The organism is Kordia sp. (assembly GCF_965283645.1).
In the GTDB taxonomy this organism is placed as follows: domain Bacteria; phylum Bacteroidota; class Bacteroidia; order Flavobacteriales; family Flavobacteriaceae; genus Kordia.
The window spans coordinates 5,082,573-5,140,243 of sequence record NZ_CBDIPG010000001.1; the positions used below are offsets into that span (position 1 = coordinate 5,082,573).

60 protein-coding genes (1 of these 60 only partly in view) are annotated in these 57,671 nt (G+C 32.1%); 30 read left to right on the forward strand and 30 right to left on the reverse strand.

What is annotated here, in order from left to right; translation table 11 throughout:
- The first annotated feature begins 181 nt into the window (after positions 1-181).
- From ACQ654_RS22360 to trxB, 7 genes are all read left to right on the forward strand, one after another.
- Positions 182-670, forward strand: a complete 489-nt coding sequence (locus tag ACQ654_RS22360; protein ID WP_430412568.1) for a MarR family winged helix-turn-helix transcriptional regulator — start codon at positions 182-184, stop codon at positions 668-670.
- Between the two features lie 4 nt (positions 671-674).
- Complete coding sequence (locus tag ACQ654_RS22365) at positions 675-1,436, forward strand: hypothetical protein (RefSeq protein WP_430412569.1); 762 nt, start codon at positions 675-677, stop codon at positions 1,434-1,436.
- Positions 1,429-2,535 carry a serine hydrolase domain-containing protein gene (locus ACQ654_RS22370; RefSeq protein ID WP_430412570.1) on the forward strand — a complete coding sequence of 369 codons (1,107 nt, stop codon included), beginning with the start codon at positions 1,429-1,431 and terminating at the stop codon, positions 2,533-2,535. Before ACQ654_RS22365 ends, ACQ654_RS22370 begins: the two co-directional genes overlap by 8 nt.
- 590 nt (positions 2,536-3,125) lie before the next feature.
- Complete coding sequence (locus tag ACQ654_RS22375) at positions 3,126-3,953, forward strand: hypothetical protein (RefSeq protein ID WP_430412571.1); 828 nt, start codon at positions 3,126-3,128, stop codon at positions 3,951-3,953.
- A gap of 89 nt (positions 3,954-4,042) precedes the next feature.
- Positions 4,043-4,645: a hypothetical protein gene (locus tag ACQ654_RS22380; RefSeq protein ID WP_430412572.1), complete on the forward strand. Its 603-nt coding sequence runs from the start codon at positions 4,043-4,045 to the stop codon at positions 4,643-4,645.
- Between the two features lie 12 nt (positions 4,646-4,657).
- Positions 4,658-4,930, forward strand: a complete 273-nt coding sequence (locus tag ACQ654_RS22385; protein WP_430412573.1) for a hypothetical protein — start codon at positions 4,658-4,660, stop codon at positions 4,928-4,930.
- A gap of 173 nt (positions 4,931-5,103) precedes the next feature.
- The gene (trxB, locus tag ACQ654_RS22390) at positions 5,104-6,075 is read left to right on the forward strand and encodes a thioredoxin-disulfide reductase (RefSeq protein ID WP_430412574.1); all 972 of its coding nucleotides are present in this window, start codon (positions 5,104-5,106) and stop codon (positions 6,073-6,075) included.
- Positions 6,076-6,186: 111 nt separating this feature from the next.
- On the opposite strand, the gene ACQ654_RS22395 is transcribed toward trxB, so the two are convergent.
- The 4 genes from ACQ654_RS22395 to ACQ654_RS22410 all read right to left on the reverse strand — a co-directional run bounded on the left by ACQ654_RS22395 (position 6,187) and on the right by ACQ654_RS22410 (position 9,789).
- Complete coding sequence (locus ACQ654_RS22395; RefSeq protein WP_430412575.1) at positions 6,187-6,909, reverse strand: head GIN domain-containing protein; 723 nt, start codon at positions 6,907-6,909, stop codon at positions 6,187-6,189.
- A 154-nt stretch (positions 6,910-7,063) separates the two neighbouring features.
- Positions 7,064-8,827, reverse strand: coding sequence for a PspC domain-containing protein (locus ACQ654_RS22400; protein ID WP_430412576.1), 1,764 nt, complete (start codon positions 8,825-8,827; stop codon positions 7,064-7,066).
- A complete protein-coding gene (locus ACQ654_RS22405; protein ID WP_298424542.1) occupies positions 8,820-9,164 on the reverse strand; it encodes a PadR family transcriptional regulator in 345 nt (114 codons plus the stop codon). The genes ACQ654_RS22400 and ACQ654_RS22405 overlap by 8 nt, the downstream gene beginning before the upstream one ends.
- Before the next feature lie 160 nt (positions 9,165-9,324).
- On the reverse strand, positions 9,325-9,789 hold the full coding sequence (locus tag ACQ654_RS22410; RefSeq protein WP_430412577.1) for a DUF4870 domain-containing protein: 465 nt from the start codon (positions 9,787-9,789) through the stop codon (positions 9,325-9,327).
- Between the two features lie 263 nt (positions 9,790-10,052).
- Here ACQ654_RS22410 and ACQ654_RS22415 point away from each other — a divergent pair, with 263 nt between their 5' ends.
- The 4 genes from ACQ654_RS22415 (at position 10,053) to ACQ654_RS22430 (ending at position 14,607) form a co-directional block, all read left to right on the forward strand.
- A complete protein-coding gene (locus ACQ654_RS22415; RefSeq protein WP_430412578.1) occupies positions 10,053-10,523 on the forward strand; it encodes a DUF4442 domain-containing protein in 471 nt (156 codons plus the stop codon).
- A gap of 75 nt (positions 10,524-10,598) precedes the next feature.
- Positions 10,599-11,399, forward strand: a complete 801-nt coding sequence (locus tag ACQ654_RS22420; RefSeq protein ID WP_430412579.1) for a TIGR00266 family protein — start codon at positions 10,599-10,601, stop codon at positions 11,397-11,399.
- A gap of 211 nt (positions 11,400-11,610) precedes the next feature.
- A complete protein-coding gene (locus ACQ654_RS22425; RefSeq protein ID WP_430412580.1) occupies positions 11,611-14,277 on the forward strand; it encodes a DUF7619 domain-containing protein in 2,667 nt (888 codons plus the stop codon).
- A gap of 132 nt (positions 14,278-14,409) precedes the next feature.
- Positions 14,410-14,607 (forward strand): hypothetical protein, encoded by a 198-nt coding sequence (locus ACQ654_RS22430; RefSeq protein ID WP_430412581.1) that lies wholly within the window; start codon positions 14,410-14,412, stop codon positions 14,605-14,607.
- 44 nt (positions 14,608-14,651) lie between these two features.
- Here ACQ654_RS22430 and ACQ654_RS22435 read toward each other — a convergent pair whose 3' ends face one another.
- Positions 14,652-15,590, reverse strand: a complete 939-nt coding sequence (locus tag ACQ654_RS22435; protein ID WP_430412582.1) for a LysR substrate-binding domain-containing protein — start codon at positions 15,588-15,590, stop codon at positions 14,652-14,654.
- A 106-nt stretch (positions 15,591-15,696) separates the two neighbouring features.
- Between ACQ654_RS22435 and ACQ654_RS22440 the strand changes: the two genes are divergently transcribed.
- Positions 15,697-16,170, forward strand: coding sequence for a Dps family protein (locus tag ACQ654_RS22440; protein WP_430412583.1), 474 nt, complete (start codon positions 15,697-15,699; stop codon positions 16,168-16,170).
- Positions 16,171-16,386: 216 nt separating this feature from the next.
- Here ACQ654_RS22440 and ACQ654_RS22445 read toward each other — a convergent pair whose 3' ends face one another.
- Positions 16,387-16,815, reverse strand: coding sequence for a DUF2141 domain-containing protein (locus ACQ654_RS22445; RefSeq protein WP_430412584.1), 429 nt, complete (start codon positions 16,813-16,815; stop codon positions 16,387-16,389).
- A gap of 562 nt (positions 16,816-17,377) precedes the next feature.
- On the opposite strand from ACQ654_RS22445, the gene ACQ654_RS22450 reads away from it, so the two are divergent.
- Positions 17,378-17,998, forward strand: coding sequence for a hypothetical protein (locus ACQ654_RS22450; RefSeq protein ID WP_430412585.1), 621 nt, complete (start codon positions 17,378-17,380; stop codon positions 17,996-17,998).
- A 254-nt stretch (positions 17,999-18,252) separates the two neighbouring features.
- Positions 18,253-18,585, forward strand: a complete 333-nt coding sequence (locus ACQ654_RS22455) for a hypothetical protein (RefSeq protein WP_430412586.1) — start codon at positions 18,253-18,255, stop codon at positions 18,583-18,585.
- Between the two features lie 53 nt (positions 18,586-18,638).
- Here the strand turns inward: ACQ654_RS22455 and ACQ654_RS22460 are convergent, their stop codons facing one another.
- From ACQ654_RS22460 to ACQ654_RS22485, 6 genes are read right to left on the reverse strand one after another with little or no spacing between them, the layout of a single operon-like run.
- A complete protein-coding gene (locus ACQ654_RS22460) occupies positions 18,639-19,970 on the reverse strand; it encodes a DUF58 domain-containing protein (RefSeq protein WP_430413045.1) in 1,332 nt (443 codons plus the stop codon).
- 34 nt (positions 19,971-20,004) lie between these two features.
- Entirely contained in the window at positions 20,005-21,012 is a 1,008-nt protein-coding gene (locus ACQ654_RS22465; RefSeq protein WP_430412587.1) for an AAA family ATPase, read from the reverse strand.
- A gap of 32 nt (positions 21,013-21,044) precedes the next feature.
- On the reverse strand, positions 21,045-22,247 hold the full coding sequence (locus tag ACQ654_RS22470; protein ID WP_430412588.1) for a DUF4350 domain-containing protein: 1,203 nt from the start codon (positions 22,245-22,247) through the stop codon (positions 21,045-21,047).
- Positions 22,244-22,981, reverse strand: a complete 738-nt coding sequence (locus tag ACQ654_RS22475; protein WP_430412589.1) for a DUF4129 domain-containing protein — start codon at positions 22,979-22,981, stop codon at positions 22,244-22,246. Before ACQ654_RS22475 ends, ACQ654_RS22470 begins: the two co-directional genes overlap by 4 nt.
- Before the next feature lie 5 nt (positions 22,982-22,986).
- Positions 22,987-23,937 (reverse strand): hypothetical protein, encoded by a 951-nt coding sequence (locus ACQ654_RS22480; RefSeq protein ID WP_430412590.1) that lies wholly within the window; start codon positions 23,935-23,937, stop codon positions 22,987-22,989.
- Positions 23,921-24,898, reverse strand: a complete 978-nt coding sequence (locus tag ACQ654_RS22485; RefSeq protein ID WP_430412591.1) for a stage II sporulation protein M — start codon at positions 24,896-24,898, stop codon at positions 23,921-23,923. The genes ACQ654_RS22480 and ACQ654_RS22485 overlap by 17 nt, the downstream gene beginning before the upstream one ends.
- A gap of 24 nt (positions 24,899-24,922) precedes the next feature.
- Here ACQ654_RS22485 and ACQ654_RS22490 point away from each other — a divergent pair, with 24 nt between their 5' ends.
- A complete protein-coding gene (locus tag ACQ654_RS22490; RefSeq protein ID WP_430412592.1) occupies positions 24,923-25,663 on the forward strand; it encodes an RDD family protein in 741 nt (246 codons plus the stop codon).
- 2 nt (positions 25,664-25,665) lie between these two features.
- Entirely contained in the window at positions 25,666-26,268 is a 603-nt protein-coding gene (locus tag ACQ654_RS22495) for a trimeric intracellular cation channel family protein (RefSeq protein ID WP_430413046.1), read from the forward strand.
- 54 nt (positions 26,269-26,322) lie between these two features.
- On the opposite strand, the gene ACQ654_RS22500 is transcribed toward ACQ654_RS22495, so the two are convergent.
- The 3 genes from ACQ654_RS22500 to ACQ654_RS22510 all read right to left on the reverse strand — a co-directional run bounded on the left by ACQ654_RS22500 (position 26,323) and on the right by ACQ654_RS22510 (position 31,324).
- Positions 26,323-27,546 (reverse strand): hypothetical protein, encoded by a 1,224-nt coding sequence (locus tag ACQ654_RS22500; RefSeq protein ID WP_430412593.1) that lies wholly within the window; start codon positions 27,544-27,546, stop codon positions 26,323-26,325.
- Between the two features lie 668 nt (positions 27,547-28,214).
- The gene (locus ACQ654_RS22505; protein WP_430412594.1) at positions 28,215-29,435 is read right to left on the reverse strand and encodes a hypothetical protein; all 1,221 of its coding nucleotides are present in this window, start codon (positions 29,433-29,435) and stop codon (positions 28,215-28,217) included.
- A 668-nt stretch (positions 29,436-30,103) separates the two neighbouring features.
- The gene (locus tag ACQ654_RS22510) at positions 30,104-31,324 is read right to left on the reverse strand and encodes a hypothetical protein (RefSeq protein ID WP_430412595.1); all 1,221 of its coding nucleotides are present in this window, start codon (positions 31,322-31,324) and stop codon (positions 30,104-30,106) included.
- Positions 31,325-31,535: 211 nt separating this feature from the next.
- Between ACQ654_RS22510 and ACQ654_RS22515 the strand changes: the two genes are divergently transcribed.
- The 4 genes from ACQ654_RS22515 to ACQ654_RS22530 all read left to right on the forward strand — a co-directional run bounded on the left by ACQ654_RS22515 (position 31,536) and on the right by ACQ654_RS22530 (position 37,901).
- On the forward strand, positions 31,536-31,961 hold the full coding sequence (locus ACQ654_RS22515) for a hypothetical protein (RefSeq protein ID WP_430412596.1): 426 nt from the start codon (positions 31,536-31,538) through the stop codon (positions 31,959-31,961).
- A 146-nt stretch (positions 31,962-32,107) separates the two neighbouring features.
- The gene (locus ACQ654_RS22520) at positions 32,108-33,190 is read left to right on the forward strand and encodes an efflux RND transporter periplasmic adaptor subunit (protein WP_430413047.1); all 1,083 of its coding nucleotides are present in this window, start codon (positions 32,108-32,110) and stop codon (positions 33,188-33,190) included.
- Positions 33,191-33,217: 27 nt separating this feature from the next.
- Positions 33,218-36,466, forward strand: coding sequence for an efflux RND transporter permease subunit (locus ACQ654_RS22525; protein ID WP_430412597.1), 3,249 nt, complete (start codon positions 33,218-33,220; stop codon positions 36,464-36,466).
- Positions 36,459-37,901 (forward strand): TolC family protein, encoded by a 1,443-nt coding sequence (locus tag ACQ654_RS22530; RefSeq protein WP_430412598.1) that lies wholly within the window; start codon positions 36,459-36,461, stop codon positions 37,899-37,901. The genes ACQ654_RS22525 and ACQ654_RS22530 overlap by 8 nt, the downstream gene beginning before the upstream one ends.
- A gap of 152 nt (positions 37,902-38,053) precedes the next feature.
- Here the strand turns inward: ACQ654_RS22530 and ACQ654_RS22535 are convergent, their stop codons facing one another.
- Positions 38,054-38,752, reverse strand: coding sequence for a peptidylprolyl isomerase (locus ACQ654_RS22535; RefSeq protein ID WP_430412599.1), 699 nt, complete (start codon positions 38,750-38,752; stop codon positions 38,054-38,056).
- Between the two features lie 2 nt (positions 38,753-38,754).
- Between ACQ654_RS22535 and ACQ654_RS22540 the strand changes: the two genes are divergently transcribed.
- Both ACQ654_RS22540 and ACQ654_RS22545 read left to right on the forward strand, forming a co-directional pair.
- A complete protein-coding gene (locus tag ACQ654_RS22540; RefSeq protein ID WP_430412600.1) occupies positions 38,755-39,402 on the forward strand; it encodes an NUDIX hydrolase in 648 nt (215 codons plus the stop codon).
- Between the two features lie 39 nt (positions 39,403-39,441).
- Positions 39,442-40,245, forward strand: coding sequence for a lysophospholipid acyltransferase family protein (locus ACQ654_RS22545; RefSeq protein ID WP_430412601.1), 804 nt, complete (start codon positions 39,442-39,444; stop codon positions 40,243-40,245).
- A 70-nt stretch (positions 40,246-40,315) separates the two neighbouring features.
- On the opposite strand, the gene ACQ654_RS22550 is transcribed toward ACQ654_RS22545, so the two are convergent.
- Genes ACQ654_RS22550 through ACQ654_RS22560 form a run of 3 tightly spaced genes read right to left on the reverse strand, consistent with a single transcriptional unit; the run spans position 40,316 to position 41,736 of the window.
- Positions 40,316-40,582, reverse strand: coding sequence for a hypothetical protein (locus ACQ654_RS22550; protein WP_430412602.1), 267 nt, complete (start codon positions 40,580-40,582; stop codon positions 40,316-40,318).
- Between the two features lie 29 nt (positions 40,583-40,611).
- Complete coding sequence (locus ACQ654_RS22555; protein ID WP_430412603.1) at positions 40,612-41,238, reverse strand: hypothetical protein; 627 nt, start codon at positions 41,236-41,238, stop codon at positions 40,612-40,614.
- A gap of 3 nt (positions 41,239-41,241) precedes the next feature.
- A complete protein-coding gene (locus ACQ654_RS22560) occupies positions 41,242-41,736 on the reverse strand; it encodes an RNA polymerase sigma factor (RefSeq protein ID WP_430412604.1) in 495 nt (164 codons plus the stop codon).
- A 109-nt stretch (positions 41,737-41,845) separates the two neighbouring features.
- On the opposite strand from ACQ654_RS22560, the gene ACQ654_RS22565 reads away from it, so the two are divergent.
- The gene (locus ACQ654_RS22565) at positions 41,846-43,129 is read left to right on the forward strand and encodes an NAD(P)/FAD-dependent oxidoreductase (protein WP_430412605.1); all 1,284 of its coding nucleotides are present in this window, start codon (positions 41,846-41,848) and stop codon (positions 43,127-43,129) included.
- Positions 43,130-43,186: 57 nt separating this feature from the next.
- Here the strand turns inward: ACQ654_RS22565 and ACQ654_RS22570 are convergent, their stop codons facing one another.
- Positions 43,187-43,735 carry a metal-dependent hydrolase gene (locus ACQ654_RS22570; protein WP_430412606.1) on the reverse strand — a complete coding sequence of 183 codons (549 nt, stop codon included), beginning with the start codon at positions 43,733-43,735 and terminating at the stop codon, positions 43,187-43,189.
- Positions 43,735-44,010: a DUF6576 domain-containing protein gene (locus tag ACQ654_RS22575; protein ID WP_430412607.1), complete on the reverse strand. Its 276-nt coding sequence runs from the start codon at positions 44,008-44,010 to the stop codon at positions 43,735-43,737. Before ACQ654_RS22575 ends, ACQ654_RS22570 begins: the two co-directional genes overlap by 1 nt.
- Positions 44,011-44,176: 166 nt before the next feature.
- Between ACQ654_RS22575 and ACQ654_RS22580 the strand changes: the two genes are divergently transcribed.
- A complete protein-coding gene (locus ACQ654_RS22580) occupies positions 44,177-46,330 on the forward strand; it encodes a TonB-dependent receptor (RefSeq protein WP_430412608.1) in 2,154 nt (717 codons plus the stop codon).
- Positions 46,331-46,345: 15 nt separating this feature from the next.
- Here the strand turns inward: ACQ654_RS22580 and ACQ654_RS22585 are convergent, their stop codons facing one another.
- Positions 46,346-46,870 (reverse strand): N-acetyltransferase family protein, encoded by a 525-nt coding sequence (locus ACQ654_RS22585; RefSeq protein ID WP_430412609.1) that lies wholly within the window; start codon positions 46,868-46,870, stop codon positions 46,346-46,348.
- Between the two features lie 153 nt (positions 46,871-47,023).
- Here ACQ654_RS22585 and ACQ654_RS22590 point away from each other — a divergent pair, with 153 nt between their 5' ends.
- Positions 47,024-48,334 (forward strand): phosphatidylserine decarboxylase, encoded by a 1,311-nt coding sequence (locus ACQ654_RS22590; RefSeq protein ID WP_430412610.1) that lies wholly within the window; start codon positions 47,024-47,026, stop codon positions 48,332-48,334.
- Between the two features lie 112 nt (positions 48,335-48,446).
- On the opposite strand, the gene ACQ654_RS22595 is transcribed toward ACQ654_RS22590, so the two are convergent.
- The 3 genes from ACQ654_RS22595 to ACQ654_RS22605 all read right to left on the reverse strand — a co-directional run bounded on the left by ACQ654_RS22595 (position 48,447) and on the right by ACQ654_RS22605 (position 49,905).
- Positions 48,447-48,902 (reverse strand): protease complex subunit PrcB family protein, encoded by a 456-nt coding sequence (locus ACQ654_RS22595; RefSeq protein WP_430412611.1) that lies wholly within the window; start codon positions 48,900-48,902, stop codon positions 48,447-48,449.
- Positions 48,903-49,019: 117 nt separating this feature from the next.
- A complete protein-coding gene (locus ACQ654_RS22600) occupies positions 49,020-49,388 on the reverse strand; it encodes a hypothetical protein (protein WP_430412612.1) in 369 nt (122 codons plus the stop codon).
- A 61-nt stretch (positions 49,389-49,449) separates the two neighbouring features.
- Entirely contained in the window at positions 49,450-49,905 is a 456-nt protein-coding gene (locus tag ACQ654_RS22605; RefSeq protein WP_430412613.1) for a hypothetical protein, read from the reverse strand.
- A gap of 404 nt (positions 49,906-50,309) precedes the next feature.
- Between ACQ654_RS22605 and ACQ654_RS22610 the strand changes: the two genes are divergently transcribed.
- From ACQ654_RS22610 to ACQ654_RS22630, 5 genes are all read left to right on the forward strand, one after another.
- Complete coding sequence (locus tag ACQ654_RS22610; protein WP_430412614.1) at positions 50,310-50,936, forward strand: tetratricopeptide repeat protein; 627 nt, start codon at positions 50,310-50,312, stop codon at positions 50,934-50,936.
- Between the two features lie 63 nt (positions 50,937-50,999).
- Positions 51,000-52,361 (forward strand): 2TM domain-containing protein, encoded by a 1,362-nt coding sequence (locus ACQ654_RS22615; protein ID WP_430412615.1) that lies wholly within the window; start codon positions 51,000-51,002, stop codon positions 52,359-52,361.
- On the forward strand, positions 52,352-52,714 hold the full coding sequence (locus tag ACQ654_RS22620) for a 2TM domain-containing protein (RefSeq protein WP_430412616.1): 363 nt from the start codon (positions 52,352-52,354) through the stop codon (positions 52,712-52,714). The genes ACQ654_RS22615 and ACQ654_RS22620 overlap by 10 nt, the downstream gene beginning before the upstream one ends.
- A gap of 13 nt (positions 52,715-52,727) precedes the next feature.
- The gene (locus ACQ654_RS22625) at positions 52,728-53,063 is read left to right on the forward strand and encodes a 2TM domain-containing protein (protein ID WP_430412617.1); all 336 of its coding nucleotides are present in this window, start codon (positions 52,728-52,730) and stop codon (positions 53,061-53,063) included.
- A 54-nt stretch (positions 53,064-53,117) separates the two neighbouring features.
- Positions 53,118-53,873, forward strand: coding sequence for a LytR/AlgR family response regulator transcription factor (locus ACQ654_RS22630; protein ID WP_430412618.1), 756 nt, complete (start codon positions 53,118-53,120; stop codon positions 53,871-53,873).
- Between the two features lie 148 nt (positions 53,874-54,021).
- Here the strand turns inward: ACQ654_RS22630 and ACQ654_RS22635 are convergent, their stop codons facing one another.
- The 5 genes from ACQ654_RS22635 to ACQ654_RS22655 form a co-directional block, all read right to left on the reverse strand.
- Positions 54,022-54,693: a hypothetical protein gene (locus ACQ654_RS22635; protein WP_430412619.1), complete on the reverse strand. Its 672-nt coding sequence runs from the start codon at positions 54,691-54,693 to the stop codon at positions 54,022-54,024.
- Between the two features lie 165 nt (positions 54,694-54,858).
- A complete protein-coding gene (locus ACQ654_RS22640) occupies positions 54,859-55,038 on the reverse strand; it encodes a hypothetical protein (RefSeq protein WP_430412620.1) in 180 nt (59 codons plus the stop codon).
- Between the two features lie 229 nt (positions 55,039-55,267).
- A complete protein-coding gene (locus tag ACQ654_RS22645) occupies positions 55,268-56,446 on the reverse strand; it encodes an LETM1-related biofilm-associated protein (RefSeq protein WP_430412621.1) in 1,179 nt (392 codons plus the stop codon).
- 77 nt (positions 56,447-56,523) lie between these two features.
- Entirely contained in the window at positions 56,524-57,108 is a 585-nt protein-coding gene (locus ACQ654_RS22650) for a superoxide dismutase family protein (protein ID WP_430412622.1), read from the reverse strand.
- Positions 57,109-57,180: 72 nt separating this feature from the next.
- Positions 57,181-57,671 carry the final stretch of a VPS10 domain-containing protein gene (locus ACQ654_RS22655; protein ID WP_430412623.1) on the reverse strand. The gene runs 2,731 nt beyond the window's last position, so the window shows 491 of its 3,222 coding nt (coding positions 2,732-3,222); its start codon lies beyond the right edge, outside the window; the stop codon is at positions 57,181-57,183.

Genomic DNA, 57,671 nt, shown 5'->3' on the forward strand with positions numbered 1-57,671 from the left:
TACATTTAAAAGTATAATTATAGCATCTTAAAAACTTCTTGTTATTCTTCTTTTTTGGAGAAATAACAAGAAGTTTTTTTCATTATATCGTATGAAAAATAGCTATGCATAATTTAAAATTAAGTAGTTAACTATATAGTTAGCTTATTTTATCTATATTTGCACCTAAATAATTTTGAGTATGACGGAAGACTTTATTAAAAAACTTGGTTATAGAGCTTTGGATAGTAGGTTGAAGAGAATAAGTGATCGAATGGCGCACGACATAAGAAAGCTGTACAAAGAGCTGGATATTGATGTAGAACCGAATTGGTATTTGGTATTTATGATTTTACAAAATAAAGAAAATGTTTCAATTTCCTTTATTGCAGAACAATTAGGCTATGCACATCCTTCGGTTGTAGTTATTGTGAAAAAGATGAATGCCAAAGGATATTTATCTATAAAACAAGATTCTTTTGATAAAAGAAAACAACTTATTTCTTTATCTGACAAAGCACTTAAATTAATACCAAAGCTAGAAATACTTTGGCATAGTTGCGACAGCGCAATATTAGAATTATTAGACAAAGACTTAGCTATTTTAACCTACTTAGATGCAATAGATTCAAAATTAGAAGAAACATCATTTCACTTTAGATTTAAGAAAGAATATTTAAAAACAATTTAAAATTATGAAAAGTATAATTCTATTAAGCTTGTTGTTTTTCAATTTTAATTTATCAGCAACAGCAACTAAAATTATAGTAAGAGCAAAGGCTAAAGATGCCAAATTTGTGGGCAGTTCTCTTGGAGGAGCTTATATAATTATAAGAAACAAAACGGATAATAGTATACTCGCAAAAGGAAAAACCAACGGAAGTACAGGAAACACGGATTTGATCATGCGTACGCCTAGAGAAAGGGGAAAATTGATATCCGATGCACAAACAGCACAATTTTTAGCAACCATTGATATTGAAGAACCTACTTTTATTCGCATTGAAGTTATCTCACCCTATAATCATAAACAAGCGCAAAGTATCGTGAGCACAGAACTATGGTTAATTCCAGGTAAAGATATATTAGGAGATGGAATTATTTTAGAAATTCCAGGATTTATAATAGATATTTTAAAACCTAGAACACATCAGTATATAGCTTTGAAAGATGTTCAAAACAAAGTATTTGAACTAAAGGCAAATGTTGTAATGATGTGTGGTTGCACTATAAATAGTGGAGGAATTTGGGATTCTGAAAACATGGAGGTTACTGCTATTCTTAAAAAAGATGGGAAACACTTAAAAAATGTTGAAATGTCAATTACGGAAACAAATCTCTTTGAAGGATCTATAAAACTCACTTCGGCAGGTCAATATGAAATCATTATTTATGCCTACAACGCTAAAAGTGGAAATACGGGAGTAGATAAAGTTAATTACGTAATTTATGAATAAAATAATAAATTTACTAATAGTGCTCATTATTGCTGCAGCGTGCAATAAAAGTAAACCACAAGCTATAAAAGAAGAGAAATTTATAAGCGAGCTCAAGAAAGAAATACTAAAAGAAAAAATACCAGGATGCGGAATTGTTGTAATTAAAAATGGTAAAATAGTTATTTCTGAATCTATAGGAGAAGCAGACGTGGCTTTTTCGGTACCAGTAGATAACCATACTATTTTTTCAATAAATTCGATCGCTAAAATTTTTGCAGGTACGGCAATCATGCAACTTGTTGAAGATGGAAAAATTAACCTATCAAATCCTATTTCTGATTACTTAAATAATCTTCCCATTGAATGGCAAAAAGTAACAATAAGACAACTTCTAAGTCATACTTCTGGATTGCCTGATATTGAAGACACAGAAAATGGAGGTTTGATTGGTGGAAAAGGAGAAGAATTTGCTTGGGAAAAAGTAAAAAATAGTCCCTTGAGGTTTATGGCGGGCGAAAAATTTAATTACAATGCAACTAACTATCTCTTAATTCAAAAATTAATAGAAAAAATTAGTGGCATGGACTATGAAAAGTTCTTGCTAAAAAATCAATTTGATAAAATAGGGAGCAAAATACTCTTTGGAAACTCTTTTGACGTAGTTGAAAACAAGAGTACAACGTACAGCTATTATCTAAAAGATAAAATAACAAACAAATATATAAAAGGTGAAAAATTATATGAAATTTCAGAAGAATTTTCACCAATCCTTAAAGCAGATGCAGGAGCTTTTTCAACAGTAAATACATTGACAAAGTGGATGTCAGCTCTTCAAAATGAAAAATTTATTTCAAAGAAAAGTATTGAGAAAATTTGGACAGCTGAGCCGCTTAATAATGGAGAACATAAAGGGTTTGGTGGATTTCTGAATGGATACGCGTACGGATGGCCAGTTATAATGAGAGACAAACATCCTGCGGTGGCTCCAATTGGTGGCGGACGCGCATCTTTAATAGTGTATCCAAAAGATAATCTAACAATTATTCTTTTGACAAACTTAACGGGGAGTTCTCCTCAAAAAATTATTGAAAAAGTAGCACATCATTACTGGGAATAGAAAGCGACACACAACATCATATGTACAACTCATAGCAATTTGCTATCTTTCAATTCTACAGCGAGCTCCCTAAAAAACTCGTTAAGTAATATTAAAAACCATGCAATGGATTGCTTCGTTATAGGAGATGTACACGGTTGTTACTAAACGTTGCTTTTCCCTAAAGACACTACAGAATTTTTAAAATCTAAACATAAAAGAGTTAAATTCATTTGCTCAATTTAATGAATTTGGTAGTAGACACGATTATACAAAATGATATTAGAAATATTACTTAACAAATGATTTAAATTAGACTCTGCTATTTTTAGTTGGAATGATCAAAGAGAATCAATCAGACAAAAACTAAAAAACCTACATGAAGAGGATGATAAAATAATTGAAATGTCTCAATTCTTCAATGTAGATACAAGCGCACAATAGAATCATCAAAAAAATAAGTAGTATTCTCATAGTCTTTACATGAAATTGTTAAAAGCATATATCTTTAAACTACGTATATCTACCTGATATGCAAACAAGTGTTTATCCTGTTTTTTAATACGCGTTTTATATTGTATGTTTGGTAAAACTGACTAAACCCATATATGATGCCAACTTCAGACCCTACACCTAAAGCACCAACGCCTAAATCTACTGACTCCAAAAACAAAGGATCAAATAAAGCGACTCCAAAAACAATAGAACCAAAAGAAATGCCCGAAACAAAAGGCATTCGTAAAGGAATTTCCAACGATCTTATGGTTCAAATAAAGAGTGAACTAGAAAATATGCTTTCGTTTGCTATGCGAAACGGGAAAGTGATCAATACGGAATTGAATCCTCTTATTGAAAGCGATAATTTGGATGATTTAATCAATGCACATAACATTCTTTCTAAAAATATTGCGCCTGCAACTCCAAAATCGATTAGATATTTAAGAAAATTAAATACAGAAGAACACAGTAGAACCATATTTAGCAAATTACCAATTATTCGAAATTTAATTATTTTAGCAATCATTTTTTTACTACTTTTTATTGGTACGTCATTATCAAATCAAGTAAACAAAGATTCTCTTTCCATGGGTGTATTGGCAAATAGTGGTCCATCATTATTACTCAATTTATTATTTATTTGTGCAACTTCAGGTTTAGGAGTTGTTTTTTACTTACTGAAAAGTGTGAGTGAAGGCATTCAAAAAGGAACACTAATGCCAGAACAATCGATTTATTATGTTGGATTGATTGTATTGGGAATTATGTCGGGATTAATTCTATCAGAAGTTGTATCCACCTATAACAGTGGTGAAAGTTTAACGGTTTTTAATAGTAGTGTATTGGCACTTGTTGGAGGTTTTTCCTCGGATGCAATTTTTAGTGTACTACAAGGAATCATCAATAAAATAAAGGCAGTCTTTACAGACGGTTCGGATTAAATTTTAAATAAAATTATTTGGAATTCGCCATAATAATGAGTTGATTATTTGTAAATTACATCTAACAGAATTAATAAAATATATAACAAATGAAACTACTTATAAAAAGTATTTTAACGGTAGCAATTTTTATAGGAGTTGTGTCGTGTGCTTCCATTCCTGCATCAACAGCAACATTGTCACAAGAAGTGATTGCAGAAGCGGATGCCATGCACAAATTGAATATTGCGTTGGTAAATCAGCTATTTGATGAGCGAAAACAAAAAGTAAATGATTTTATCAACAATGAATACATTCCGACATTTGTAAAAAACTTTGAAGCAAAAATTCCTGCAAATGTGGATGTCAAAGCACAATTGCCAAATATTTTAAAAAGCGTCATGCCAGTGATCAGTAGAAAACGTGATTCACTTCAAAACTTACTAGATGTACAACGCAATGATATGGTAAATAGCTTAAATGCTAGTTACAGCAATTATCAACGTGCTACAAGTACATTACAAAACTTAATCACTTCGGCTGTCAAACTAAAACAATCTGAAGCAAACACGTTGGCACAAATTCAAAGCCTAACAAATACGAATATTAATGTTGGTGAAATACAAAGTCATTTAGATAATTTACTTGTCAAAACAGGAAATGGATTCAACAAGCTTCTAAATGTAAAATCAGCAATAAACGGAAACAACTAAAATATAAAACGTATGAGTGATGAAATAGATTGGGATAACCTAGCAAATGAAGCCGCGACACAAACCGATGCGGAATTCAATACCACCATTGCAAGTTTGACGCGTATGAGCATTAAGGAAATTGACGAATTCATTAAGCAAAGTGAAATTACCAATGCAAATGCTATTAAAGTATTAAAGGAAATCAACGATGCGGCGGCGTCAAATACGGCAAAAGCTGATGCAATTGCAAATATTGACAATGGCGTAAGTTTCTTGATAAGTTTGGCTAACAGAATTGTGTAAAATCGAACAAAAATCAAAAAAAAGTAAAGCAATAACCTATTTTATAAGTTGTTGCTTTTTTTCGTTTAAAAAGATATCAAACAATTAGAGAATATTTGTTAATAAAAATTATGTAAGGAATTCAGATAAAAAGCTACTTTTGTTAAAAAGCGTTTAATAATTAGAAAAAAGATATGTCAGATACTCAACAAGCATTAGATTGTTTAATCATAGGAAGTGGACCTGCAGGATATACTGCAGCTATTTATGCCGCTAGAGCCGATATGCATCCTGTAATGTACACTGGAATGGAGCCAGGCGGACAGTTAACAACAACAACCGAAGTTGATAACTTCCCAGGATACCCAAAAGGAACTGACGGAACTGCCATGATGGAAGATTTAAAAAATCAAGCGACTCGTTTTGGTACAGATGTTCGTTTTGGATACGCAACACGCGTAGATTTCTCAAAAGAAATTGGCGGAATTCACAAAGTATATGTTGATGATGGAAATGGAGAACAAGAATTTTTAGCGAAAACGGTCATAATTTCAACAGGAGCTTCTGCAAAATATTTAGGATTAGAAAGTGAAGAACGTTTAAAAGGTGGTGGCGTTTCTGCGTGTGCTACTTGTGACGGATTCTTCTACAAAGGACAAGATGTAATTGTTGTTGGTGGAGGAGATACAGCCGCAGAAGAAGCTACGTATTTAGCAAAACTTTGTAAAAAAGTAACGATGCTAGTGCGTAAAGACGAAATGAGAGCTAGTAAAGCAATGCAACATCGTGTAAATAATACAAAAAACTTAGAAGTATTATACAATACTGAATTAGATGAGGTATTAGGAAAAATGGTGGTAGAAGGTGTACGTGTTGTAAACAATAAAACACAAGAAAAGCATGAAATTCCAGTAACAGGAGTTTTTATTGCAATTGGTCATAAACCAAATACAAGCATGTTTGTAGACGTTTTAGACATGGATGAAACTGGATATTTAATCACAGGAGCAAAATCGACTAAAACTAATATGCCAGGTGTTTTTGCCGCTGGTGATGTACAAGATAAAGAATACAGACAAGCTGTTACAGCCGCTGGTTCAGGATGTATGGCCGCATTAGATGCAGAACGCTATTTAGCAGCTGTAGAAGATGTTGTAGAAGCTTAAAACAGAAAATTATCAAATTAAAAAATGCGCCACAGTATATGTGAGCGCATTTTTTTTTGGTTTTATAGTTTTTGATGTTGGTTTGGTGTTGGTATTATTTTTTTCATAAACTTATTTCTTATGCACGCCACCCGAAACAGATTTGTTTTTAGAAACAGATTCAGGGTTTCCATAATAATGAATATCACCGCCACTAGAACTGTTTGCAATTAATTTCTCAGCTGTATTTACGGTAACATCAGCACCGCTACTTGCAGAGGCATCACAGGTTTTAACTTCTAAATCTTTAGCCTGAATATCACTTCCGCTACTAGCATCAGCTCGTAAAGAATCTGCAGTTCCAGAAATTTTAATATCCGCGCCACTTGATGCTGCACAAGAAACAGTTACTGCTTTTACTTCAATTTTAACATCAGCGCCACTAGTACTCTTAACTTCTAAATTTTTAACAACCAACACATCTGTAGAATATACATCTGCGCCGCTTGTACTCACAATTTTGTCTATTTCTGGTAAAGTAACATATACCTTTTTAGACTTAGCGCGACCAATATTTTCTTTTGCATGAATGGTAAGTACACCATTATTAATATCAGTAGCAATTAATGAAATAATATTTTCATCTGCTTCTACTTTAATAGCTTGCGTATTACTTTGTGTAATATAAACGTCCAAGCCTTCAGAAGCTTTTACTTTCGTAAACATTTCGTCAGCGTCTCTTTCTTCAGAAACGACATTTCCGTTTCCAATTTTTCCTGAATCAAAGTTAAAATTACAGGAAGTTACTATTAGGCCTATGATGGCAATGGTGATAAATCTAGCGATGGTGATCATAATTTAGTTTTTTTATTGTTTTATTTATTGATGGTACTTGCAAACAATCCAACTACTAAAACTGTGATGAGCAGTTTTAATAGCATATATGGATTGTGTAATGTTCATTTTTGATTGATGTTTAGTTATAAATTAGTTTGATTGTATTCTATGTTTAATTATCGTCTTTCTTTTCAGATTTAACGTTAACGCCGTTACTGTCAATTTTTATGTTGACTTTGTCGTCGTCGTCACTAACGTTGATGTCTATGCCGTCACTGTTGATAATGACTTTATTTTCTTCCTCGTCTTCTTCTTCTTCTTCTTCTTCTTTCTTCAATTTTTTAATATCTGACGGACAGTCAAGACAAATTAAATCGTCGTCTATTACTTTTAAATAATGCTTTTCTTGCCCTTGATCTAATATGTCTCCATGATTTGAATAATTTTTATGATATGAGTTTGTATTATTATCAGCATACAAAATAACTCCTTTTGGCAAATACACCGTAACTTCTACTTTTTGTTGGTTGTGTCTGTCATTTGTATCAAACAAGAAATAACCATTCAATTTCAGTGTATTATCTTCAAAAGTATATGAATAATCAATATTACGAGCACGTTGTTTAGCTTTATCATACGATGCGCCACCTGCTTCTTTTTTGATCTTAACTCGTGCATTTTCACTTTCAGATTGCTTTACAATTAATCGTACTGCTGATGAATACAAAATAATATCGTCATTTTGATCGTATACTCGTTCATAATCGTTAAAATCTCTTTCCAGTCGAATATCGAAATAATCATTACCAACCATTTTAATTTTTAACGTGTCATTGGCTTTAATTGGTAATTCGGTTCTAGTATTTACAGAAGCGTCAATATGTCTGTGCATGGCGGCATTTGATCCTATTACTATGGCGGCAATAATTGCGGCAATCCATGCAATAACCATTATAATTTTGGCAGGCGTACCTATTGATTTAGAATTTTTCACCAATATGCGAATTCCTACAATAAATAATGCAAATGCTGGAATTCCTAATATTAATAATAACAACAGTCCAAAAGTCCATCTTGGAACTTCACTAATCATACCTAAATCTTGATAGTACAACCATCCGTCACCAATATGTAAATTATTTACACTAAAGAAACTAACACTAATGGCAGAAAATATAATTCCGATTAGTAAAGCTGCGGCAGTAATAATAAAAATAACGCCAAAAAGTTTTGCGAAAATCTTTAAAATCACAACAATAATATCTCCAATAGAGTCAAAGAAGGAACTAGCTCCGCTTTTGGCTTTTTGACCAACTTGCTCGAAGTTTACATCACTTAATCGTTCTTGAACATCATCAAATCCTTCCTTGATTTTTTTTTCTATGTTTGTGATGTTCGCTGGCTTTCCCGCCATAGCAAGTTTTTCAGACGTTGTATTTGCTTTCGGAATGATAAACCATAAGATAATATATACCAAAATTGGTGCTCCTGCAGTCATAAAAACCAATAGTAATGCTATAATACGAATCCATAAAGCGTCAATTCCAAAGTATTGTCCAAAACCTGCACAAACTCCACCCAAAAATTTGTTGTCATAATCTCTATACAACTTTCTGTATGAACTATTTTGACGATAACCTCCAGCTTGTGGGTGATCTTCAAAAATTTCATCGTCTACCAAGTAATCTTCTGGTTGTCCCATAATTTCAATTACTTCCTCAACTTCTTTCATACCAATAACTTGGCGCTCACTTTTTAAGCGTTCTGAAAAAAGTTCGGCAACTCTCGCTTCAATGTCAGAGATAATTTCATCTCTTCCTTGCGAGTCGGTAAAAGAGCGTTTAATAGCGTTTAAATATCGCTGTAGGCTGTTATATGCTTCTTCATCAATATGAAAAAACATATTTGCTAAGTTTATATTGATTGTCTTATTCATTAGTTGTATTTTTTTGGCGTGTTACGAGTGATACGGCATTTTGTAAATTGTCCCAAGTGGTGTTCAGTTCTTTAAGAAATAATTGTCCGGTTTCTGTTAAACCATAATATTTCCTTGGTGGTCCAGAAGTTGATTCTTCCCAACGATAACTTAATAATCCAGCATTTTTTAACCTTGTCAGTAATGGATATATTGTTCCTTCTACGACAAGCATTTTTGCGTCTTTCAACGTGCCAAGTATTTCGGCTACATATGCATCTTTATCGCGTAAGATGGATAAAATGCAATACTCTAACACACCTTTACGCATCTGTGCTTTTGTGTTTTCTATCTTCATGTTTTCATGTGTCTTTTAATGATATTGTTCGTTTTTTGATTGATGATGATGATTGATGATAATTGATTGATGATGATGCACTAAGCTAAGTCGAAATGTGATTGATGAGTATGCACTCAACTTAGCTATAGTGCTATTGACTATTGATTGATGATATTTTTTATTTAATAAATCGAAATGTAAACGGATACATGTAACGTTCGCCTTCGTTTGCTTTCATGGCGGCAATAATTGTATAAGCTATATTCACAGCAAATAATAACAAATGCCCAATTCCAGCTAAAATTCCAATAAAGGAAGCGTGATGCCAATGAAATCCGTCGCTTAAATTAATGGTAACATTGCTAAAATGAAAAACATCCCATGTATTAAAATGATGCATTCCAAAAATAATACTCACTGGCAAAAGAAGCATAGCACCTGCAATTCTATAACACAGTAAGCTCAATTGAAAGTTTAAAACTTCCTTTCCATGATGATTTATATATTCTGATTCCTTTTTATAAATAGACCAAAATATGATTGGCACTATAAAATTTCCCAACGGAAAAAAGTACTTACTAAAAGCGGCTACATGTAAAACAGTAGCGACATTTTTTTGATGTTTTGTGATTGCAGAGTCCATTACCTATTATTTTCTTATACAAATATATGGTTAAAAAAAGGTATTATGCAAAACATAGTACTAAAATTTAACAAAATTTAACATTTCAGTTTAATGAGTAGATCATGTTTTAAGATAATTAAAGTACTGATTATTAGTTGTTTAAATGTGTAATTTTACTTTCAATAATTTTTCTAAAAAAAGTAAACTAAAATTTAACTTTTCTTTAAAATCCTTCAAATTTTCGTATTTTGGCTTAATGAATTTAATGAGAATGATAAAAAATGGCTAAAAAACTGACTCCATCTAAAATAAATATGTTTCTACTTTTCAAACTTCCGTCTGCTTACTTTTCAGGTGTACGTTTAAAAGAAATTACAGCTAAAGAAGCTACGGTAACTGTAAAACATCGTTGGATTAATCAAAATCCTTTCAAATCATTATACTGGGCTACACAAGGAATGGCTTCCGAGCTTGCTACAGGCGTTTTGGTGATTCAAGGAATTGAAGATTGTGGCGAAAAAATATCGATGTTGGTACAATCGCAAAATGGACACTTTACCAAAAAAGCTACGGGTAGAATTAACTTTGTGTGCAAAGACGGCGACAAAGTAAAAACGGCTATTGATGCCGCAATTGCTACTGGTGAAGGACAAAGTTTGACATTAAACGCGGAAGGTTTTAATGAAGCAGGAGAAAGTGTTTCAAACTTTCAATATGAATGGGCATTAAAACTCAGAAAGAAAAAGGTGTAACAAATTCACTTTTTTTACATCTAATAGGAATCAATCAACACTTCGACTTAACTCAGTGTAAAAAAACGAAATAAAATGACAGCACACGAAATTGACTACGAAATCTACGGAGCAGAAATGCAATATGTAGAAATAGAACTCGATCCGCAAGAAGCGGTTGTTGCAGAAGCAGGAAGCTTTATGATGATGGACGACGGAATTACTATGAATACTATTTTTGGTGATGGATCAAACCAAGAAAAAGGAATTTTAGGAAAACTGTTCTCAGCAGGAAAACGAATTTTAACAGGCGAAAGCTTATTTATGACTTCTTTTTTAAACAACAGTAGTTTTGGCGTTCGGAAAGTAAGTTTTGCATCTCCATATCCTGGAAAAATCATTCCTATTGACTTAACAGATTTTAGAGGAAAATTCATCTGTCAAAAAGATGCCTTTCTCTGTGCCGCAAAAGGCGTAACTGTTGGAATAGAATTCTCAAAAAAACTAGGTCGTGGACTTTTTGGAGGTGAAGGATTCATCATGCAAAAACTAGAAGGCGACGGAATGGCGTTTGTAAATGCTGGTGGAACAATGGCGCGAAAAGAACTAGCGCCAGGCGAAACCATCAGAGTTGATACCGGTTGTATTGTAGGTTTTACACAAGATGTAGATTACGATATAGAATTTATTGGCGGTATTAAAAATACCATCTTTGGTGGTGAAGGATTATTCTTTGCAACCTTAAAAGGACCAGGAATAGTATACATTCAATCATTACCATTTAGCCGTTTGGCTGGAAGAATTTTATCATCCATTCCACGAGGTGGAAACAGTAAAGGTGAAGGAAGCATCTTGGGAAGCATCGGAGACTTATTTGATGGTGACAATAGTTTTTAAGCGAAAAAAATATAAAATAGGAAGCGTTGATTATCTAATTACGGTTTGTAGTTTGGCAATCAACGCTTTTTTTCTAGTACATTTAAAGCAAATAATTCATAATTTATAAATTACGAGAGCAACTTTTTTAATAGTATAATTTATAAACTTATGATTGAATTAAATTTGATAATAGCCAAAACCAAGTTACCATTTATAACCAAACCTACACATGAAAAAAAATTACCTACTACTTTCATTGTTATTCCTTACACAATGGAGTCAAGCGCAAATTGTAAACATTCCGGATGCTACTTTTAAAAACTACCTGCTAAATACAATAGTTGTTGATACTGATACTGATTTTTTTGCAGATAGTTCTATTGATATTAATAATGATGGAGAAATTCAAGAATCAGAGGCACTTCTTATGACAGGGATGAATTTGAACTATTTATCCATAACATCGTTAGAAGGAATTCAATACTTTACAAACCTAGTCTCATTAAGTTGCAATGAACATAGAATTTCAACATTAGACTTATCACAGAATGTTAATCTGGAGAATTTATATTTATTTGGTAATGGACATCATTTAACGAGTTTAGACATTTCTCAATGTATCAATCTCAAGAAATTAGATGTTTCAGCCAACTATTCATTTGCTAATTTAGATGTTACACAAAATGTAAACTTAGAAGAATTAGATTTTTCTTCTTGTGATATTACTCAAATTGATGTTACACAAAATCCAAACTTAGATCGTTTGGATTGTTCTCGTAATACGCTCATTAGTTTAGATGTAAGCCAGAATACAAATCTCACAGATTTAGATTGTTGTTTTAGCTCTTTACCTTCTTTGGACGTTACTCAAAATGTAAATTTAATAAAGTTAGATGCTTATGGAAACCAAATAAACACCATAAATCTTACTAATAATACAAGTTTAACAAACTTAAGAATAGGAGCTAATAATATAGCTGTAACAGACCTTTCACAAAATGTTAATATAAGGAGCTTAGATTGTTCTGGTAATTCATTCACAAGTATAGATTTAAGTAACAATGTAAGTTTACAATCGCTTACTATGCATGATACTCAACTACCAACAATAGATGTAAGTCAAAATATAAATTTAAAAAAATTATACTGTGATGATGGCGCATTTACAAGCTTAGATGTATCACAAAATGTAAATTTAGAAATATTAGAGCTTCGTTATAATTCTCTAACAAATATAGATTTAAGCACAAATGAAAAGCTTACCCAGGTAAATTTTAGCGATAATTTGTTAACAACACTCGATGTTAGCCAAAATCCATTACTTAAAAAGGTGACATGTTTTTATAATCAACTTGAATATATTAATGTTAAAAACGGAATAAATTCTAGCCCAAGTGAGTTTAGATATTGGGGAAACCCAAACTTAGAAGGTATCTGTGCTGACGATGGTGAAGTAGTTTTTTTATCAACAAGCCCATATTTATCCGCAGATACTGTTGTTGGTACTTATTGTTCATTCACACCAGGTGGCGACTATGTAACGCTACAAGGAACCACAAGATTAGACACAAATACTAATGGCTGTGATATAAATGATACCATGTTTCCAAATATGGAATTCGGTATTACTCATAATGGAACAACTGAAACGATGATAGCAAATTCTTCAGGCAACTATGAAATTCACCTAGCTGACGACGACGATCCCTATACCATTACACCACAACTAGAAAATCCAACGTACTTTACCGTTTCGCCAACTTCGTTAACTATAAATACGTCCACAGCTTCAAATCCTACACTACAAGATTTTTGTATAACACCAAACGGAACGTATAACGATGTTGAGGTCACTATAATTCCCGTAGAAGTAGCGCGTCCAGGTTTTGATGCTCCATATCAAATTATATATAAAAATAAAGGAAATACAATACGTTCAGGAACGATACAACTTACTTTTGATGATGATTTGATGGATTTGGTTTCAGCAAGTCCAATGGAAGATACACAAGCAGTAAATACACTTACGTGGAATTATACAAACCTAGCACCACAAGAATCGCGTAACATTACTTTTACGATGAACATCAACACGCCAACAGATATTCCAGCGGTAAATGGAGACGACGTATTGAGTTACGAAGTAATGATCACACCAACAACGGATGATGAAGCGCCTGATGATAACCTAATGACGTTGCAACAAACAGTTGTAAATTCGTTTGACCCAAATGATATACGATGTTTAGAAGGAGAAACTGTGACAACAGATTATATTGACAAATATGTTCATTATATAATTCGATTTGAAAATACAGGAACAGCTTCCGCCGTAAACGTTGTGGTAACTGATTATATTGATGACACCATGTTTGATATCAGCACGTTAATTCCGACAGCATCAAGTCATCGTATGGAAACTAGAATTAAAGAAGATAACTCAGTAGAATTTATCTTTGAAAACATCAACTTACCTTTTGATGATGCTTCAAATGATGGCTATGTAGTATTTAAAATAAAAACATTACCAACATTACAAGAAAACGATACGTTCGATAATAATGCTGCTATTTACTTTGATTTCAATGCGCCAATTATAACGAATACAGCAACTACATTAATTATGAATCCATTAAGTGTTTCAGAGGAAAATCTGGAAACAGCAACAATAACACTCTATCCAAATCCTGTAAAAGAACAAATTCAAATAACAAGTAACGAACCAATAGAGAAGCTAGAATTACGCAGCATAGACGGAAGACGTATTACCGTAAAAGAAATACAAACTACACGTTTTTCAAGTACAGTTAATGTATCGTCTCTACCAAGTGGAATCTACATCATGAATATTACTACAACGAAAGGTAAGGCAATTAAGAAAATAATAAAGCAGTAAAGTCGCGATATTGTTAAAGTTTTGTTTAGAAAGTATAAACATAGTTTTTTTTTATTACTTTTAGATAAATAAAACTAGTAGCCTATACAACAAAAATACGCTTTAAAATTTTAACCTAAACCTCCGTTAAATATGGCAAGAGCGATGTTTGATTACACTAAAACTATACTTAATAAAGTAAGTTTTGAACCCTCATTATTTTGTAGAGAATTACAAAAAGCTTTACAAAGATTACTACCACATGAGGTAGAAGAGTTAAAAATCTGGATAAAATCTCTAGTAACAAAAAACCCAGAATTAGACCAATGTTTAATCTATTTAACACCATAAAAAAAAGCCACGTACAACGTGGCTTTTCGTTTTTTACTGATTTCTTATTTATGTACAGGACTTATAATTTCAACATTATGAAATGTAATAGCGCCGCGTACAACACTCATAATTACACTTTTTAGTGCTTCTATAATCTGCATTTTTAATTCACTTTTATGAAATATCAAACTCACTTCGCGGGCAGGTCTTGGTTCTCTAAAATGGCGTAAATATTTTTTCTCATTCTCTTTAATATCAAGCGTATGCAAATACGGCAATAATGTCATTCCTAAATTTTCATTAGATAATTTAATAAGTGTTTCAAAACTTCCACTTTCTAACTGAAAATGATCTTCTTCAGCGCTACGAGGTGTTTTACACAAATTAATTACACCATCTCTAAAACAATGACCGTCTTCTAATAATAGAATATCATCAATATCTAAATCTTGTGTTTCCAACTCTTTCTTGTCATACAAACGATGGTTTTCAGTTGCATAACCAACAAACGGTTCATAATACAACACACGTTCCTTAATATGATCTTGCCCTAAAGGAGTTGCGGCAATTGCGGCATCTAAATGTCCTTCGTTTAACTTCTGAATGATGGATTCGGTAGAAAGTTCTTCTATTTTTAAATTTACTTTTGGATATTTCTTAATAAACGTTTTCAAAAACATTGGTAACAAAGTGGGCATAATCGTCGGAATAATTCCCAACTTAAACTCACCACCAATAAACCCTTTTTGCTGATCTACAATATCTTGCATTCTACCAGATTCATTGACTACATTACGTGCTTGATCAACAATTTTTTTGCCGATTTCCGTAAGTTGAATTGGTTTTTTGCTTCTATCAAAAATTTGAATCTCTAATTCGTCTTCAAGTTTCTGAATTTGCATGCTCAACGTTGGCTGGGTAACAAACGATTTTTGTGCGGCAAGTGTGAAATTTTGATGTTCGGCAACAGCCAAAACATATTGCAACTGTGTGATAGTCATGAATTATAAATTTAAGTGATAAAAATATAAAAACTATCGATAAAACTTATGCTAAAACAGCTTAAATCTTCAATAATTTTGTTCCAACAAAAAAATAATTAACACTATGACACTAAATATATTAGGACTTGATGTCCAAAAAACAGAAGAATTAGTTCAGGATTTGAACGTATTATTGGCTAATTTTCAAGTGTATTATCAAAACTTACGTGGAATTCATTGGAACATTAAAGGAAAAGGTTTCTTTGAGTTGCATACAAAATTTGAAGAATTATATAATGATTCACAAATAAAAGTAGATGAAATTGCAGAGCGCGTATTGACACTAGGAGGTGAGCCGTTGCATACATTTGAAGATTATATTGCAAATGCACAAGTTCCTGTCGGAAAGCACATTTCAAAAGATGAAAAAGCTGTGGAATTAATTATTTCTTCTATTTCAGAATTACTAAAACTTGAACGAACATTATTAAACAAAGCTGACGAAGCAAGCGACGAAGGAACCAACGCAATGATGAGTGACTTTATCTCAGAGCAAGAAAAAACCATCTGGATGATGAATGCATGGTTGAATAATTAATAGTTTTAACGTATGAGTTTATTGCTTTTCTAATAGCATAAAAAAAGAGGTTGTCTAAAAAGTTGTTAATGCGAATGAAATGAAGCAATCTGTAAAATTTAAGTTATTGATTTTACAGATTACTTCGAAATCAAAAATTTCTCGTAATGACTTAGTTATAGCTTTTTAGACAGCTTCTTTTTAATAAAACATTTTTTGATTGATGTGTAATAGGTGTTATAAAGTAATCTTCATTGAAATATCTGTAGTTGCAACCATAAATTTAGAAGGTTCAAATTGTGGTGGACCATAACTTAACGGATTGTTAGATGTTCCGTAATCTTCTTTTGGCATTCCGTTATCTTCAAAATCCATGCGTCCGTTGTCATTTTCGTCATGTACACATGTAATTGCGTATGCTCCTTTAGGAACATTTGTAAAGGTAACTTTTACCTTGTTTCCTTCAATAGTACTTCCTACTGTTTGTACTGGTTTTGCTTTCATAAACGTGTCTTCCGTATGTAACGCAAATAATACTTTTCCCTTATTGGTGCGAACTTTATCAATAGTAATGGTAATGGTAACACCTTCATCTTCAGAAGTAGTTGTTTGCGCTGTTGCGAATAAACTTGTACATAATACGGCAATTAAAAGTAATTTTTTCATGATGATTGATTTTATTGATTAATGATTATTTTTATTTTGTTTCACACTGAGCAAAGCCGAAGTGTTGTTTGATGATTCAAAAGTCTATATAAAATCAGTGCTGCCATAAAAAATACTACTGGACTGTAATTTTTTCATGATGAATTGTAAAAAATGCGCATAAAACGTCAAATAATTATGTTTACAAACGCTACTAATTTTAAAAAAGAAGAAGAAATAGGGAACCTTTTCAAACAACAAAGCGTCTTTATATATGTAAAGTATATCTGTTTACGGAAATTGGGTTTTATTAGTTTGGTTCACATTGTGGCTCAATTTTAACAAGATAAAAATTAGCGTTCAACTTTACACCATAGAATTATTTTAGGTTAAATTTTCATACACTACAAACTTCAACTTACCATGTACGTTTATTATAAGTAGTTGTATGAATATTAGAAAAGCGAGTGTGAAAACTCGCTTTTTTTATAGTATTAGAGTAATTTTATAGAAACACGTAACAAAGTCATGGTTCATTGTACTAATAAAAGAGAACCCGAAAATAGATCAAAAGAAACGACTTATGAAAAAAATAGAACCATTCAGAAACTTTAATGATGCACTTTCAACTCTAGACAATGGAGGACGATTTTATAACATTCTGACAAAAGCAGATGACGGAATCATTTCGAAAGCTGAATTGGGAAAAGTAGGCGGAATCTTTAACAGTAGACAACGAATGATTTTATTTTTTGAGTTATCAATTTCCAAACTGGATGATGAAAAAAGAAATGCAGTGATTTCAAAATTAGATGAAAGTCTTCAAGCGTCATACCTAAAGTACAAACCAATCGAGTTATTACCATCCGAAGCCTACACTAAAGGAATAATTGCTTCAAACACGATCATTACAGGAATTCCAACATTGATTGAATCTAAAAGTGAGTTCACTGGATTCATTATGATTCCTATTGTTACTGGAAATGTCACCACATTTACAATGATTCCATTAATTAATATGTATGATGTATATGAACTAAGAGATGAAGCATCTAATGAAAATTTTCTGATTGCGCATGCAAAAGGAGCAACGAAACTGCCTAAGAAAAAAATTAAAGTAGCTGGAATATTGAAAGAATTGAAGTCGAATAAAGAAGAAAAAGTAGCTTCTAAACGATTTTTGGAAGCTATTTATCATTTGTAAATTCAGTTATACATTCAATATGTCTTGATAACATACTTCATTCATCAAGATAAAAGAATCTTCTGATCAAGTGCTTTTGATTGTTTTTGCGTCTTATACTATTTAAAAAGTCACTTAATTATCCAAAAAGTAATTGCAGTTTTAGCTCTAATTACGGGAAACCACATTAAAATCTTTACTCTTTGTATTATTTTTATAATGTATAGTATTGATCAAAGAATGAAAGTATTTTTTTTGTTAAAAAACCAATAAGTATGAGTAATAAAAAAAGCTTTAATTTGACTGAAAAAGGAGAATATGATAAAGCATTAACATGGTTAAATGTATTTTTTGCTCTCAATCCGGGACTTTTTTTAATAAGAGGAATGATAAATTTTTTTAGATCAAGTGTCCCTGATACTAATCAAGTCGATGCAGCAATAAAACTGATTGAAGCAGGTAAGAAAAACGGGCTTAAAAGGATGAGAATTAAAGTTAGTAAAAAAGCAGGAATGAAACTAAAAGTAAATTCTATCTTAGATGGATTAGGTGTAAGCACTAAATTGAAAGGTAAAGAAGAAATGATAGTAAAAATTGAATATAAATAGAAATATCAAAATACTACCCAAACTAACGCTAGTCTCCAATTCATACTTACAAATTAAACCAATCCTCTCGCCTTCATCTCCAAATACTTATTAATCGCGTCAATTGTAAGATTTTCGGGAGACGTTAAGATGGAATGAATTCCGTATTTTTTTAATTCGTTGACAATTAAACGTTTTTCAAAGGAGAATTTTTCCGCAATGACTTTATCATACGCTTCTTGAATAGTGGCAGTTTCACCATGAATCAGTTCGTCTAACTCGGTGTTTTTAAAGAAAACCACAACTAATAAATGACTTTTAGAAATTCCTTTTAAATAGGGAAGTTGTCTGTGTAAAGCGTCTACGGTTTCGAAATTGGTATATAATAAGATTAAACTACGGTGTTTTATATTTCGTTTAATGTCTGCATACAAACGTCCATAATCCGATTCAAAGAAATCAGTATCAACATTGTATAACGATTCTAAAATCATGCTCATTTGCGCACTTCGCTTTTCGGCAACAACGATGTTTTCAACCTTTTTAGAGAACGTAAACATTCCTGCTTTGTCTTGCTTTTTTAAGATTACATTGCTTAATACCAACGTTGCATTAATGGCATAATCTAACAAACTTAAGCCATCAAAAGGCATTTTCATCACACGACCTTTATCAATAACAGAATAGACAGGTTGCGATTTTTCATCCTGAAACTGATTCACCATCAATTGATTACGTTTTGCAGTTGCTTTCCAATTGATCGTACGTAAATCGTCACCTAAGACATAATCTTTAATTTGTTCAAATTCCATTGTATGACCAATACGACGAATCTTTTTAATTCCGTACATCGTCAAATTGTTGCTAATCGCTAGCAAGTCGTACTTTTTTAATTGTAAAAATGCAGGATACGTTGGCACCATGACTTTATTGTCAAAATGAAAACGTCTGGAAACCAATCCTAAAATTGATTTAATATATACATTCAGCTTTCCAAAAGTATATTCGCCACGTTCTGTTGGGCGTAATTTATATTTGAGTTCAATCGCGCTTGACGCAGGAATTTTTTTAACAATAGAAAAATCACGTACTTGAAATTGTTCAGGAATTTCATCAATAATATTCGCTTCAACCGGAAACGTGTAATAATTTTCTAATTGAATATGGACTGAATTATCATCACCATTGGAAAACTTTTCAGGCGTTTCTCGTTTTCCTAAAATCCCAGTTCTGGTAGCATATAAAATAATGATATCAAGAAATGCAAACGTTAGTAAAATCAGGAATAATAGTTTTGAAACAAAGAAAAAGTTTGGAAAAATAAAGCTAACCACAAAGCATACAATAACCGCCAAGCAAGCGTAAAAGAAACGATCTTGGAGATATAATGATTTGAAAAAACGTATGATTTGCTGTTTCACTAGGCGTTTATTTATTTAATTATCGTGGAATTTCAATAGTTTGAATGATTTGCGCTATGATTTGTTTAGAAGTTACACCTTCCATTTCACGTTCGGGCGTTACAATTATTCTGTGTTGTAATACCGGAATCGCCACTTGTTTAATGTCTTCTGGCGTTACAAAATCGCGTCCGTTCATTGCCGCATAAGCCTTGGAAGCTTTTAATATGGCAATGGAAGCACGTGGAGACGCACCAATGTATAAGAATTGATTGTTACGCGTATTGATGATAATTTCGGCGATATACTTTAGTAAATGCGGTTCTACAATAATGTCATTTACTAAGTCTTGATATTTTTTAATTTGTGCTTTAGATAAAAACGCATTGATTTTATCTAACTTTTTTCCATCTTTTAAAGCATGCTCACGTGCAATGATTTCTACTTCCTCTTCCAAAGTAGGATAGTCAACATTTATTTTGAATAAAAAACGGTCTAACTGCGCTTCAGGTAATCGATACGTTCCTTCTTGCTCAATTGGGTTTTGTGTTGCCAATACCATAAAAGGAGGAGCTAAAGGATATTTTACTCCATCCATCGTAATTTGGCCTTCTTCCATGACTTCAAATAAAGCCGCTTGTGTTTTTGCAGGCGCACGATTGATTTCGTCAATTAATAACATATTTGTAAAAACAGGACCTTTTTTAAACTCGAACTCAGATTTTTTCATGTCAAAAATAGACGTTCCTAAAATATCACTCGGCATTAAATCGGGCGTAAATTGAATTCGTCCAAAATGAACGGTTAATGTTTTCGCAAGTAACTTTGCCGTAATTGTTTTTGCAACACCAGGAACACCTTCAATCAATACGTGTCCTTCGGCTAGTAATGCCGTAATTAACATGTCAATCATTCCTTTTTGACCAACAATTACTTTAGAGAGTTCTTGTTTTATTTTTTGGATTCCTTCTTGCAATTCCGATAGATCAATTCTATTTGTGAATGACAACGGAGTTCTCTGCTCGTTATTTTCTCCTTGTAAGTCCATATATTGATTTTAGTATAAATTAATAGCTAAAGTTATTCCTTTTTGTTAAAACGTTCTACAGCTTTTGTGATGTTTAATACGTCTTGTTCTTGGAAATGTACTTTCTTTTTTAGTTTTATAATTAATGATATTAAATCATGAATTTCGTCTTTATCCTTCCCTGATTTTAAAGCCAATCGTTTTACGAATTTTTCATCAAGTACTTGTGTATCCATTAAATAATCGTTTCGCAAATGTTCTAAGAAATACGTTACTTTTTTGCCAACTACATTTTCATGATCTTTCGTTTCATAAAACAGATTTCCAATGGTTTTTGTGAAATCGAGCGTTGTATTTTCTAATGGATTTATAATTTTTACAATACGTTGTTTTCGTTTTACATTAAACAGTATAAATACAAGTAATGTTACTAACGATATAAACCAAGCCCAACGTAATGGCGGTTGCGATAAGATGAATCGTAATGGTGAATTGCTTTCATCCATTCCAACTTTATTTGGCGAATCGAAATAGATATCTTTGTTTGGAATGTAGCCTAAAACACCTTCCGCATAGTTAAAATGTTCATCTTTTAATAGATGAAAGTTTGTAAATACAACAGGTTGTGTGTGTAATAAAAAGGCGCCGTCTCCAATAGGAATTTTGATAAAGTTTGTATAGATAGAATCTTTACTAAATTTTTGATAACCAAGCGGAATCGTAGTTAAGGTATCAATTTCTGTAAAGTGAAAATTTTTGATTCCTTTTTCAAAAGTGACGGAGTTGTTGGTTAAATTGCCATTAGAAAAACCAAGTTCAGCTTTGGTTGACAGATTGTAATCATACTTCGTTTTAAACCCAAGTGAATCTTGAATGTAGCGAGGAATTTCATAGGTAGACATGAAAATTGTATTTCCTTCGGAAGCAAAATCTAACAATTCATTCAAAGAGGATTCGTCAGTATAAAAGTAAGGATGAATACTTACGTATGTACCTTCAATTTTGTACTCATAATTTTCCCAATCGTAGTTATCATTAAAATATTCGTACGGTGTGTTTCGTATCGTATGAATAGATATATCGTCAAATAAATTAGAAAATTCTTTGTGTAAAACCTTTAAACCATACGGTTTTGTATGTCGTTCATTATAGGTTTCTGACCAATCAATCGTAACAGGTTTTGACGATTCAATAGACATTGCCACAATGATAATGACGACTAATAAGCCGATGTATATTTTCAATGTTTTACTCATGCGGCAATGTTTTTAAGTAATACATTAAAGGAATTCGAAGCTTTGTCGTACTGTGATTTATCAATTATAAACTCGCCATACCAGATGTAATTGTACAAATAAGAAGCATATTGAAATTGCTCGCGCAAGCTATCATTTTTGATTTCATACGTATATTCAAGATTGGTTTTTTCTGGATCGTATGAAATAATTTCATAGTTGCTCATTTTCTTGAGCATGTTTAGGTATTGATAACGGACAGCCAAACGATAATCGTTATTTAAAGTTGCTTCCCTAATTAAAGCGTCAAAATCAACAATATGAATATTCGTTTCTACATCTTCATATTGAACTAATTTTTTGTCAGATCTTTTTCCAAAAACCCATCGTCCTTCACCATTCATAATGGCTCTAACAATAAAATAAACAACTGCAATAATAATGAGTCCGTAAAATACGAGTTTGACAACATTTAAGTATTTAGCCGCTTTTTTTCTTGAACCGAGATTGAATAGATCGTTTATTTTACGTTCTAACCAATCTACAAAACGTGTAAACCAACCTTCCGATTTTTCTATTTCATATACATAATCATTGCTATCATATGCATCTTTAAAATCATCTTCAAATGTACGTGGTTGCACATCTGTAGCATCTTCTTGTAGTGGAAGTGTTTGCATTGCTGTAGAAGCTGTTGCAAACATAGTTCCCAAAAAGAAAAAACTTACGAAGATATATGTTAGTTGTTTTGGCATGTAATTTAATCTCCTGAACCTATTTGATCAATAGTATCTTTTGCGTGAATATTTTCTTTTTCCTCTTTTAAACTATAGTAAATAATTCCTTGATTCATCTGAACAATGGCAGATGTTAGTAAGTTTAACAAATACGAAAATAGTTGAAATAGAAAAAGCACCACAAATTGGAAAGACCAACTCTCAGTAACTACTTGTACTGTATTTGGATCAGTTAAGGATGTAATTCCTAAAATAGTTGTGATGATAAATTGAACAATTCCAATAACCAGTTTAAATACATATACTATAATAAAGAACACTGCAATAGCGCCCATTGCTGGGAAAAATTTCTGAAAACACATATTCAGACCGTATGTATAACATTCAAAAACACCTTTGTCTGTGTTTATATATTCCATTAATGTTGCATGAAAAAACATTGAAAATACTGCGGCTACAATTAATAGAAACGGAATTCCTATAATGGTAACCATTAAAATGGCAGATGCAATTGCGACAGCAATAATTGTTAAAAGACCAATAGGAATAGAGGATAAGATAAAAATGATCAGTTTTTCAATATTAGCTTTTAACTCATTAAATAGTTCTTTTGAGTCAAAATTTTGACCTTTATGTCGTTCATATAATTTAAAATATATTGGAACATAGGCATAATTTAGAACACTTACAATAAGTAAGATAAAAAAGCCTAACGAACCATATAAAATAATTGATCCTAAGTTTTGATCAAAGAAATTACTCAATGCATTAGAATTTCTGTTAATGATTAAGTCATTAATAACCAATTCTTGATATACTTTGAATAAGTAGTAAGACATTGTGATTAAAATCAATAGAAATATACCATTTACAATAAAAAAGTTTTTAAAGAAATGTTTTCCATTTTGTTTTAAAAAAGTGAACGTATCTTGAAAATACGCTCCAAAATCTCTCGATTTATACAGTTGAAACATGCAGTTTTAATTTTTTGTGAACAATAAAAGGGTATATCAAATAATAAAAAGAGATGATACCGAGTGTAATTAATATAATTCCGACAGAAAGCCAATTGGGCATTATGTTTGAATATCGAGTAACAAATCCTTCTAAAAAGCCAGCGGCAAAGGTAAAAGGAAATGTGCTAATTAAAATTTTAATTCCGTTTTTAAGCCCCATTTTAAAGGAAGCCATCCGCGAAAATGTTTTTGGAAACAGAATACTTGCACCAAGCAATAAACCTGCGGCACCTTCTATAACAATGGCAAAAATTTCCATAGCGCCATGAATCCAAATACCACGAACGCTTTCCCACAATACGCCTTGTTCATAAAACATATATTGAAAAGAACCTAGCATGATACCATTGTGCAATAATATATAACCTGTACCCAAACCACCAAAAATACCAAAAATGAACGATTTAATTCCGACATAAAGGTTGTTGAGCGTAATTCCGATAAACATTCCAAAGTTTCCGCCGTTTTTATAAATGGCAACAGGATCGCCTTTTTCAATATTATCAAGCGTTTCGTTTACATAACCATCACCCAAAATTAATCGGACAAAAGAATCGTCGTACGCGGCAGAAATTGCACCAATAGCAACAAAAGCACCAAATATTAAAAAAGCATACAATACATATCGTCTAAATTGATAGACAATGAGTGGAACTTCAGTTTTCCAAAAAGAAATAAAACGATTCGATTTCTCTCTTTTGGTTCTATAAATACGTTGAAAAGCGGCAGAAGCAAGCTGATTTAAATAGCTAATAGTTTTACTCTTAGGGTAATACGTTTGCGCATACGCTAAATCATTCATCAACTGAATGTAAAGTGATGAAAGTGTATCAGGATTTTTAAATTGATTATTATAAATGGTTTTTTCAAAGTTCAACCATTTTTCTTTATTTTGCTTGATAAATGCAACTTCTCTCATAGATACGCTAAAATAAAACATAAAATGTCAGAGATACAAATTAATACTACTCAAAATGTCAACATCAACTTCACTTTAGCGTCGGTTGGAGAGCGTATTGTAGCACATCTTATTGATTTGTTGATAAAGTTTGCATATGCAGGAATTGTATTTTGGATTTTTTCAGAAATAGTAGATAGTAGCCGTACATTACAAAATTTAGATTGGTGGTCACTTGTATCTATATATGTATTGTTACTTTTTCCGTTTATATTTTATAGTTTAGTCCTAGAATCACTGTTTGAAGGGCAAACGTTAGGGAAAAAAGCAATGAAAATAAGAGTGGTAAAAATTGATGGATATCAAGCTTCTTTTGTTGATTATATTATTCGTTGGTTTTTTAGAATTGTCGATTTAAACATGTTAAGTGGTTTTATTGCTTTAATTTCAATAATTGTTAGTGAAAAAGGACAACGCTTAGGCGGAATGACTTCTGGAACATCAGTTATTTCATTAAAAAATAAAGTACGTATTTCTCATACAATTTTAGAAGAAATAGGAGACGATTATAAACCGCAATATCCAACGGTAATCAATCTTTCTGATAATGATATGCGCATCATAAAGGAAACATTTACAACTGCACGAGACGCCAAAGACAATGATACACTCTTAAAACTAAGAAAAAAAGTAGAAGAAGTAATTGGTATTACTTCCGAAAAAGATACAATTTCATTCTTAACTATCATTATTAGAGATTATAACTTTTATACCCAAAATATGTAATGCTGTTTTACACACTTGACATTATAGGAACATTTGCTTTTGCCATTTCGGGAGTTTTGATAGCCATGCAAAAACGAATGGATGTATTCGGAATTTTCATCATTGCTTTTGTAACAGCAGTTGGTGGCGGAACATTGCGCGATATACTTATAGGGAAAACACCTGTTGGTTGGATGAACGATTTAAACTATGTGTACACAATTGCTGGTGCTGTTGTAATTTCAATTTTGTTTCGAAAAAAATTAAACAAACTCCGAACATCACTATTTCTGTTTGACACCATTGGTTTAGGTGTTTTTACCATCATCGGTGTGGAAATAGGAATTTCGTCAAACTTGCATCCAATTATTTGTATTGCTTTGGGAACAATAAGTGCCAGTTTTGGTGGTGTAATTCGTGATATTTTGTGTAATGAAATTCCAGTAATTTTCAGAAAAGAAATTTATGCAACCGCTTGTATTTTGGGTGGAATTACATTTTTTGTGTTGCGTTATTTCAACTTGAAAGAAGATTTAATTTACATATTTACAGCATTGATGGTAATTTCCATACGATTAATTGTGGTGAAATTCAGAATACAATTACCAAAAATATATCACGAATAAAAAAAGAGTCAAACGACGTATTGTGCTTGACTCTTTATCCTTTTTGTCTGTCTATTATAAAAATTGGTATCCTAGAACAAAAGAAAATTGACTTAAGTCAAGTGAAAAAATTGCGCTTTTTTCTATAAGTTCTCTTGAAGTAGTAATTCTTGCTTCAGCATAATATTTATTATAATTGAATCCTATTCCAAAAATACCACCGGCGGAAGTTCTAAAATCTTCATTTAAAGAAGCAGCATTTGCATCAAAATTTTGCTTTAAAGGTAAATCTATAATGACTCCAGCATTTAAAAAAATACGTGAATCATTATTTAAAAAAATATAATGACGGATTCCGAAAGGAAGTTGTATCGCAGCATATTCTACTTTATAAGTTAAATCGGGTACAAGTCTCAAAGGAGCTGCCTTAAATTCACCTTCGCCTTTATATGACTGATAATATGGAGCTATAAATACTGCCCATTTATTTTTATTAAACGGCAAAACATATTCAAAATCGATTCCAATTCTAGGGCTCCAATTCTGCCCAGTTTCACTAGTATTACTTGCTAGACCACTAATAGTTTCCTCGTTTTCTAAAGTAATTTTTTGATTCATGCCTCCGATTTCGGCTCGCAAATGAATTTTTCCTTTACTAATTTGTTCATATTTAGTAAAATCGTTATTCTTACATGTATTGTATGCTATAAAAAATTTCGTTAAATCACTCTTTTTATATCCTAACCTTGAAACCCTTTTTCTTGAAATTGATTCACAAGCTAGTTCTGTATATAATTGTTGACGGTATTCATTATTTACAGCTAAACCACCATTTTCACTTAGATAGTCTTTCTTTACTAATTGTTTAATATTTGTATTTTCATTTTTATAGAAAAATCTACTTATTCCACTATTCTTATACCTATACAAAGAAGCTTTTCCTTCAACTAAAACGTTAAGAAAAACAGTCTTTTCTTCCCATATAGGTTTCCTATCATAGGTTAACTTTGCATAATCGCTTTCAGACATATCAATTTGAACAGTATGCTTTTCATATTTAAAGACACTTGGAATCACAAATTCTTTAACTGAAACAAGTTTTGCAGTTTTTACAGCATCATCAAGCGTTATTTTATAGTCAAAACTAACAGGATTATTGATCCAATCAACATTTTTGATATAGCAGTCCGTTTTTTGACCATTGTTAGAAATAAAATATCCCTTTTCAAAATTTATCTGCGCAAAAAGTCCTGTAGTTGACACAAAAAAGAGTAGTAAAATTAAATAGTTTTTCTTCATGAGTTTAAATATTAATTCAATGTATTCGGCTGCGAATCTAATAAAAAAGTGTTGAAATCTGAAAAATATTGTGTGAGCGTTGCGTTTTATTAATAAGCGTAGTGAAAAATGTGTTTAATCTAAAATCTCAACTTTTTGATTATACTGTTTTTTAGACAATCTTCTTTGGTAAATAAATTTATTGTTATAATTTTTCTTACTGAAATGAAAAAGATTTTCAATAAATATTTAGCTTTAATTGTTGTTTTAGTACTTAACACATTTACAAGTAAATGATGTTCATAGTACTACTACAAACTATGCTACTACAAGTAATTTTAGTGGAATAGACTATTTAGTAGAAAACTCTACTAATGAAGTTGCTGCAATTACTACTTTCAGTCCGTATCATAAAGAAGAAAGTTATTTTCCGATTTTATTGATATGTACTTTCCTAACTATGGTTGATCGTTTTTTTAGGTTAAACATTCATTGTTAAAAATAGTAATAGTTTTTCTTTGATGGCTAGCCATCAAAGAAAAGTTTGTTCTAAATTCCAAAGGTGTCCTCTTATCAATGTTATCGTGTCCACTTGTTTACAATTACCAAAAATATATCAAGAATAGTATAAAAAAAGAGCCAAACAGCAATTGCTTGACTCTTGTATAAGGTTGTTCTGATTCTCTTTCTTATAAAAATTGATATCCTAATGAAAAGGAAAAATGACTTAAGCTTAAAGAACTTCCAGAAGTTTTTTCTAAAAGTTCTCTAGATGTTATAATTCGCGCTTCAACATAGTAATCTTTATAGTTATATCCTATACCAAAAACACCACCTACGGAAGTCTTAAAATTTTCCTCTACTAATCCTAATTCTCCACTAATCTCTGTTGTTAAAGGGATATCCATTACAACTCCTGCATTTAGAAAAAGTCTTGAAATATCATTTACATACATGTAATGACGTATTCCAATGGGCATTTGAATAGCTGCATATTTTATTTCATAAGTCCTTGGTATAAAGAGAGGAGAGCTTTCTGAACTTACTTCGCCTTCTCCTTCAAAAGATTGATAATAAGGTGCAAAAAATGCGGCCCATTTATTTTTATTAAATGGTAGAGCAAACTCTAAATCAAAGCCAAATCTCGAACCCCATTTTGGACCAATTTCATTGCTACTAGCTGTAAGTCCCTGAAAAATTCTTGAATCTAAAGACGTTTTCTGATTTACAATACCAACTTCCGCACGTAAGTGAAACGCACCTTTACTTTCTTGTTTATAAGCAACAAAGTCGTCATTTACACAACTGTTATAATCAACAAAAAAGCGTGTCAAATCATTACGATTGTAACTTAAATTGGAAACTCTTTTTCTTGATATTGCTTCGCAAGTTAATGAAGTATAGAGTTGCTGACGATATTGTGTATTTTTAGCAAGTTGATCTTCACCGACTAAATAATATTTATATACTAGTGTTTCTAAATTATTCGTACCTTTTTTGAAGAAAAACTGACTAGTCTCAGCATTTTTGTAATGATATAAAGTAGCATCACCTTCGACTAAAATATTTAAGAATGATGTTTTTTCTTGCCATTCAGGATTTTTATCATTGTTTAGTTTTGCATAGTCTTTTGTAGACATATCTACATTGATAGTATGTTTTTCATACTTGCAAATATTCGGAATTGTAAAAGATTTTACAGTAGCTAATCGGGCAATTTTAACTTCTCCATCAAGTGTTATTTTATAGTCAAAACTAACAGGATTGTTGATCCAATCAACATTTTTGATATAACAGTCCGTTTTTTGACCATTATTAGAAATAAAATATCCCTTTTCAAAATTTATCTGCGCAAAAAGTCCTGTAGTTGACACTAAAAAGAGTAGTAAAATTAAATAGTTTTTCTTCATGAGTTTAAATATTAATTCAATGTATTCGGCTGCGAATCTAATAAAAAAGTGTTGAAATCTGAAAAATATTGTGTGAGCGTTGCGTTTTATTAATAAGCGTAGTGAAAAATGTGTTTAATCTAAAATCTCAACTTTTTGATTATACTGTTTTTTAGACAATCTTCTTTGGTAAATAAATTTATTGTTATAATTTTTCTTACTGAAATGAAAAAGATTTTCAATAAATATTTAGCTTTAATTGTTGTTTTAGTACTTAACACATTTACAAGTAAATGATGTTCATAGTACTACTACAAACTATGCTACTACAAGTAATTTTAGTGGAATAGACTATTTAGTAGAAAACTCTACTAATGAAGTTGCTGCAATTACTACTTTCAGTCCGTATCATAAAGAAGAAAGTTATTTTCCGATTTTATTGATATGTACTTTCCTAACTATGGTTGATCGTTTTTTTAGGTTAAACATTCATTGTTAAAAATAGTAATAGTTTTTCTTTGATGGCTAGCCATCAAAGAAAAGTTTGTTCTAAATTCAAAAGGTGTCCTCTTATCAATGTTATCGTGTCCACTTGTTTACAATTACCAAAAATATATCAAGAATAGTATAAAAAAAGAGCCAAACAGCAATTGCTTGACTCTTGTATAAGGTTGTTCTGATTCTCTTTCTTATAAAAATTGATATCCTAATGAAAAGGAAAAATGACTTAAGCTTAAAGAACTTCCAGAAGTTTTTTCTAAAAGTTCTCTAGATGTTATGATTCGCGCTTCAACATAGTAATCTTTATAGTTATATCCTATACCAAAAACACCACCTACGGAAGTCTTAAAATTTTCCTCTACTAATCCTAATTCTCCACTAATCTCTGTTGTTAAAGGGATATCCATTACAACTCCTGCATTTAGAAAAAGTCTTGAAGTATCATTTACATACATGTAATGACGTATTCCAATGGGCATTTGAATAGCTGCATATTTTATTTCATAAGTCCTTGGACTAAAGAGAGGAGAGCTTTCTGAACTTACTTCGCCTTCTCCTTCAAAAGATTGATAATAAGGTGCAAAAAATGCGGCCCATTTATTTTTATTAAATGGTAGAGCAAACTCTAAATCAAAGCCAAATCTCGAACCCCATTTTGGACCAATTTCATTGCTACTAGCTGTAAGTCCCTGAAAAATTCTTGAATCTAAAGACGTTTTCTGATTTACAATACCAACTTCCGCACGTAAGTGAAACGCACCTTTACTTTCTTGTTTATAAGCAACAAAGTCGTCATTTACACAACTGTTATAATCAACAAAAAAGCGTGTCAAATCATTACGATTGTAACTTAAATTGGAAACTCTTTTTCTTGATATTGCTTCGCAAGTTAATGAAGTATAGAGTTGCTGACGATATTGTGTATTTTTAGCAAGTTGATCTTCACCGACTAAATAATATTTATATACTAGTGTTTCTAAATTATTCGTACCTTTTTTGAAGAAAAACTGACTAGTCTCAGCATTTTTGTAATGATATAAAGTAGCATCACCTTCGACTAAAATATTTAAGAATGATGTTTTTTCTTGCCATTCAGGATTTTTATCATTGTTTAGTTTTGCATAGTCTTTTGTAGACATATCTACATTGATAGTATGTTTTTCATACTTGCAAATATTCGGAATTGTAAAAGACTTTACAGTAGCTAATCGGGCAATTTTAACTTCTCCATCAAGTGTTATTTTATAGTCAAAACTAACAGGATTGTTGATCCAATCAACATTTTTGATATAACAGTCCGTTTTTTGACCATTATTAGAAATAAAATATCCCTTTTCAAAATTTATCTGCGCAAAAAGTCCTGTAGTTGACACTAAAAAGAGTAGTAAAATTAAATAGTTTTTCTTCATGAGTTTAAATATTAATTCAATGTATTCGGCTGCGAATCTAATAAAAAAGTGTTGAAATCTGAAAAATATTGTGTGAGCGTTGCGTTTTATTAATAAGCGTAGTGAAAAATGTGTTTTAATCTAAAATCTCAACTTTTTGATTATACTGTTTTTTAGACAATCTTCTTTGGTAAATAAATTTATTGTTATAATTTTGTTTGCTGAAATGAAAATGATTTTCAATAAATATTTAGCTTTAATTGTTGTTTTAGTACTTAACACATTTACCAGTTTACAAGTAAATGATGTTCATAGTACTACTACAAACTATGCTACTACAAGTAATTTTAGTGGAATAGACTATTTAGTAGAAAACTCTACTAATGAAGTTGCTGCAATTACTACTTTCAGTCCGTATCACAAGGAAGAAGGAAGAAAGTTATTTTTCGATTTTATTGATAACAATGAAGTAGAAGACGAAGAACCTTCTACCAAAAACAGTTGGTATCACAAAGACTACATTCATACGACCTTTGTCAATGCGGAATTGTTTAAAAGTTCTTCTAAGGAGCTTCAAAAAAAGAGATATCGTCCACAAAGCGATATTAATGAGCCAAGACTTAGGCTTCACTTACAATTTCAAGTATTTATAATTTAATATGAACAAAAACAGCTCTATATACTTTGTAGAACTGTTTTTAGGTACTGTTTTAGAATTTGAATCAAAACTCTAAAGCATTCAATCCGTACGGATTGTATTTAAAACTTTTATTATTTTATAAAATATTTCAACAAGTGAATACCATTAAGAAAACAATCGTTTTTGCAAGCATATTTGTGTTTTTATTTTTCGCAAGCTGTGAAACAAAGAAAGAAGAAAAACATGAAGTAACTACCTTTCTTATAACGAATCCAATTAAGAAAGATACTTCAATTACAAAGGATTATGTGAGTCAAATTCATTCCATACGACACATAGAATTAAGAGCTTTAGAAAGAGGCTATTTAAAAAATATTTCTGTCGATGAAGGACAACACGTAAAAAAAGGACAACAGATGTTTCAGATCATGCCCAACATCTACCAAGCTGAGCTTCAAAAAGCAAAAGCAGAATCTAAAGCTGCTGAAATAGAACTAAGAAACACCAAACTATTAGCGGACGGAAACGTGGTTTCTCCCAACGAACTAGCTATGGCAAAGGCTAATTTAGACAAAGCAAATGCAGAAGTTTCATTAGCGCAAACACATTTAGGTTTTACAAGTATAAAAGCACCTTTTGATGGTATTATGAACCATTTGGAAGTTAGAGAAGGAAGTCTTTTAGATGAAGGAGAATTATTAACAACACTCTCTGACAACAGTAAAATGTGGGTTTATTTTAATGTTCCTGAAGCTGAGTATTTAGATTATATCATGAGTGAATCCCAAAAAGGCAACAAAGAAGTTGGACTTTTAATGGCAAATAACAAGCATTTCAATCAAAAAGGTATTGTTGAAATTATTGAAGGAGAATTTAATAGCGAAACGGGTAATATAGCTTTTAGAGCTACGTTTCCAAATCCAGACGGTATTTTAAGACATGGCGAAACAGGAAGTATTTTAATGACAGTTCCTTATAAAGATGTGATTATAATTCCGCAAAAAGCCACTTTTGAGGTTTTAGATAAAACCTATGTTTTTGTGGTTGATAAAGAACATGTTGTTCATCAAAAAGAAATAACAATTGGTGCAGAATTACCACATTTATTTATTGTAGACAAAGGATTGTCGGAAAGCGATACCATACTTCTTGAAGGTATTCGAATGGTGAAAGACAAAGATAAAATTCATACTGAAATGGTTGATGCTACTTCGGTATTAGCCAATCTAGCACTTTACGCAGAGTAATCCTTATTTAATCTACACACAAATATCATGTTTAAACAATTTATAAAAAGACCTGTCTTGGCTATTGTCATTTCGGTCATCATCGTATTTATAGGTGGACTTGCTATAAAGCAATTGCCCATATCTCAATTTCCGCAAATTGCCCCAACAACTGTAAATATTTTTATAGCATACCCAGGATCTAGTGCGGATGTGTTAGTAAATTCAACCCTAATACCACTAGAAACTGCCATAAACGGTGTTCAAGATATGCGATACATTGCCTCTGATGCCACAAGTGCTGGTGAAGGTACATTGCGTGTTATTTTTGAACCAGGTACAGATCCTAACGAAGCTGTGGTCAGGGTAAAAACCAGAGTCGATCAAGTAATGCCCTTACTTCCCGAACTAGTACAACGTGAAGGTGTTATTATTACGCCTGTACAGCCAAGTATGTTAATGTACGTTAACCTGTCTAGTGAAGATAAAAACAATGACGAAAAGTTTCTCTACAACTATGCATACACTAAAATAATACCAGAAATACAACGTATTAATGGGATTGCAAGTGCTAAAATTTTAGGAAGTAGAAAGTATGCAATGCGTGTATGGTTAAAGCCAGACCGAATGCGTGCCTATAATATTTCTGCCGAAGAAGTTTTAGAAGCTATGGAAGACCAAAGTATTCTTGCCAGACCAGGTCGTTTGGGAAGAAGCTCTGGACAAACGGCTCAATCGTTAGAATATGTACTAACATATCAAAACAGATACAACGAACCCGAACAATATGAAGAAATTATTATTAAAGCGAATAAAGAAGGACAAATTATCAAGCTTTCTGATGTTGCAGATGTAAAACTAGGAAGTGAGTTTTTTGACATCTATTCTAACTTAGACGGAAAACCTTCAGCGTCTATTGTTCTAAAACAAACGTTTGGAAGTAATGGTAGTGATGTTATTGATTTGGTAAAAGAAAAACTAGCTGAGTTAGAAGTAGATTTGCCACCAGGCGTAGATTTTCAAATCAGTTATGATGTTTCTAATTTCCTAGATGCTTCTATAGAACAAGTATTGCATACACTTAGAGATGCTTTTATTTTAGTAGCTATTGTAGTATTCTTGTTTTTAGGAGATTGGCGTTCTACACTTATTCCTATTATAGCCGTTCCGGTATCTTTGATTGGTGCTTTCTTTGTGATGCAACTTTTTGGATTATCCATTAACCTTATCACACTTTTCGCATTGGTCTTAGCAATTGGTATTGTCGTCGATAATGCTATTGTAGTGGTGGAAGCCGTTCACGTAAAAATGGAAGAAGAAAACTTAACACCTTATAAAGCTTCCTATGAAGTTTTAGGTGAAATTGGTGGAGCTATTGTTGCCATCACCTTGGTAATGGTTTCGGTATTTATTCCTATTTCGTTTATGACAGGGCCTGTTGGTGTTTTCTATAGACAATTCTCAATCACTATGGCTGGTTCTATTGTTATTTCTGCCATTGTAGCCTTAACATTAACACCAGTGCTTTGTGCAATGTTACTAAAGAATAATCATGGAAAGAAAAGAACATCACCATTAGATAAATTTATTGACTGGTTCAACAGAGGATTTGAAAAATTGACAGGCATCTACGTTAAAATTTTAAATAAAATTGTAGCACGAAGATTGGTGACTTTCGGAATTTTAATCGCTTTCTGTGCAGGTATATTCTTTACAAGTCAAGAATTGCCAGCAGGTTTCATCCCAAATGAAGATCAAGGAATGATCTATGCTATTATACAAACACCACCAGGAGCAACATTAGAGCGTACCAATGAAGTTGCTAAAAAACTTCAGAAAATTTGTGAAGAAACCGAAGGTGTAGCATCTGTATCATCGTTAGCTGGGTATGAAATTATGACGGAAGGTAGAGGTTCTAATGCGGGAACTTGTTTAATTAACCTTAAACCATGGTCTGAACGTGAACATTCTGTACACGAAATAATGGAAGAACTAGAAGAGGAAACCAAAGATTTAGGAGCTATCATTGAATATTTTGAACCACCTGCGGTACCAGGTTTTGGATCTTCAGGAGGATTTGCAATGCGCTTATTAGATAAAACCAACTCAACAGATTATCATCATTTTGAGAAAATCAACAATGAATTCATGGAAGCCTTATCTAAACGTGAAGAACTTACAGGTTTATTTACATTCTTTTCGGCGAATTATCCACAATATCAACTAAAAATCAACAACAAAATTGCCATGCAAAAAGGGGTTACTATTGGAAAAGCCATGGAAAACCTAAACATTTTAATTGGTAGTACGTACGAGCAAGGTTTTATTCGTTTTGGTAGATTCTTTAAAGTGTACACACAAGCCGCACCAGAATACCGACGATTACCAACCGATCTTGAAAAGCTTTTTGTAAAAAATGAAGAAGGTGAAATGGTACCTTACTCAGCTTTTATGAGCATTGAAAAAAAACTAGGGCCAAACGAAATTACACGTTACAACCTATACAATTCTGCATCCATAAGAGGATTGCCAGCGCCAGGATTTACAAGTGGAGATGCCATTGATGCTATCAAAGAAGTAGCGGCTAAAGAATTGCCCAAAGGATATGATATTGCTTGGGAAGGTTTAACGTACGATGAAGCCCAAAGAGGTAATGAATCAATATACATTTTTATCATAGTATTAGTGTTTGTCTACTTTGTACTTGCGGCACAGTACGAAAGCTTTCTGTTACCGTTTGCAGTAATTTTATCCTTGCCTGTAGGTGTATTTGGATCATTTATTCTACTAAAATCAATGGGATTAGCCAATGATGTGTATGCGCAAATTGGTGTGATTATGCTTGTTGGTTTGCTTGGTAAAAATGCAGTATTAATCATAGAATTTGCTGTGCAAAAACGTAGGCAAGGAGCTACCATATTAGAAGCTGCAATAGAAGGTTCAAGAGCTAGATTTAGACCAATTTTAATGACTTCATTTGCTTTCATAGCAGGATTAATTCCTTTGGTTATAGCTTCTGGAGCTGGAGCTATTGGTAATAGAACCATTGGTGGATCTTCTCTAGGAGGTATGCTTATTGGAACTCTTTTTGGTGTTTTAATTATACCAGGACTGTATTACATTTTCGCTAAAATGTCAGATGGTAAAAATCTTATCAAAGATGAAGCTAATGAGCCAATTTCAGAAGAAATGATACGAGTTAGTGAACGTGAAAAACAAAGTAAAACGAATGCCGAAGATATAAGCAAACTATCAAAACTTTTCAAAAAACTTCTAAAAAGGAAAAAAGATGAATAATATAATAAAGATTAAAAAATCATATCTATTGGGTGTGTTCGCCTTTCTGTTTTTCTACGCTTGTGTCCCAACTCAAGAGGCAGTGAGAGAGGAAAATAAAGCAGTTCCTGAGCAATACCTAAATGAAACAGCAGATACGCTAAATACCGCAACAGTTCAATGGAAAGAGTTCTTTTCTGACCAAAAATTAGTAATGCTAATTAATACAGCTTTAGCTAACAATCAAGAGCTTAACATTATGCTACAGCAAATAGCAATGGCTAATAATGAAATCAAAGTTAGAAAAGGGGAATACCTGCCATTTGTGAATGTATATGCTGGTGCTGAAGTAGAAAAAGTAGGCGAGTATACTAGAAATGGAGCTGTAGAACAACAGTTAAACATTCGTGAAGGTGAAGAATTTCCAGAACCATTAACTGATTTTTCAGTTGGTTTTTCAGCATCATGGGAATTAGATGTTTGGAAAAAACTACGTAATGGTAAAAAAGCGGCAGTTTTAGAATATCTAAGTACTATTGAAGGTAAAAATTTCATGGTGACGAATATCGTTTCAGAAATTGCGAGTTCCTATTATGAACTATTGGCGTTAGACAATCAATTACTCATTATTGAACAGAATTTAGAAATTCAGAAAAACGCATTGCAAATGGTGAAACTGCAAAAGCAAGCGGCGAGAGCTACACAATTGGCTGTGATACGTTTTGAAGCTGAAGTGTTTAAAAATCAGAGTAATAAATTTAAAATTAAACAAAATATTGTTGAAACTGAAAACAAAATTAATTTTCTCTTGGGTCGCTATCCACAAGCTATTGACAGAGATTCAGATAATTTTATAAACAGAACTATTGATACTATTCATGCAGGTATTCCAGCTCAACTTTTGGCGAATCGTCCAGATATTAGACAAGCTGAGTATGAATTGGCAGCTTCCAAATTAAATGTTAAAATAGCAAAAGCTAATTTCTATCCTTCTTTCGGTATTAAAGCTGGTATTGGATTGCAAGCGTTCAATGCAAAATTTTTAACAAGCACACCACAATCGCTACTATACTCGTTAGTTGGTGACGCCATTGGTCCATTGATAAACAGAAATGCCATCAAAGCAACATATAAAAATGCTAACAGCAGACAATTACAAGCTGTCTTCGAATATGAAAAAGCGATATTAAATGGATATATGGAAGTTGCAAATGAGCTGTCTAACATCAACAATTTAAAAGAAAGTTATGCATTAAAAGAAGAACAAGTAAATGCGATGAAACAAGCTATTGATCTTTCTATTAAGCTTTTTAAATCTGCAAGAGCAGAATATACAGAAGTATTGTTGACGCAAAGAGAAGCGTTAGATTCTAAAATTGAAATCATAGAAACCAAAAGAGAGCAGCTGTTAGCCAATGTGAAGGTTTACAAAGCATTAGGCGGCGGTTGGAATTAATTAAAAAATTTCATCAAATTATGAAAGCCATTTTACAACTTGTAAAATGGCTTTTTTACTTCTATTTTAGATGCAATTTAGATTTCTACAACACTATATTATCGTGTCCACTTGTTTACAATTACCAAGCGTGTTTCAAGTAAAAACCTATATTAATCCAATACTTCTACGCGTTTAATTATAATGTTTTTCTTTGGCCATTCGCCTTTATCAGTTTCTTGGTTGGCAATTTCATCAACAACATCCATACCTGCAATCACTTTTCCGAATGCTGTATATTCTTTGTTTAAATGATGTGTTCCACCTTTTTTCTGAACGATAAAAAATTCAAAAGGAGACGCCATTTTATACACATGATCTAGCTCGCCACTTGGCATAGAAATAACGCCACGATCATGTTTGAAACCTTTTTTCGTATCTGGCGGAAGCAAGTATTTACCAATCTTCTGACGTTTTTTGGCAATATTCCAACCATCAGAATTTCCACCCTGAATTACAAAATCTTTTACAACTCTATGAAACTGAGTTCCTGCAAAATAGTCTCGCTTGGCTAACATGATAAAATTAGCTCTATGATATGGAGTTTCTTTATACAATTGAATGTCAATATTCCCAAAGTCTGTTACAATACGGACACGCGTTTCAGGATTCTTTTTTCCATAATCAATCATATAATCCAACACATTTTCGGTAGTAATAAAGACGTGTTTTTTTTCCTTTTTCTTTTCTTTTTTTGTTGTTTTTGGCGTTTCAGTTTTTTGCACTTCCTCAGAAGTAGGTGTAGAAGTTTTAGTATCTTCACAACTTAAAAATGCGCAGGCAACAATCAATAAAAAGCAAATTTTTTTCATAGATGAATTTTGATAATTTTAAAAAAATCCTTCCAAAAATAACAAAAATACCGCTTCCAGGCATTTCTTCTCAGTTAAAAATGGCACCTTCTATGCGACAAGAAGCTTTAGAGAACATGGAAGAATGCATGAAAACAGCTCGAAAATCTGCAGTAATGGCGTTATTTTATCCAAATAAAGCAAACGAAACTACGATTGTATTAATTTTGCGAAAAGTCTATAAAGGCGTACATTCCAATCAAGTTGGATTTCCAGGTGGAAAAGCAGAACTTGAAGATGGAACCTTAGAAGTGACGGCTTTGCGCGAAACCGAAGAAGAAGTTGGTGTGCAACAAAATACAATTGAAGTTATTCGTAAAATTACAGCAACGTACATTCCGCCAAGTAACTTTACAGTGCAACCTTATATTGGTGTTTTACATTATACACCTATGTTTATTCCGCAAGAATCTGAAGTGGAAGCAATTTTAGAAGTTTCACTCCACGATTTATTATCAGAAGCATCTACTATTGAAAAGGAATTGACAACTTCGTATGCAACATCTATCAAAGTGCCAGCATTTTACCTTAATAATTATGTCGTTTGGGGAGCAACAGCCATGATGTTAAGCGAAGTTAAAGATATCATTCTAGAAGCTAGTTCAAATTAGTTTTTGTAACTTTGCAATTCGCCTAAAAATTAAAAATACATGGGATTATTCAAAAGAAATCCTTTCGGACATATACTTTTTCTAAAAAAATGGTTGATTAGAATTGCGGGAACGTTGACGCATCGACGCTATCGTGGTTTTAATGAATTACAGATTGAAGGCTCAGAAATACTTAAAAATTTACCAGATAAAAATGTATTATTTGTTTCCAATCATCAAACATATTTTGCAGATGTAGTAGCAATGTTTCACGTATTTAATGCAAGTTTGAGTGGAAGAGGAGATTCTATCAAAAATGTAGGATATTTATGGAATCCGAAATTGAATTTGTATTATGTAGCCGCAAAAGAAACTATGAAATCTGGTTTGTTGCCAAAAATATTAGCGTATGCAGGTTCAATAAGTATAGAACGAACGTGGAGAGCAAATGGAGAAGATGTAAACCGCCAAGTAAAAATGAGTGATATTTCTAACATAGGAATTGCACTAGATGATGGTTGGGTAATTACATTTCCGCAAGGAACAACACGACCTTGGAAACCTATTCGAAAAGGAACAGCACACATTATCAAACGATACAAACCAATTGTAGTACCTATTGTAATTGATGGATTTAGAAGATCATTTGATCGTAAAGGACTTCGCATCAAAAAGAAAGGAATTCTACAATCTATGGAAATCAAGGAACCGTTAGAATTTGATTATGAAAACGAAAGTGTAAATGATATTATTGAAAAATTAGAATATGCCATTGAGCAACATCCTTCATTTCTAAAAGTAATTCCGCAAAAAGAATTGGAAGCAATGGAAGAATTGAATAAAAAGCGTAAGTGGGAATATTAAAAAAATAGAAACATAGACAAAAAGGACTCATCAATACAATGCGTCCTTTTTTTATGGATATAACTGAATCTTAATTTTCAGTACTTGTTGTTTCTTCACTTGGCGTTTCGTCATCATTTAACGTAGAAGAAACTAAGTTTCCTAACTTATAAAATACATTATAAATCAATTGAATGATGCCGCCATTTCCACCAGAATAGATAGCAGTAGACATTTGTGAACTTTCTAGTACAAACGCTTTTGAAGTCACTTCCTTATTGAATGTAACAGTTGGTTGATGTGCACTAACTGATACACTAAAGATGAGAAACAGTATTAAAAAGGCTACTTTTTTCATGATCGTTTAATTTTAAATGGTAACTGGTATTATGATTTTAATTGCTTTAATTCTTTGTAATTACGTTTCAACTTTTTAGTTAAAAGACCGTATAATAAATAATATATTCCGTAAAATAATGCGACAATAATACATGCTAATAAAATTGTAACAACTGCTAATAATAAGTATTTAGTAATATTAGCTTCGGCTGAAAACTTTTCCATTCCGCCAGTTCCTTCTATAAAACCAATAGGGAACGCAACACAAATAGTAAAAGCAATCACACTTAAACTGTACGCAATATAGTGTTTTACAGTTTTTCGTGTGGAAATAATATTCTGCATTAAATCTTTAATAGAGTTTGTTGTAGAAATCTTCTTATAATTAATAAAAAACTTATAAATGAAGTAAAACACAACTAATGATGAAGCGTAACAGAACCAATTTAGCCAAACGGGCATTGTGGAGTCGCTCATTAAATCGGGTTGAATAAAAAGGGCAAGTACTACAATTGCCACTCCAAATCCGAGTTCAAATAAACTGACATAAAAAATCCATTTCACCAAAGATGATGATTTCTTATGGGTCATTTTGTCAATATCGTTGTAGGATAGCTTAGGCTGATTCTCCTCTTGCTTTTTCCAATCTTTTTTTAATAGGTCTAATTCTTCCATGGGTTATGGATTTAAAATCTTTTTCAATTTGGTCTTAATTCTATTCATCTTCACGCGTGCATTTACTTCTGTAATACCAATTGTTTCGGCTATTTCTTTATAATTTTTATCTTCTAAGTATAAAAAAATCAAGGCTTTTTCAATATCTGACAATTGCTTGATAGCTTTATACATTATTTTCAACTGTTCTTCTTCAGTATCGTCGTAATCTTCGGATGTTATTTTAAAAATAACACTTTCATAATCTTGCGTCTTTACAGACCTTTTGGACTTTCTATATAACGTAATAGCAGTGTTTAATGCTACTCTATACATCCAAGTGCTAAATTTTGAATCGCCCCTAAACTTCGGATATGCTTTCCATAATTGTATAGTAATCTCCTGAAAAAGATCGTTATGTTGATCTTTATTAGAAGTATAAATTCTACACACTTTATGAACGATATTTTGGTTGCGTTCAAGTTCGGTTACAAAACTATGTTCAAGTTCTTTGCTCAATTCTTGATGGTTATTTGTTTATATGTGTTCAGTTATACAAATATGTTACATATTTTTTAGAAAAGTTTTTTAAAGCTGTATTTTTGTACTGTTAAAAAGGAACATTTTTATGAACATACCAAGAACGAGTTTTCCACGAGTAGTAATTATCGGTTGTGGATTTGCAGGCATTTCACTCGCAAAAGAATTAGGAAAACAAGAAGTACAAGTTGTATTATTGGATCGGCATAATTATCACACTTTTCAACCGCTTCTATATCAAGTTTCTACGGGTGGATTAGAGCCAGATTCAATTGCATATCCAATTCGTAAAATTGTAAAAAACTATCCTAACTTTTACTTTCGATTGGCAAATGTAGCTTCCGTTGATCCAGAAAAAAAGTGCGTTTGTACCGATATTGGCGATATCAATTATGATAAATTAATCATTGCCACAGGATCTAAAACAAATTTTTTTGGAAATGCTTCCATTGAAAAATATAGTATGGTGATGAAAACGATTCCACAATCGTTAAATCTTCGTAGTTTAATTCTTGAAAACTTTGAACAGGCCTTATTAATTTCTGATTTAGAAGAACGCAATGCATTGATGAATTTTGTCATTGTAGGAGCCGGACCAACTGGTGTAGAATTAGCTGGCGCGTTGGCAGAAATAAAAAAAGGAATTTTGCCGAAAGATTATCCAGATTTAGACATTCGTCAGATGAAAATCAATCTAGTACAAGGTTCAGATCGAATATTGCCAGCCATGAGTGAAAAAGCTTCTGAAAAAGCTGAAGACTACTTGCAAGAATTAGGTGTGGAAGTATGGAAAGACTTACGCGTAACCAATTATGATGGCGATTGGGCAACAACCAACAGCGATATAAATTTCAAAACGGCAACATTAATTTGGTCTGCTGGAGTAAAAGGCGCAACAATTGCAGGTTTAGATGGAGAAGATTTCATTGTTAGAGGAAATCGAATGGTTGTCAATGAATTTAATCTAGTAAAAGGATTTAAAGATATATATGCTTTGGGCGATATTGCTTGTATGAAAAGTGAATTATATCCTTTTGGACATCCAATGATGGCGCAACCAGCTATTCAACAAGGGAAAAATCTCGGAAAAAACCTATTGCGAGAAATAAAAGGCAAAGAAATGAAGCCTTTTGTTTACAATGACAAAGGATCAATGGCAACTGTTGGACGAAATAAAGCTGTTGTTGATTTGCCAAATTTCAAATTTCAAGGAGTTTTTGCTTGGTTTGTGTGGATGTTTGTACACTTATTCTTCCTAATCGGATTCCGAAACAGAATGATTGTCTTTATAAATTGGGTGTACAATTATATTCGCTTTGATAGAGAAGCTCGATTAATCATTAGACCGTATAAAAAAACACGTAAACTCTAGTTATTTGTAATAATTGTTTGATGATATTCGTTAAATTTTGAAAAAATAGCGACCTTATTATGCTTTTTGGTTCCTTATTTTTCTAACAAAGAAATTTACAATCAACAAACTCACAGCAGGAATTCCAATATAAAACAGTTCATTCTGTACAACTTGCCAGCCCCATTTGCTAAAAAAGTTTCCAGCGCCTAATGGAGAAACTAAAATTGGTCGCCACGAAAAAAAGTAACGTGTGTTTTCAAACGGAATAAAAAAACCAACGCCTCTTCCGCCATTTGTGCAAGCATCCAAAAAACTATGAGACAACGTTGCAATCAAAAAAATAAAGAACAACATAATTCCTGTTTTGGAGAAGTATTTCACCTTTCTATAAAAAATAGCTCTTACAACAAATGCTAGCAAAAACGCAAACAAAATGCTATGCGAAAACCCACGATGTCCCAAAGGATGTTCATACGGGTAGCCAAAACTAAACATAATCACGTCTGCATCTGGAATAATAGCGCAGCAAATCAATAACAGTGAAAGTTTTACGGGATTCAATTTTATAGTAGACACTTTTCCAATAGTGTAGGCGGCCAACGCGTGTCCAAAAATAGATGCCATTAGTTGGAGCCAGAATATTCGTCCAACAGTGCCTTTTCTTGTTTATTAAGACTTTCTACACCTTTGGCATTAATCTTCTCTAAAATACGATCAATTTGTTCCTGTTTCGCTTTTTTCTTTGCGTTAAACTCATCATCAATTGTTTGATATTTCTGTTTACTCGTACTTGAAGAAATACTAGTGCCAGTCTTCGATCTAAAGATCATATATAAAAAAACGGCAATGACAGCAATGGAAATGTAAGGCATTAAACTCATAAATATGTAATGTTTCAAGCAATTTTAGATATTCAAAACTACAATAATTCTACTTTTTGTGCAATTGGAATAAAAATACAATTCATCCATGAATTATGACAATTGAGCACTTCCTTTTTTTAAAAACCTTCATTTCACAAGAGATTTGTCTCATCATCAATCAAGAATAACAAAATAATACCTCATGAAAAAATTAGCTTTACTCAGTTGCTTGCTATTTCAAGTCTTCCTTTTTGGACAAAATACAGTTTCAGGAATTGTAACAGATCAATCCAACGAACCAATTTTTGGCGCAAATGTATATTTAAAAGGAACATATGATGGCGGATCAACCAATGAAAAAGGCGCATTTACATTTACAACTGACGAAAAAGGTACGCAAACGCTGGTTATTTCTTTTTTATCGTTCGAAACGAAAGAAGTAACCTTAACGGTTTCAGAAATGAAAAATATCACCATTAAATTACGTGAAAGTATGGATGCTTTAAACACTGTAATTTTAAGTGCAGGATCGTTTGAAGCCGGCGATAATGCCAAAGTAACAGCATTAAAACCACTTGATATTGTAACAACAGCAAGTGCTTTAGGAGATTTTGTTGGCGCATTACAAACCTTACCAGGAACAAGTACAGTTGCAGAAGACGGACGTTTATTTGTACGTGGTGGACGTGCTGAAGAAACGCAAATTTTTATAGATGGAATTCGTGTATTTACGCCGTATAGCAACACAACCAACAACATTCCTGCGCGTGGACGGTATTCTCCATTTCTATTTAAAGGAATTACTTTTTCTACGGGTGGATATTCTGCCGAATACGGACAAGCTTTGTCTGGAGTTTTGGAATTAAACACAATTAACGAACCCGATCAAGAGAAAACCGATATTTCAGTTATGACTGTTGGTGGCGCGCTTGGACATACCGAAAAGTGGGAAAAAGGTTCGGTAAGTTTTAGCACTTCCTATATTAATTTGGCGCCGTATTTGGAATTATTTCCAGATCGTAACGAATGGAAAAAACCGTTTCAAGGTGGACAAGGAGAAAGTGTATTTCGTCATCATTTTGAAAACGGAACGCTTAAATTTTATACTGCATTTGACGTTACAAGTTTTGAACTCGATCAAGAAAGCATCAATTTTGACGAATTGGTACGTTTCAAACTGAACAATACAAACTTATACATGAACGGTTCGTACAAAGGAACTTTTGGCGAAAAATGGTCTATTTCATCTGGGTTGAGTTATACAAGAGACAATTCGAAAGTGAGAATTATTGATGATAAAATCAACAGTTTAGAAAATTCATTTCACGTTAAAACGAAACTAAAAAAGAACTTTAACAATAGAATAAAGTTGAGTTTTGGAGCAGAATATTTCACAACTAATTTTGATGAAAGTCTTCAAAATCCTTTTGTATCGCAACTGGATTATGGTTTTAATAGTGACTTGTTTGGTGCTTTTGCTGAAGCAGATATTTTCTTTTCTAAAAAGTTTGCTGCAAAAGTTGGTGTTCGTTTAGATCATGCAGATTTGATGAATGAAACCACCATTTCACCACGATTGTCATTGGCGTATAAAACGTCTGAGAAAGATCAAATTTCGTTTGCTTTTGGGCAATTTTACCAGAATCCGAACAATAATTATTTAAAATTTCACACAGGATTCAAGCCAGAAAATGCGACACATTATATTTTAAATTACCAACATGTACACGAAGGCAGAACGTTTCGCGCGGAAGCGTATCACAAAGAATACAACGATTTAATCACGTTTTCAGGCGATTTCCCACAACCTAATGCCAATTTTGCAAACGATGGATTTGGACACGCAACAGGTTTAGATATTTTCTGGAGAGATAATAAAAGTATTAAAAATATAGATTATTGGGTTTCGTATTCATACTTAGATACGTCACGAAAGTTTGAAAACTTTCCAACGGAAGCCATGCCAAATTTTGCTACAAAACATAACTTTTCATTGGTAACAAAACATTGGATCGATAAATGGAAAAGTCAGATTGGGTTTAGTTACAATTATTCTACGGGAAGAGCCTATACAAATCCGAATACGACAGGTTTTCTATCTGAAAGAACAAAAGATAATCACAACTTAAGCGTCAATTGGGCATATTTATTATCGCCACAAAAGATTTTATACTTCTCAGTATCAAATGCTTTAGGAGTAAGAAATGTGTTTGGTTACGAATATGCAAATCAGGCAGACGTAAACGGAACATTTCAACGAATGACGCGTCGTCCGGCGGCAGATCAGTTTTTCTTCGTAGGATTCTTTTGGACCATTAGTGATGATAAAACGAGCAATCAGTTGGATACGTTGTAATTCTGAATTTAGAATTCATAATTCAGAATTATCTAAAAACAACACATGATTTGGATTGGTGCGTGTTTCAGAAATAACAAAATCATGATAACCGACAATTTTAAAATTGTTTTTTGTGTAAAAATGAACAGCGCGTTTATTTTCAATAAGTACATACAACCACATGCCTTGTTGCTGTTGTGTTTGCGTAAAATTTACAATGAAATCAAACAATTCTTTTCCTAAACGTTGTCCGTGAAATTCCTGCAAAACATAGAAGCGATCTAACTTTGTAATTCGTTGTCGTTCAATATGATCATTGGAAACATTCAGCACAATTTTAGAATATCCAACTAATTTGTCTGAAACATAGAGAAGATGATATATAATAGAAACATCTGCAAATTCTGCTATTAACGTAGCTTTATTAAATGTTTTTTTAATAAAATTAGCAACTGCTTCCTTTGGCGTATTTTCCGAATAGGTTTCCAAAAAAGTCTTTTTACCAATAGCAATAATGCGTTCAACATCGTGAATAGTTGCTTTTCGAATTGTGATCATTCTTATGCTTCAATTTAGAATATAAAAATACATTAAAAAGTAACGCACGCAATTATACCTATTTTTCTAATTTGGATACTAATACGCTCATATTCAAACAAAATTCATCATACATTTGAACTATAAAACAAACCCACAAACCAAAACTTTAATATGAAAAACCCAAAAGGATTAAAACATAGTTCAATTGTAAGAGATTTGGATAAGCTACTTCGCAAAAATTCAGATATGAAAAAAGCGTTGCTTATTTCTTTAAAAGCCGCAAATATAGCCGCAAAAGACAGTTTGAATTCAGATTTATACAATGCGTATAATGATGAATTTAACGGAAATGCATGGCCAATAACTATCGAACATTATTATGATTATTTAGACATGTACGTACGTTTGGTGCCAGACGAAAGTAATGATCCTAACTATCCAGATGCTTGGAAAAGTTCAGATACTGCCAATGGCTACAACCAAAAAGTGTACGATTTGTTATGTCAGTTTTATTGGTTGGTTGATCAGAAAGTAGAAGAATCGAGCCTTTCCATGCAAAGCTTTCCAAAGTTTGCAAAATGGTTGGTAAAATTCGCCAAAGATTGGGGCGCATTTTTAGATACAAAAGAATCATTAACCAAAGAAAGTTACTATTCATTCCGACACAATCCAATGTACAATTATCCTTTATACGGAGATAATTCTGAAAGTTGGACAACGTTTAATGAATTCTTTTACAGAGAATTTAACAATGCTGATGCAAAAACAGGAATTTCACCTTTGCGTCCAATTGCAGCACCAAATGACAATACAACTATTGTAGCACCAGCCGATTGTACGTACAAAGCAACTTATGTAATTGATAAAAAAGGGAACGTTTTAGATGCTGACGGACAAATAACGACAGATCGTTTAAAACATACACACGCTATCGGAACGGTAAAAGAATTGCTAGATGGAAGTAAATATGCAAAAGATTTCAACGGTGGAACATTTGTACATTATTTCTTAGGACCATATGATTATCACCGTTTTCACACACCAATAAAAGGTAAAGTGTTGGAAATAAAAGACATTCGTGGTAAAGTGTTTTTAAATGTTGAAATGACGCCAGAAGGACAATGGGACGCGCCAGATGGCGCAGAAGATGGATACGAATTTGAACAAGCACGCGGTTTGGTTATTGTTGATGGTGGAAAAGAAGTTGGAAAAGTAGCCATACTTCCAATCGGAATGGCGCAAGTATCAGGTGTCATGATGTACACGGCTGACAATCCACCAAAAGGAGTTCCGAAAGAAAAGCTAATCAAGGTTGGAGATAGTGTTGTGAAAGGACAAGAATTTGGGAAATTCAGATTTGGAGGTTCAGATATTATTATGTTATTTGAAAAACCACAAACAGATTTATACATGTTTAAGAAAGATCCAGGACATGTGCCAATTCATTTCCAATATGGACAAACAGCTATTTATACAAAATAATAATAGCATTTATACAAAGCAAAACGCCACAACTAAATAGTTTAGTTGTGGCGTTCTTTTTCATAGACAATCTTTACTATTTTATTTAAAAAATAACAAAAGTCGCTTTATCTTATTCAAAAATCACGGGTAATGTGTTTTTAGGAATTTTTACAATATGATATGGTTGAGTAAAAACTGTTGTTGCAGCTCCTTGCGGAACAAGACTTGTAACGGTTACAACAATATTTTCTGAATTTGCATTGACAGCAATATCTAAAAGATGACCACCATTTGGTCGTACTTGATCAATGGCAACAATAACTGTAAAAGCAGTAAAATCAACATCCGTTTCTGTAAACGTGGAAGAAACATCATTTGCGGCATCAAATAGCGTAATAAGTGCATTCCATTCACTTTCATTATTAATAATAAGATTTTGCTCATCAACACCTTGTGAAGAACCTATATACAGGTTTCCAACACCAATTAGCGTTGTCTCAATGGTTGTGTTGGTTGTTTCTGAATCATCGGAATCACAACTCAATAAAAATAAAGAAACGACACAGAGAAATATACACTTTTTCATACTATTTAAATTAAGTTTTATATCTATAAGATACATCATTTATAAAATGGTTGCGTGTAATTTTAGGATAAATTTTTACACATTACAACATTTTCATATGTGTTGTGACGTGTAGTTTTATTTCTTTTTGTTAACATCTTTCTTAGAAAGAATATCATTAAAAGAAGTTTTATTCAAGAGTACGTGCATGAATAGTAAGGAAAAACATAGTGGGTTTATTTTTATGAAGATACGTTTGAATGAAAATTCAATATAGAAAATATCAATAAGTCCAACAGTTCCGATGAGTAATACCAAAAAGAAAAAAAAGGCAAACCACTTTTGATTTGTAGCGTACAGAATTGTTGCCAAAAGCACCAACGCAAAACCTAGATATAGTTTTGTGCTTAGTATATAATTAGTAAAAAAAGTGATGACAGTAGAACTCACCACAAGAATTATAGAAATAACTAATGGAATGATTTTCCAATTAATTAATGCAGACATATATATTCATATTTAAAACTATCTGTAAAAGATACTTAAAAATACGTTTTTTCTCAAAAAATTAAGTTTTAGTTTTCGGCCAAAAAATAATTCCTAAAAGTAATCCTAGTATTAAATAAACAATTGCGATTTCAATACCAATTGTTGTTAGTTCTTTTTGTTTTAGTGTTTCAATAATTTCTTCTTGTTTAAAAAATAATACAATCGTAATTGCTAGCAAAATTCCTAAACCTAATAATGGATGAATCAAACGTTTTTTTAAAGTTAGAAATAAATGACTTGTCATAAATCCCCAAATCCAGAGAACAAGGTAAAATTCAGTAGGAATGCTTTCTGACTTGCAAAAATATAGCATCATAGCAAAAAGTAGCACAACTAAAGTCAGTTGTTGTACGGTTTGAATGTATTTGTGAGTAGCTTCTAATTTTTTCTCAAAACAGAATAAAATTGTAGTCATAAAATTATAAGCTACCAATATAATAGTAGAAATATAGATAAAATACATGAGTGTATTCATGAAAAGCGCGTTTCGGTTAAGTAGTCATAAAAGTAGAGAATTCATACTGCTATGAAATACCTAACAATGGGGAAATTTTCGTGAAATTGTAAACTTCTACTCGCTCAGTTTTCTTCATTATTTTGAATAATGAAAGTTAAAATGTAAAATGTAGAATGTAAAACCGACAAACCTAATAATCTGCAATCAAATTACAATTCATCCTAAAAAAATTACAATTCGGTAGTTTCTTTTTTTCTAATATGACTGTTTGTAGGATATTTGAACCATCAATCAAAAACAAGTAATCAATCAAATCAATCAAAAAATGTTCAGTATCGTATTCATCATCATCAATTATGTTTCCTCCATTATCTAGGAATCATTTAAACAAAATCAATCACGAACACAAAAACATCATCACAATGAAAAAAGTACTATTAATTTTAAGTTTTATTTGTTTTGCTTTCACTGTAAATGCACAAACAAAATTCGAGAAAGGAATGCAAAAAGCATTTAAACTAGTTGAAGAAGGCAAAAGTGCTGCAGCCGCAAATTTATTTGAACGTATTTCGGAAGCTGCACCAAAAGAATGGTTGCCTTCGTACTATGCGGCACAACTGAATATTATGAACGGATTTGCCATAAAAGATAAAAGTAAGTTGACACAACAACTAGACAAAGCACAAAAACAACTTGATCACGCAACAAGTATTTCGCCAAATAATCCTGAAATTATGGTTATGCAAGCAATGTTATACACTGTTTGGGTAGCATTTGACGGCGCAACATACGGAATGAAATACGGTGCAAAAGTGGCAGAAATTTACGCAAAAGCATACGCTATAGATAAAAACAATCCGCGTGTATTATTATGTAAAAACGAATGGGACATGGGAAGCGCACGTTACTTTGGAAAAGATACTGCTCCATACTGTGAAGCGTTTAATACAGCATTGGAAAAGTTTGAAACCTTTAAGCCAGAAAGTGCTTTACATCCAAGTTGGGGAAAAGATCGTGTGGAATATTTAATTGCAGAATGTAAAAAGTAAGCAGCACAGCTTAAAAAATCCTTAGTATATTTGAAGGAACGCCTCATATAAAGATTCAAAGAAATGAAAGAATTTAGTAAAGTTATTAGTGTCGGAGTTGTGATAGCAATTGTGCTATTAGCTGTAGATTTACTATTTAGATACACTTCAGGAAATGAAATTCATTTCAACCAACGATTACTAATTGCTTTTGGTTACTACTGCATGTATTCTGTAGCTATAAGTATTGTAAATTCATATTTCTTTGATTACATCAACTTAAAGGTGAATTGGAGTCCGACTTCAAAAAAATATAAAATGCTCATTGGAATTATTGGTTCTATTGTGATTACCATATTCACGGTGTTTTTAGTGCGAATGATGCAAGAAATAGGAATAGAAGGCAAAACCTATGCTGAATTTATAAGAACAGAAAGTTCGGCGTTCTATTTTAGAGCATTACTCATAACAATCATTTTTTCTGTATTCTTTCATGCGTTATATTTTTACAAAGAATTACAAAAAAAGAAAGTTACAGAGCAAAAAATTATTGCAGGAACGGCTTCTGCTCAGTTTGATGCTTTAAAAAATCAATTAGATCCGCATTTTCTGTTCAATAGTTTAAATGTATTAAGTTCATTAATTGATGAAAATCCACGTCAGGCACAGAAATTTACATCAGGATTATCAAAAGTATACAGATATGTGTTAGAGCAGAAAAACAAAGAATTAGTTACGGTTGATGAAGAATTTACGTTTGCAAAAACATACATGAGTCTTTTAAAAATGCGCTTTGAAGACAGTATTATTTTTGAAGTTCCTGAAAAGGCAAGCAATCCAGAAAGTAGAGTTGTGCCGTTATCATTACAATTGCTATTAGAAAATGCTGTGAAACACAATATGGTAACGCCAGCGAAACCATTACATATAAAAATATATGAAGACGGAGGAAATTTAATCATACAAAACAATCTTCAAGAAAAACAAATTGTAAAAAAGAGTAGTGGAGTAGGTTTAAACAATATCAAACAACGATATGACTTACTTACACAACGAGAAGTATATATAAACAAAACAACATCGGACTTTCAAGTAGCAATTCCGATGCTTACAAAACAAGTAGAAATTATGAGAAATAGAGCAATAGGTCCAGGAAAAGATTCACTGGACGACGAATATATAAAAGCACGTAAACATGTAGAAAACTTAAAAGATTTTTACTATAACTTACTGTCATACTGTTTGGTAATACCATTTCTAATCTTTATTAATTGGAAAACAAGTTGGCAATTCCAATGGTTTTGGTTTCCAATGTTTGGTTGGGGAATTGGATTAGCTTTCCATGCAATGAGTGTTTATTTTGAAGATGGACGATTTGGAAAAAATTGGGAAGAGCGAAAAATTAGAGAATATATGGAACAAGAAGAACGAAAAAGATGGAACTAATAGAAGCGAACAATAGCAATCAGGAAAAAGAATCTAAAAAGCGAAGTGATGCATATATAAGAGCTAAGAAAAAAGTAGAAAACTTAAGAGGTTTTTACGTGCATCTTATTGTTTATGTTGTCATTAATACCTTTATCACCTGGCAACAAGTAGCAGAGCATATTGAAAATGGACATACGTTGCAACAAGCTTTTAAAGACAATGGTACCTACATGCTTTGGGCATTATGGGGAATCGGATTAGTGTTACACGGAATTAATGTTTTCATTACAAACGGTACATTTGGACAAAACTGGGAAGAACGAAAAATAAAACAATACATGGAAGAGGACAATTCTCAGACATGGAAATAAAATATAAAAACTCATGAAAAAATTACCATCACCATCAAATTTTAAAGATTACTCCGAAGAAGAACGTTACATACAAGCGCGTAAGAAAGTAGAAAAAATAAAAGGGTTTTATATTCACTTTGCAGTATATATTATTATTAATATTTTTTTACTGACTATTATCGGACTTAATTTGGACGAAGGAGATAGCTTTTGGAAATTTGGACACTTTTCTACAGCATTCTTTTGGGGAATAGGAATTGTATTTCATGCGTTAGGTGCATTTGGAGCTAACATTTTCTTCGGGAAAAATTGGGAAGAGCGAAAAATTAGAGAATACATGTCAGACAAAAAACAAAACTGGGAATAACTGCCACATGGAGCTGAGTAGAAATAAAACATCAAACATCGAATACGAAAGAAAATGAAAGTAATCATCATAGAAGACGAAAAACCATCAGCACGTCGCCTAAATAGAATGTTAGAAGCAGCAGATATGGCTGTAGAAATCATGTTGCATTCTGTATCAGAATCAATTGAGTGGTTTCAAAATAACGAACATCCAGATTTAATTTTCTTAGATATTCAGCTTTCTGATGGATTATCCTTTGAAATTTTTGAAGAAATAGAAATCAAATCGGCTATCATTTTTACAACAGCATATGATGAATATGCGCTGCAAGCATTCAAACTCAATAGTATTGATTATTTACTAAAACCTATTGATGAAGATGAACTCATTGCGGCTGTAAAACAATACAAAGCGCGCACGCCGCAAATCCAAAATGTACAACTCAATTTTGATGATATAAAAAAACTATTAGTCAATCCAATTGAGCGAACTTACAAAAAACGATACACCGTAAAAGTTGGACAACATTTAAAAATGATTCCAATTGACGAAATTGAATGTTTTTATAGCGAAAACAAAGGAACTTACGTCTATACTACAGAAGGTAGAAATTATCTCTTAGAAACATCGTTAGAGCATTTAGAAGATGAATTATCGCCAGAAATATTCTATCGCGTAAGCAGAAAATTTTACATCAATATCAATGCAATCAAAGACATTGTAAGTTATACCAACTCACGTTTACAAATAAAACTAAGCAACTTTAACGAACAAGAAATCATAGTTAGTCGTGAACGCGTAAAAGACTTCAAAAATTGGTTGAATTGATGTAATAGTGTAGCAATGCAATAATTTACCAACAAATACCGAATGACCAAATCAAAAAAATAGTCACTGAATAGCCGTAAAATAGTAAGAGCATTCTTTTCGTGAAAAAATGCTCTTACTTGTATTTTTTTTGATCCAACACTAACTTTTATAAGTTAATTCCAAATAATAATCCAATAGAATTTATTCCAGATAGTTTTTGTTCATCTTCAACTCCTTTAGTAGGATCGCTATCTAATTTTGTAAAATCACCTTGACTGTTAAACATTACACCAAGACTTATTTTATGATTAAAATTATAAGCCAAACCAACACCAGATTGAAACCCAAAATTCCAACCTTCGTATACATCTTCAACAGTTCCGCCCACAAAATTATATTCATCTTTTAAGATCGTTTGTCCGTATAACCCAATATTGGCAATTAAACGAACCTTGTGAGACAAATTATAATTTACACTAAACAATACAGGAATTTTGAGTAATCCACGTTCATGATAAAAGTTTCCAACAGCATTAAAACCGTTTCCGCTCAATTGATTGATTCCAACTCCAGTTGCGATTCCATATCGTTTTCCAATTCTATAATTGAGTAAAAATTCAGCGGAACTAGAATTTAAATTATAATTTGGTTGCTTATCGTTATCAACAACAACATATCCAATTCCTCCAAATGTCATAAAGCTAAATCTAGCATCTGAATGATGTTTGCCATGATGATGATTACTATTGTCATCATGCTGCTGTTTATTATTTTGTGCAGTTAAAAAATGAAAAGAAAAAAGAAGTACGAATACCAATGTGATATTTAATTTATTCATGAGATTGAGTTTTATATACAAACGTGAAGCTGCTTAGAATATTTTAAAAACATTAAAAAATGGTAATCTTTTATTTATAAATTTTGCAGATGCTATTCATTAGAGCATACAAGAAAAGCGAACCGAAGTCCGCTTCACACTTAATCTTTGTAAAAACCTGTTTTATTAAAAAGTTTTACAAGCATGTTGATCACCATCAGTAAACCAAACATGATCTGGCTCATCCGGTTCATGTGCATCAGTCTGACCACATCTGTGCGAATGAGGAGCTTTTCCTCCAACTACATTAAACGTTGAAATTGCTTTCTTGTTTAATTCCAAATTTTTAAACTGTCTTCTTTTCATAATATGTAAAGTTTTTAAAATTAATAATGATCAATGATAGATAGAAAAAAAGTGCATGCATAGAAAGGTATACTACGATTCCGCGAATTACAATGTAAGGAACATGATGATTCGCGGAATTGCTTTCTATAAGTTTGATTTTAAGGAATGTGAAAAATAAAAAAAGCATCTTTTAGTGTGGAAAGAAACTTTTATACACTAAATAATTGATGAAAATTACCAATAAAAACTATTCATCTATACGATTGTCATCAAAACCAGAAGGAAGGATTTTTGGAATAAATTTGATTACGAAAGGAAGTAGTAACATTCCGCCAGGTAGCATAAATATTGCCAAACTTGGAATGGTTTTAAAAATATCTAACAACTGATCTTTTACTTTTTTTTGCTCTTCATCACTCAAATTACGAACTGTCGATTGCGAAAGTAACAGCATTAACTCCTTACTTTCTTGCAATTCCTTGGACAAGCGTTTTTTATTACGAGTAATCAATTTAGAAACCATATTACTTGAGTTTTCATAGAAACTCTGCACCATATTTTGTGATTTTAACAGCTTAATATCATCTTTATGTGTGGTGTAATATTGATGAATATCATCGGTAGCTTTTAAAATAATTTCTTCTGAAATATGTAAATCGTGTGCCAATTGGTTTAAAAATATACGCTCTTGTTCGTCAATAATTTTATCGCTCCAAAATGTCATACACACCAAATCCACAATATACTTTTTTGTCAACGGATGTTTAATGTGAACCAACACATCATTATAATGAAACCGAGTACGATTGTCGTAACGAAAAGACGCTTCAAACAATTTAATAAGGCTTTTATCATACTTGCTTTTTTCAGTTTTCAAATCGAGCGCTGTAAAAATAATAGTTTCAATAGAAGCTTCCATTGTACGTAAATACGCATTATTCACTTCTCCTGATAAAAGATATTTCTCGTACGCCAATACATCTACAAAAAGTAACGTATTTGTGATGAAATAGTTGAAATTTTTAGTAATTAAATTATCATCAATGGCAATACGTTTGCTAATCATACTTTCGAGTAAATCGTATGATTTTTTCTTTCCCATAAATAATTCTTCAAAGAAAGAACTCTTATAATCGTCCACAATATTGTAGAAATTGATCACACTTTCTAAAAAATCTTCTTCAAATTGATGCTGTTCATAAATGAATAAAAAAGACAGTATAATGTTAATTTTACACAATTCGTCATGTGTATAATCATTTTGTTCTACTTGATCAAATAGCGTACGAAAATTTGTCCCATAAATAAAACCACAAGTTTTTAAATCTTGATAAAACTCATCTAGCGTATGTGCTTTCTCCTTTTCAGGAAGCGCACGATACTCTTGCAGTAATTTTTTTATCCAACCTTTGGAAGATGGGTTCATGATTGATGTAAATTATAAAACAAAAATAAAGCTACTTTAGTAAAAGTAGCTTTATTAATATAGTATTTATTTTTAATTTATTGTATAATTCCGCCACAGCTTACACGTGCGCCAGCAGCTCCAGATGGTTGTGAAACAAAATCATCTGTTCCTTGGTGTACAATAATTGCTTTTCCAACAATGTTTTTGTTTTCATCATCACAATCAATACACCATTGGTCTGTCTCAAAAGTGATCGTTGCTTGTCCGTTAGCTTCTGCTGTAAAGTTTCCGATATCTCCTTTGTGATATCCTTCCGTTGCGCCCCATTTTCCGTGTGGTTGCGCAGTAGGATTCCAATGTCCACCAGTTGATTTTCCATCAGCAGACGAACAATCTGCTTTTGCATGAATATGAATTGCATGTGTTCCTTCAGTCAAACCTTCCATGATAGCCACCATTTTTACCTTGCCTTCTTTTTCTGTAAAGACAACATTTCCAGAAACTTTACTATCACTTTTCGGTTCTAAAGCAAACTTCACTTTCTTTGTTTCGGTAGCTTTTGCTGTTACCTTTTCTGTTTTTTCTGTTGCTTTTGGTTTCGCTTCGTCTTTCTTTTCACCTTTACAACTCACAGAGATTAGCATCAATCCAGCGGCAACAATTAACATTCCTTTTTTCATTATTTTTTGGTCTTTATATAGTTTATATTGTTAAATAACTAAGGTAAGCAGATAATTAACTAAATGCAAATCTTAGTTTAATTGAAACGATTTTGTTTCTTTAAATGGTTTTAAATCAACTTGTTCCATTTCTGTGCGATACGTTTTCCACTCTTTGTTGAAAAATGTATTTGTTTTGTCCAACGCTTCTTTTAAAGCATCTTCTGCATGTTTCATTAGTTGAGTTTCAGTACTTGTCAACCCAGTTTGACGTGTGCGTGCATATCTATTTGCCAAACCAATACGTTGCATAACATTTACTTCAGGATTTCGTGTAATTCCTTGTCGTTTGTCTACTTTTCCTAAATATAAAGCGATAACAGCATCCACCTTTTTAACAATCGATTTTGATTTTTTGATCGCTTCTTTATGTTTTTTCTTATCTAATTTGCTAAGTGCTGTTTGATATTCTTTCGCAATATTTTTACTTTCTACCAATTGTTTTACAGCATCTGCGGCAGTTTGCGTCATATGCTGAATCTTCTTGCCAGCAGTATATGTTTCATTAATATTTTTTTGTGAAA

What these genes read in the sequence shown, in the direction of transcription:
- ACQ654_RS22360 (WP_430412568.1), top strand. Translation starts at nt 182, where the DNA reads ATGACGGAAGACTTTATTAAAAAACTTGGTTATAGAGCTTTGGATAGT.
- ACQ654_RS22365 (WP_430412569.1), top strand. Translation starts at nt 675, where the DNA reads ATGAAAAGTATAATTCTATTAAGCTTGTTGTTTTTCAATTTTAATTTA.
- ACQ654_RS22370 (WP_430412570.1), top strand. Translation starts at nt 1,429, where the DNA reads ATGAATAAAATAATAAATTTACTAATAGTGCTCATTATTGCTGCAGCG.
- ACQ654_RS22375 (WP_430412571.1), top strand. Translation starts at nt 3,126, where the DNA reads ATGCCAACTTCAGACCCTACACCTAAAGCACCAACGCCTAAATCTACT.
- ACQ654_RS22380 (WP_430412572.1), top strand. Translation starts at nt 4,043, where the DNA reads ATGAAACTACTTATAAAAAGTATTTTAACGGTAGCAATTTTTATAGGA.
- ACQ654_RS22385 (WP_430412573.1), top strand. Translation starts at nt 4,658, where the DNA reads ATGAGTGATGAAATAGATTGGGATAACCTAGCAAATGAAGCCGCGACA.
- trxB (WP_430412574.1), top strand. Translation starts at nt 5,104, where the DNA reads ATGTCAGATACTCAACAAGCATTAGATTGTTTAATCATAGGAAGTGGA.
- ACQ654_RS22395 (WP_430412575.1), bottom strand. Translation starts at nt 6,909, where the DNA reads ATGATCACCATCGCTAGATTTATCACCATTGCCATCATAGGCCTAATA.
- ACQ654_RS22400 (WP_430412576.1), bottom strand. Translation starts at nt 8,827, where the DNA reads ATGAATAAGACAATCAATATAAACTTAGCAAATATGTTTTTTCATATT.
- ACQ654_RS22405 (WP_298424542.1), bottom strand. Translation starts at nt 9,164, where the DNA reads ATGAAGATAGAAAACACAAAAGCACAGATGCGTAAAGGTGTGTTAGAG.
- ACQ654_RS22410 (WP_430412577.1), bottom strand. Translation starts at nt 9,789, where the DNA reads ATGGACTCTGCAATCACAAAACATCAAAAAAATGTCGCTACTGTTTTA.
- ACQ654_RS22415 (WP_430412578.1), top strand. Translation starts at nt 10,053, where the DNA reads ATGGCTAAAAAACTGACTCCATCTAAAATAAATATGTTTCTACTTTTC.
- ACQ654_RS22420 (WP_430412579.1), top strand. Translation starts at nt 10,599, where the DNA reads ATGACAGCACACGAAATTGACTACGAAATCTACGGAGCAGAAATGCAA.
- ACQ654_RS22425 (WP_430412580.1), top strand. Translation starts at nt 11,611, where the DNA reads ATGAAAAAAAATTACCTACTACTTTCATTGTTATTCCTTACACAATGG.
- ACQ654_RS22430 (WP_430412581.1), top strand. Translation starts at nt 14,410, where the DNA reads ATGGCAAGAGCGATGTTTGATTACACTAAAACTATACTTAATAAAGTA.
- ACQ654_RS22435 (WP_430412582.1), bottom strand. Translation starts at nt 15,590, where the DNA reads ATGACTATCACACAGTTGCAATATGTTTTGGCTGTTGCCGAACATCAA.
- ACQ654_RS22440 (WP_430412583.1), top strand. Translation starts at nt 15,697, where the DNA reads ATGACACTAAATATATTAGGACTTGATGTCCAAAAAACAGAAGAATTA.
- ACQ654_RS22445 (WP_430412584.1), bottom strand. Translation starts at nt 16,815, where the DNA reads ATGAAAAAATTACTTTTAATTGCCGTATTATGTACAAGTTTATTCGCA.
- ACQ654_RS22450 (WP_430412585.1), top strand. Translation starts at nt 17,378, where the DNA reads ATGAAAAAAATAGAACCATTCAGAAACTTTAATGATGCACTTTCAACT.
- ACQ654_RS22455 (WP_430412586.1), top strand. Translation starts at nt 18,253, where the DNA reads ATGAGTAATAAAAAAAGCTTTAATTTGACTGAAAAAGGAGAATATGAT.
- ACQ654_RS22465 (WP_430412587.1), bottom strand. Translation starts at nt 21,012, where the DNA reads ATGGACTTACAAGGAGAAAATAACGAGCAGAGAACTCCGTTGTCATTC.
- ACQ654_RS22470 (WP_430412588.1), bottom strand. Translation starts at nt 22,247, where the DNA reads ATGAGTAAAACATTGAAAATATACATCGGCTTATTAGTCGTCATTATC.
- ACQ654_RS22475 (WP_430412589.1), bottom strand. Translation starts at nt 22,981, where the DNA reads ATGCCAAAACAACTAACATATATCTTCGTAAGTTTTTTCTTTTTGGGA.
- ACQ654_RS22480 (WP_430412590.1), bottom strand. Translation starts at nt 23,937, where the DNA reads ATGTTTCAACTGTATAAATCGAGAGATTTTGGAGCGTATTTTCAAGAT.
- ACQ654_RS22485 (WP_430412591.1), bottom strand. Translation starts at nt 24,898, where the DNA reads ATGAGAGAAGTTGCATTTATCAAGCAAAATAAAGAAAAATGGTTGAAC.
- ACQ654_RS22490 (WP_430412592.1), top strand. Translation starts at nt 24,923, where the DNA reads ATGTCAGAGATACAAATTAATACTACTCAAAATGTCAACATCAACTTC.
- ACQ654_RS22500 (WP_430412593.1), bottom strand. Translation starts at nt 27,546, where the DNA reads ATGAAGAAAAACTATTTAATTTTACTACTCTTTTTTGTGTCAACTACA.
- ACQ654_RS22505 (WP_430412594.1), bottom strand. Translation starts at nt 29,435, where the DNA reads ATGAAGAAAAACTATTTAATTTTACTACTCTTTTTAGTGTCAACTACA.
- ACQ654_RS22510 (WP_430412595.1), bottom strand. Translation starts at nt 31,324, where the DNA reads ATGAAGAAAAACTATTTAATTTTACTACTCTTTTTAGTGTCAACTACA.
- ACQ654_RS22515 (WP_430412596.1), top strand. Translation starts at nt 31,536, where the DNA reads ATGATTTTCAATAAATATTTAGCTTTAATTGTTGTTTTAGTACTTAAC.
- ACQ654_RS22525 (WP_430412597.1), top strand. Translation starts at nt 33,218, where the DNA reads ATGTTTAAACAATTTATAAAAAGACCTGTCTTGGCTATTGTCATTTCG.
- ACQ654_RS22530 (WP_430412598.1), top strand. Translation starts at nt 36,459, where the DNA reads ATGAATAATATAATAAAGATTAAAAAATCATATCTATTGGGTGTGTTC.
- ACQ654_RS22535 (WP_430412599.1), bottom strand. Translation starts at nt 38,752, where the DNA reads ATGAAAAAAATTTGCTTTTTATTGATTGTTGCCTGCGCATTTTTAAGT.
- ACQ654_RS22540 (WP_430412600.1), top strand. Translation starts at nt 38,755, where the DNA reads ATGAATTTTGATAATTTTAAAAAAATCCTTCCAAAAATAACAAAAATA.
- ACQ654_RS22545 (WP_430412601.1), top strand. Translation starts at nt 39,442, where the DNA reads ATGGGATTATTCAAAAGAAATCCTTTCGGACATATACTTTTTCTAAAA.
- ACQ654_RS22550 (WP_430412602.1), bottom strand. Translation starts at nt 40,582, where the DNA reads ATGAAAAAAGTAGCCTTTTTAATACTGTTTCTCATCTTTAGTGTATCA.
- ACQ654_RS22555 (WP_430412603.1), bottom strand. Translation starts at nt 41,238, where the DNA reads ATGGAAGAATTAGACCTATTAAAAAAAGATTGGAAAAAGCAAGAGGAG.
- ACQ654_RS22565 (WP_430412605.1), top strand. Translation starts at nt 41,846, where the DNA reads ATGAACATACCAAGAACGAGTTTTCCACGAGTAGTAATTATCGGTTGT.
- ACQ654_RS22570 (WP_430412606.1), bottom strand. Translation starts at nt 43,735, where the DNA reads ATGGCATCTATTTTTGGACACGCGTTGGCCGCCTACACTATTGGAAAA.
- ACQ654_RS22580 (WP_430412608.1), top strand. Translation starts at nt 44,177, where the DNA reads ATGAAAAAATTAGCTTTACTCAGTTGCTTGCTATTTCAAGTCTTCCTT.
- ACQ654_RS22585 (WP_430412609.1), bottom strand. Translation starts at nt 46,870, where the DNA reads ATGATCACAATTCGAAAAGCAACTATTCACGATGTTGAACGCATTATT.
- ACQ654_RS22590 (WP_430412610.1), top strand. Translation starts at nt 47,024, where the DNA reads ATGAAAAACCCAAAAGGATTAAAACATAGTTCAATTGTAAGAGATTTG.
- ACQ654_RS22595 (WP_430412611.1), bottom strand. Translation starts at nt 48,902, where the DNA reads ATGAAAAAGTGTATATTTCTCTGTGTCGTTTCTTTATTTTTATTGAGT.
- ACQ654_RS22600 (WP_430412612.1), bottom strand. Translation starts at nt 49,388, where the DNA reads ATGTCTGCATTAATTAATTGGAAAATCATTCCATTAGTTATTTCTATA.
- ACQ654_RS22605 (WP_430412613.1), bottom strand. Translation starts at nt 49,905, where the DNA reads ATGAATACACTCATGTATTTTATCTATATTTCTACTATTATATTGGTA.
- ACQ654_RS22610 (WP_430412614.1), top strand. Translation starts at nt 50,310, where the DNA reads ATGAAAAAAGTACTATTAATTTTAAGTTTTATTTGTTTTGCTTTCACT.
- ACQ654_RS22615 (WP_430412615.1), top strand. Translation starts at nt 51,000, where the DNA reads ATGAAAGAATTTAGTAAAGTTATTAGTGTCGGAGTTGTGATAGCAATT.
- ACQ654_RS22620 (WP_430412616.1), top strand. Translation starts at nt 52,352, where the DNA reads ATGGAACTAATAGAAGCGAACAATAGCAATCAGGAAAAAGAATCTAAA.
- ACQ654_RS22625 (WP_430412617.1), top strand. Translation starts at nt 52,728, where the DNA reads ATGAAAAAATTACCATCACCATCAAATTTTAAAGATTACTCCGAAGAA.
- ACQ654_RS22630 (WP_430412618.1), top strand. Translation starts at nt 53,118, where the DNA reads ATGAAAGTAATCATCATAGAAGACGAAAAACCATCAGCACGTCGCCTA.
- ACQ654_RS22635 (WP_430412619.1), bottom strand. Translation starts at nt 54,693, where the DNA reads ATGAATAAATTAAATATCACATTGGTATTCGTACTTCTTTTTTCTTTT.
- ACQ654_RS22640 (WP_430412620.1), bottom strand. Translation starts at nt 55,038, where the DNA reads ATGAAAAGAAGACAGTTTAAAAATTTGGAATTAAACAAGAAAGCAATT.
- ACQ654_RS22645 (WP_430412621.1), bottom strand. Translation starts at nt 56,446, where the DNA reads ATGAACCCATCTTCCAAAGGTTGGATAAAAAAATTACTGCAAGAGTAT.
- ACQ654_RS22650 (WP_430412622.1), bottom strand. Translation starts at nt 57,108, where the DNA reads ATGAAAAAAGGAATGTTAATTGTTGCCGCTGGATTGATGCTAATCTCT.